This is a genomic window from Pseudonocardia xinjiangensis, from assembly GCF_012911925.1.
GTDB lineage: Bacteria > Actinomycetota > Actinomycetes > Mycobacteriales > Pseudonocardiaceae > Pseudonocardia > Pseudonocardia xinjiangensis.
Window position 1 is genome coordinate 114,156 of record NZ_JAAXKY010000002.1, and the last position, 57,671, is coordinate 171,826.

Annotated in this window: 40 protein-coding genes (2 of these 40 cut by a window edge); 21 read left to right on the forward strand and 19 right to left on the reverse strand. The window is 73.0% G+C overall.

Translation table 11 applies throughout. From position 1 onward, the window contains the following. On the forward strand, nt 1-420 hold the 3' portion of the coding sequence (locus HF577_RS01630; RefSeq protein ID WP_312858883.1) for a helix-turn-helix transcriptional regulator. It extends 435 nt beyond the left edge of the window; 420 of the gene's 855 nt are visible here — the last part of the coding sequence; its start codon lies off the left edge, out of view; its stop codon occupies nt 418-420. A gap of 40 nt (nt 421-460) precedes the next feature. Here the strand turns inward: HF577_RS01630 and HF577_RS01635 are convergent, their stop codons facing one another. From HF577_RS01635 to HF577_RS01680, 10 genes are read right to left on the reverse strand one after another with little or no spacing between them, the layout of a single operon-like run. Next, the gene (locus HF577_RS01635) at nt 461-1,471 is read right to left on the reverse strand and encodes a beta-ketoacyl-ACP synthase III (protein ID WP_169393879.1); all 1,011 of its coding nucleotides are present in this window, start codon (nt 1,469-1,471) and stop codon (nt 461-463) included. Next, nucleotides 1,468-2,832: an FAD-dependent oxidoreductase gene (locus tag HF577_RS01640; protein WP_169393880.1), complete on the reverse strand. Its 1,365-nt coding sequence runs from the start codon at nt 2,830-2,832 to the stop codon at nt 1,468-1,470. The genes HF577_RS01635 and HF577_RS01640 overlap by 4 nt, the downstream gene beginning before the upstream one ends. Continuing rightward, nucleotides 2,829-4,505, reverse strand: coding sequence for an AMP-dependent synthetase/ligase (locus HF577_RS01645; protein WP_211173643.1), 1,677 nt, complete (start codon nt 4,503-4,505; stop codon nt 2,829-2,831). Before HF577_RS01645 ends, HF577_RS01640 begins: the two co-directional genes overlap by 4 nt. A gap of 10 nt (nt 4,506-4,515) precedes the next feature. Beyond that, complete coding sequence (locus HF577_RS01650) at nt 4,516-4,983, reverse strand: acyl-CoA thioesterase (RefSeq protein ID WP_169393881.1); 468 nt, start codon at nt 4,981-4,983, stop codon at nt 4,516-4,518. Further along, a complete protein-coding gene (locus HF577_RS01655) occupies nt 4,980-5,885 on the reverse strand; it encodes an acyl-ACP desaturase (protein WP_169393882.1) in 906 nt (301 codons plus the stop codon). The genes HF577_RS01650 and HF577_RS01655 overlap by 4 nt, the downstream gene beginning before the upstream one ends. Next, on the reverse strand, nt 5,882-6,736 hold the full coding sequence (locus HF577_RS01660) for an SAM-dependent methyltransferase (RefSeq protein WP_169393883.1): 855 nt from the start codon (nt 6,734-6,736) through the stop codon (nt 5,882-5,884). Before HF577_RS01660 ends, HF577_RS01655 begins: the two co-directional genes overlap by 4 nt. Beyond that, on the reverse strand, nt 6,733-7,002 hold the full coding sequence (locus HF577_RS01665) for an acyl carrier protein (protein ID WP_169393884.1): 270 nt from the start codon (nt 7,000-7,002) through the stop codon (nt 6,733-6,735). Before HF577_RS01665 ends, HF577_RS01660 begins: the two co-directional genes overlap by 4 nt. After that, nucleotides 6,999-7,490, reverse strand: a complete 492-nt coding sequence (locus HF577_RS01670) for a PaaI family thioesterase (RefSeq protein WP_169393885.1) — start codon at nt 7,488-7,490, stop codon at nt 6,999-7,001. Before HF577_RS01670 ends, HF577_RS01665 begins: the two co-directional genes overlap by 4 nt. Continuing rightward, nucleotides 7,487-8,308, reverse strand: a complete 822-nt coding sequence (locus tag HF577_RS01675; protein ID WP_246265324.1) for a ferritin-like domain-containing protein — start codon at nt 8,306-8,308, stop codon at nt 7,487-7,489. Before HF577_RS01675 ends, HF577_RS01670 begins: the two co-directional genes overlap by 4 nt. Beyond that, on the reverse strand, nt 8,305-10,014 hold the full coding sequence (locus tag HF577_RS01680) for an AMP-binding protein (protein WP_169393886.1): 1,710 nt from the start codon (nt 10,012-10,014) through the stop codon (nt 8,305-8,307). The genes HF577_RS01675 and HF577_RS01680 overlap by 4 nt, the downstream gene beginning before the upstream one ends. Nucleotides 10,015-10,275: 261 nt before the next feature. Here HF577_RS01680 and HF577_RS01685 point away from each other — a divergent pair, with 261 nt between their 5' ends. Further along, nucleotides 10,276-11,487, forward strand: coding sequence for a cytochrome P450 (locus HF577_RS01685; RefSeq protein WP_169393887.1), 1,212 nt, complete (start codon nt 10,276-10,278; stop codon nt 11,485-11,487). 18 nt (nt 11,488-11,505) lie between these two features. Here HF577_RS01685 and HF577_RS01690 read toward each other — a convergent pair whose 3' ends face one another. From HF577_RS01690 to HF577_RS01715, 6 genes are all read right to left on the reverse strand, one after another. Continuing rightward, entirely contained in the window at nt 11,506-12,372 is an 867-nt protein-coding gene (locus tag HF577_RS01690) for a metallophosphoesterase (protein WP_312858884.1), read from the reverse strand. Nucleotides 12,373-12,380: 8 nt separating this feature from the next. Then, the gene (locus tag HF577_RS01695) at nt 12,381-13,256 is read right to left on the reverse strand and encodes a carbohydrate ABC transporter permease (protein ID WP_169393889.1); all 876 of its coding nucleotides are present in this window, start codon (nt 13,254-13,256) and stop codon (nt 12,381-12,383) included. A 10-nt stretch (nt 13,257-13,266) separates the two neighbouring features. Further along, entirely contained in the window at nt 13,267-14,214 is a 948-nt protein-coding gene (locus HF577_RS01700) for a carbohydrate ABC transporter permease (protein ID WP_312858885.1), read from the reverse strand. A gap of 4 nt (nt 14,215-14,218) precedes the next feature. Further along, nucleotides 14,219-15,598 (reverse strand): ABC transporter substrate-binding protein, encoded by a 1,380-nt coding sequence (locus tag HF577_RS01705; RefSeq protein ID WP_169393890.1) that lies wholly within the window; start codon nt 15,596-15,598, stop codon nt 14,219-14,221. Nucleotides 15,599-15,612: 14 nt separating this feature from the next. Beyond that, complete coding sequence (locus tag HF577_RS01710; RefSeq protein ID WP_169393891.1) at nt 15,613-16,776, reverse strand: ABC transporter ATP-binding protein; 1,164 nt, start codon at nt 16,774-16,776, stop codon at nt 15,613-15,615. A gap of 208 nt (nt 16,777-16,984) precedes the next feature. Further along, on the reverse strand, nt 16,985-17,938 hold the full coding sequence (locus tag HF577_RS01715) for a PDR/VanB family oxidoreductase (protein WP_169393892.1): 954 nt from the start codon (nt 17,936-17,938) through the stop codon (nt 16,985-16,987). A 240-nt stretch (nt 17,939-18,178) separates the two neighbouring features. Here HF577_RS01715 and HF577_RS01720 point away from each other — a divergent pair, with 240 nt between their 5' ends. After that, entirely contained in the window at nt 18,179-19,120 is a 942-nt protein-coding gene (locus HF577_RS01720; RefSeq protein WP_169393893.1) for a LysR family transcriptional regulator, read from the forward strand. Between the two features lie 125 nt (nt 19,121-19,245). Continuing rightward, a complete protein-coding gene (locus tag HF577_RS01725; RefSeq protein WP_169393894.1) occupies nt 19,246-20,130 on the forward strand; it encodes an MBL fold metallo-hydrolase in 885 nt (294 codons plus the stop codon). A gap of 27 nt (nt 20,131-20,157) precedes the next feature. On the opposite strand, the gene HF577_RS01730 is transcribed toward HF577_RS01725, so the two are convergent. Then, nucleotides 20,158-20,688 carry a PaaI family thioesterase gene (locus HF577_RS01730; RefSeq protein WP_169393895.1) on the reverse strand — a complete coding sequence of 177 codons (531 nt, stop codon included), beginning with the start codon at nt 20,686-20,688 and terminating at the stop codon, nt 20,158-20,160. A 270-nt stretch (nt 20,689-20,958) separates the two neighbouring features. Between HF577_RS01730 and HF577_RS01735 the strand changes: the two genes are divergently transcribed. From HF577_RS01735 to HF577_RS01790, 12 genes are all read left to right on the forward strand, one after another. Beyond that, on the forward strand, nt 20,959-22,164 hold the full coding sequence (locus HF577_RS01735) for an NAD(P)/FAD-dependent oxidoreductase (RefSeq protein ID WP_169393896.1): 1,206 nt from the start codon (nt 20,959-20,961) through the stop codon (nt 22,162-22,164). After that, nucleotides 22,161-22,778 carry an SGNH/GDSL hydrolase family protein gene (locus HF577_RS01740; RefSeq protein WP_169393897.1) on the forward strand — a complete coding sequence of 206 codons (618 nt, stop codon included), beginning with the start codon at nt 22,161-22,163 and terminating at the stop codon, nt 22,776-22,778. Before HF577_RS01735 ends, HF577_RS01740 begins: the two co-directional genes overlap by 4 nt. Nucleotides 22,779-22,890: 112 nt before the next feature. Then, nucleotides 22,891-29,322 carry a type I polyketide synthase gene (locus HF577_RS01745; protein ID WP_211173644.1) on the forward strand — a complete coding sequence of 2,144 codons (6,432 nt, stop codon included), beginning with the start codon at nt 22,891-22,893 and terminating at the stop codon, nt 29,320-29,322. After that, complete coding sequence (locus tag HF577_RS01750; protein WP_169393898.1) at nt 29,319-31,592, forward strand: hotdog family protein; 2,274 nt, start codon at nt 29,319-29,321, stop codon at nt 31,590-31,592. Before HF577_RS01745 ends, HF577_RS01750 begins: the two co-directional genes overlap by 4 nt. Then, the gene (locus tag HF577_RS01755; protein WP_312858886.1) at nt 31,586-33,181 is read left to right on the forward strand and encodes a PfaD family polyunsaturated fatty acid/polyketide biosynthesis protein; all 1,596 of its coding nucleotides are present in this window, start codon (nt 31,586-31,588) and stop codon (nt 33,179-33,181) included. The genes HF577_RS01750 and HF577_RS01755 overlap by 7 nt, the downstream gene beginning before the upstream one ends. Continuing rightward, nucleotides 33,178-34,914 (forward strand): acetyl-CoA carboxylase, carboxyltransferase subunit beta, encoded by a 1,737-nt coding sequence (gene accD, locus HF577_RS01760; RefSeq protein ID WP_169393899.1) that lies wholly within the window; start codon nt 33,178-33,180, stop codon nt 34,912-34,914. Before HF577_RS01755 ends, accD begins: the two co-directional genes overlap by 4 nt. Continuing rightward, nucleotides 34,911-35,444, forward strand: a complete 534-nt coding sequence (locus HF577_RS01765; protein WP_169393900.1) for an acetyl-CoA carboxylase biotin carboxyl carrier protein — start codon at nt 34,911-34,913, stop codon at nt 35,442-35,444. The genes accD and HF577_RS01765 overlap by 4 nt, the downstream gene beginning before the upstream one ends. 7 nt (nt 35,445-35,451) lie before the next feature. Next, nucleotides 35,452-36,819 (forward strand): acetyl-CoA carboxylase biotin carboxylase subunit, encoded by a 1,368-nt coding sequence (locus tag HF577_RS01770; RefSeq protein ID WP_169393901.1) that lies wholly within the window; start codon nt 35,452-35,454, stop codon nt 36,817-36,819. Next, nucleotides 36,816-38,063 carry a cytochrome P450 gene (locus HF577_RS01775; RefSeq protein ID WP_169393902.1) on the forward strand — a complete coding sequence of 416 codons (1,248 nt, stop codon included), beginning with the start codon at nt 36,816-36,818 and terminating at the stop codon, nt 38,061-38,063. Before HF577_RS01770 ends, HF577_RS01775 begins: the two co-directional genes overlap by 4 nt. Then, nucleotides 38,060-39,304: a cytochrome P450 gene (locus tag HF577_RS01780; RefSeq protein ID WP_169393903.1), complete on the forward strand. Its 1,245-nt coding sequence runs from the start codon at nt 38,060-38,062 to the stop codon at nt 39,302-39,304. The genes HF577_RS01775 and HF577_RS01780 overlap by 4 nt, the downstream gene beginning before the upstream one ends. A gap of 256 nt (nt 39,305-39,560) precedes the next feature. Further along, nucleotides 39,561-42,494 carry a type I polyketide synthase gene (locus HF577_RS01785; RefSeq protein WP_169393904.1) on the forward strand — a complete coding sequence of 978 codons (2,934 nt, stop codon included), beginning with the start codon at nt 39,561-39,563 and terminating at the stop codon, nt 42,492-42,494. Between the two features lie 85 nt (nt 42,495-42,579). Continuing rightward, nucleotides 42,580-47,952, forward strand: a complete 5,373-nt coding sequence (locus HF577_RS01790; protein ID WP_169393905.1) for a non-ribosomal peptide synthetase/MFS transporter — start codon at nt 42,580-42,582, stop codon at nt 47,950-47,952. 3 nt (nt 47,953-47,955) lie between these two features. On the opposite strand, the gene HF577_RS01795 is transcribed toward HF577_RS01790, so the two are convergent. Beyond that, nucleotides 47,956-48,261 (reverse strand): MbtH family protein, encoded by a 306-nt coding sequence (locus HF577_RS01795; protein WP_169393906.1) that lies wholly within the window; start codon nt 48,259-48,261, stop codon nt 47,956-47,958. Between HF577_RS01795 and HF577_RS01800 the strand changes: the two genes are divergently transcribed. Next, a complete protein-coding gene (locus tag HF577_RS01800) occupies nt 48,232-51,708 on the forward strand; it encodes a non-ribosomal peptide synthetase (protein ID WP_169393907.1) in 3,477 nt (1,158 codons plus the stop codon). The two genes, HF577_RS01795 and HF577_RS01800, sit on opposite strands and share 30 nt — an antisense overlap. Before the next feature lie 26 nt (nt 51,709-51,734). Here HF577_RS01800 and HF577_RS01805 read toward each other — a convergent pair whose 3' ends face one another. After that, nucleotides 51,735-53,054, reverse strand: a complete 1,320-nt coding sequence (locus tag HF577_RS01805) for an MFS transporter (RefSeq protein ID WP_169393908.1) — start codon at nt 53,052-53,054, stop codon at nt 51,735-51,737. 445 nt (nt 53,055-53,499) lie between these two features. Here HF577_RS01805 and HF577_RS01810 point away from each other — a divergent pair, with 445 nt between their 5' ends. The 4 genes in view from HF577_RS01810 to HF577_RS01825 are tightly spaced (at most 42 nt apart) and all read left to right on the forward strand, a layout consistent with a single transcriptional unit that may run on beyond the window. Further along, nucleotides 53,500-55,809, forward strand: coding sequence for a type I polyketide synthase (locus HF577_RS01810; RefSeq protein WP_169393909.1), 2,310 nt, complete (start codon nt 53,500-53,502; stop codon nt 55,807-55,809). A 16-nt stretch (nt 55,810-55,825) separates the two neighbouring features. Next, nucleotides 55,826-56,095, forward strand: coding sequence for an acyl carrier protein (locus HF577_RS01815; RefSeq protein ID WP_169393790.1), 270 nt, complete (start codon nt 55,826-55,828; stop codon nt 56,093-56,095). A gap of 42 nt (nt 56,096-56,137) precedes the next feature. Beyond that, on the forward strand, nt 56,138-57,514 hold the full coding sequence (locus HF577_RS01820; RefSeq protein ID WP_169393910.1) for an aminotransferase class III-fold pyridoxal phosphate-dependent enzyme: 1,377 nt from the start codon (nt 56,138-56,140) through the stop codon (nt 57,512-57,514). Then, nucleotides 57,511-57,671, forward strand: partial view of an acyl-CoA thioesterase gene (locus HF577_RS01825; protein ID WP_169393911.1) — the 5' portion only. 292 nt of this gene lie beyond the right edge of the window; the window shows 161 of its 453 coding nt (coding positions 1-161); it begins with the start codon at nt 57,511-57,513; the stop codon falls past the right edge of the window. The genes HF577_RS01820 and HF577_RS01825 overlap by 4 nt, the downstream gene beginning before the upstream one ends.

The following is a 57,671-nucleotide window of genomic DNA, read 5'->3' on the forward strand; positions in this document are numbered from 1 at the left end:
TTGTACCGGGACCTGGCGCGAGTTCCGCCGGCGGACCGAAATTTGCTGTGGTTGATCTTCACCGATCCATACCTGCGCGAGTTGATGCCGGACTGGGGGTTCATGAGTCGCCGTCACGTTGCCCAGTTCCGGGCCGAGGCCGGACCCCGGCTGGGCCATCCGTCGTTCTCCCGTCTGGTGCAGCGGCTTCTGCAGGCCAGTGAGGCGTTTCGCGCGGCCTGGGAGAGCCACGACATCGAGGGATTCGCCTCGCGGGAACGGCTCTTCCGACATCCGGTCGTCGGCGACCTTCATCTGGAGCACTACCGTCTGGCGCCATCGGATCATCCGCATCTGCGCCTGGTGATCTACACGCCGGTGCTCACCACCGACTCTCCGCAACGCCTGAGGCGCCTGGTCGGCGAGGAGTCCCACACGTGAGCCCACACGACGGACGCTCGAGGGAAGCGGGCGCTGCTGCTCAGCCCGATGGCGGAAGCTCCGGCCACACCAGGGCAGCTGATCCCCACGTGGCACCGCCGCCGAAGGCGGCGACTGCGAGCTTGTGGCCGGCCCGCAGGTCCCCGGCTGCCGCCGCTTCGGCCAGAGCGATCGGGATCGACGCGGCGGCCGTGTTGCCGACCCGGTCGAGGTTGACGAGGGTGCGTTCGGCGGGGATGCCGAGCCGGGCGGCGGTGGCCTCGAGGATGCGCCGGTTGGCCTGGTGGCCGACGAACCAGTCGACGTCCCGCACCGACCAGCCGACCCTGGAGAGCACGGTGGCGGTGGAGGCGGTCATGTGCGCGACCGCGTGCCGGTAGACGGCCTGGCCCTGCATCGCGAAGAAGCCGTCCGCGGGGTCCGCGCTGATGGGTTGCCTTGACCCGCCGCTGCGGACCTGGATCAGCTGCTGCAGGCCCCCGTCACTCCCGAGCTCGACGTCGAGGATGCCGCAGCCACCGGGCTCCGCCCGCAGCACGACCGCGCCCGCCCCGTCACCGAAGAGGAACGCGGTCGCCCGGTCCGCGGGGTCGACGATCGTCGAGAACGTGTCCACGCCGATCAGGAGGGCCGAGCCGGCTGCCCCGGACCGAAGCATGCCGGTGGTCACCGCGAGCCCGTAGACGAACCCGGAGCAGACGGCGTTCAGGTCGAACGCGGGAACCGCGCCGAGCCCGAGCCGGCTGCTCACCGCAGGTGCCGAGGCGGGGCAGGGATGGTCCGGCGTCGTGGTCGCGAGGACCACGAGGTCGACCGCCTGCATCCCGGCCGATGCCAGCGCTCTCGCTCCGGCCTCGACGGCGAGGTCCGATGTCGCCGTCCCGGGGTCGACGACGTGCCGCTGCCGGATGCCCGTGCGGGTCCTGATCCACTCGTCGGACGTGTCGAGGTGCTGGGCCAGCTCGGCGTTCGTGACCACTCGCGGGGGCAGGGCGTGGCCGATGCCGGCCACCACGACACCCTGCGCCGCCGTCTCGGGGGTGCCCGTCATCGTGCCCTCGTTCCGGCGTGATCTCGCGCAGCAGGCAGCGGGGCCGTCGCGCCGGGTCGCAGCACGGCGGCGAGGACGGCCGGCGCGAGGAGGGCCGCCGGCGGGTCCACCAGGTTGGCCACGCGCAGGAACGCCCGCGCGACGGCAGGACTGCGATGGGCGGCCAGCTGCACGCGGCGGACGTAGGTGTCCAGTACCCGTGCGAGCAGCGGCCGGGTGCCGTCGACCTCGGGAAGGGCGAGGTCGGACCGGGTGGCGATGTCCCACACCCTCCGGCAGACGGGCGCGAGCGCGCGATAGTAGCTCCCGGCGTCGAGGGGTCCGGGTGCGGCGAGCCACTCCCGCAGCACCAGCGCCTGCTGGGCGGCGAGCGACATGCCCTGCGCGTAGAGCGGGTTGACGCTGCACACGGCGTCCCCGATCGCCACGACGCCCGCCGCCGGCGCGGGCAGCCGGTCGTAGCGCCGCCACCGGGACCCGCGGAACCGGAAGGGCACCGGGTCGGTGACCGGCTCGGCGTCCGCGATGAGCTCTGCGATGTCGGGGACGGGCAGGGTCGCGGCCCACGCCGTGAACCCGGCGGCGTCGGCGGGTGGCGCGTCGCCGAGGATCCCCGCGAGGGTCACCTGCCACCGGTCACCCTCCACGGCGAGGGCTCCGCCGCCGCGGGAGCGAGGGATCGTGGACACGATGACGCTGAGCCGGCCGCCGAGCTGGTCCGTGCGCCGCCGGTAGAGCCGCGTGGCGTAGGCGAGGTCGACGTCGACGCGGTCCTCGACGGGTGCCGGTTCGCCCAGCGTGGTGAGCCAGGCCGGCAGCCGGGAGCTGCGGCCGGAGGCGTCGACGACCAGCCGGGCGTCGATCGTCTGCTCGCCGGTCGCCCGGCGTACCCGCACTCCTCCGACGGCTCCGTGGGGTCCGCGCACGAGCCCGACGGCGGTGGCAGGCGGCGCGAACGCGACGCCGGGCAGGGCTGCCGTGCGGGCCCGGAGCACCTGCTCGAGCAACGGCCGGGTGGACAGCACCGACCGCAGGCCGGTGGACGTGGCGTGGAGCCGGCGGCCGTGCAGGTACCAGCTCGTGTCGCGCAGCGGCTCGCCGTCCGCTGCGCCCGCCGCCACCAGCTCGTCGGTGAGGCCGGGGTGCAGCTCCTCGATGATCCGCCTGCCGCCGTCGAGCAGTCCGTGCAGGTGCGCCCCCTGCGGCACTCCGCGCCGCACCAGGCCGACCGTGGTGTCGCCGTCCCGCTCCACGATTGTCACGCCGTCGAACGCGCCGCTGAGCACTCGGGCCGACAGGAGCCCGGCGATCCCGGCGCCCAGCACCACGGCGTGGCCCCGTCCCGCCGCCGTCCTGGTCACGGGTACAGCCCCTCGACCTGCGCCCGGAACGCGTCCTCGATGACGTCGCGGCGCATCTTGAGTGTTGGTGTCAGGTGTCCGGCGGTGACGGTGAAGTCCTCCGTCAGGACCGCGAACCGGCGGATCGACTCGGCCCGCGACACGAGCTCGTTCGCGGCGTCGACGGCGCTCGTGAGCTCGGCGCGCAGCTCGGGATCGGCGACGAGCGAGGCCGGATCGGCGGCCCGGTGGTGGCGTCGCGCCCAGGCCAGCACCGCCGCGTGGTCCAGGGCCAGCAACGCGGTGACGTAGGGGCGGCCCTCGGCCACGACCATGGCGCTCGCGACGAGCGGGTGCAGCCGCAGCCGGTCCTCCAGCGGCACGGGCGCCACGTTCTTGCCGCCCGTGGTCACGAGGATCTCCTTGCGCCGCCCCGTGATCCGCAGGAACCCGTCGGGGTCGAGTGCGGCGAGGTCTCCGGTGTGGAGCCACCCGTCCTCGGCGGGCTGCGGGTCGGGCCAGTAACCGGGGGAGACCTGCCGGCCACGGACGAGCAGCTCGCCGTCCTCGGCGATCGCGACGGTCGTGCCCGGCACCGGGCGCCCCACCGTCCCGATCCGGTTGGTCGCGGGGATGTTGACCGACACGGCGGTGGCCGACTCCGTCAGCCCGTAGGCCTGCAGGACGGTGACACCGTGACCGGCGAAGAACTCGGCGATCGGTGCGTCGAGCCGGGCGCCCCCACAGATGACGTGGCGCAACGCCGTGCCGAGCATGGGGTGCCGGCCCGGAGGCCCGCCTGCCGCGACGATGCCCTTGCGCAGCTTCTCCAGCGCGTAGGGCACCACGGCGAGCCAGGTCGGCTCGAACGCGGCGAGCTGACCGACCATCTCCGGCACGCCGGGGGCGAGCGCGGTGCGGGAACCGCTGTAGAGGCCTGCCTGCAGGACGGTGCGTCCGAAGACATGGGCGAGCGGGAGCCCGACGATGGTCGCGGGCTGTCCTGCGTCCCGGTCGGCGAACAGTTCCGTGCAGTGCTCCACCACCGCAGCGGCGGCCGCGAACAGGTTGCGGTGGGTCAGGACGCAGCCCTTGGGCAGAGCCGTCGTGCCCGAGGTGTAGACGATGCTCGCGACGGAGGAGGCGCGCACCGCTGCCCGTGCCGCGGTGGGGTCGGCGGGTTCCACGGCCCCCCAGCCGCCGGGGTCGCGGTCCGGCTCGACGAGCCCGTCCAGCGAGAGCAGCGCGACGCCGCCGCGTACCTCGCCGGGAACATCGCCCTCCCGTCCGTCCTCGGCCAGGCAGGCGGTCGCCCCGCTGTCGGTGAGGATATGGCGCATCTGCGCGGGCGAGGACGTCGGGAAGATCGGCACGGTGATCAGGCCGACCAGCGCGGCGGCCAGGTCGGCGACCGCCCACGCGTAGCTCGTGCGGCCGAGGATCGCCACCCGGTCGCCGGGGCGCAGGCCCCGGCCGAGCAGCCGGGCCGCGGAGGCGGCGACGTCGTCGTGCAGCTGGGCCCAGGTCCGGTCCTCCCATCCGTCGGGCCCGAGCCGGGACAGCGCGACCGCATCAGGGTCGCGGGCGAGCCCGAGGTCGAGCAGGTGGGCCAGACCGACGTCGTCGGGCAGGTCGGGCCCGCCCGGGTTCGTGGAGGTCAGGGCGGCCGGGGCGGCCTGCACGGGAGTGCTCACTCCGGCCGCCTCAGACACCGAGCAGCTCGGGCGCGACGGCCAGCTCGCGCAGCCGCTCACGCGGACGCTCCACCAGCCGGCGCCGGGACAGGTCGAGCAGCCCGGAGACGCTGGTGACCTCGGCGGCGAGCACCCCGTCGGTCCGGGTCACGCGCTGGACGATGCGGGCGGTCTTGCGCTCGCCCCAGTGGAACTCGCAGCCGACGTCGACGACGTCTCCGTAGCGCAGCTCGTGCCGGTAGCTGATCGTGGTCTCCAGCATCGCGGGCATGACGCCCGCGGTGAGCAGGCGGTCGACCGTGAGCCCGGCCTCGGCCAGGCACTCCCAGCGGGCCTGCTCCGCGTACTGCATGTACACGGTGTGCGCGACGTGGCCGAGCGCGTCGATCTCGTAGCCGCGCACGGCGAAGCGGGACAGGTGAGGGTGCTCCGCACCGGCGAGCTTCTGCGGGGCGGCGGTCTCAGGGTCAGCGGTCATCGCGGGCCTCCGGTGGGAACGGCGAGGGTGCGGCAGGAGTCGACGAAGCGGACGAGCTCGTCGAGCGGATCCGTACGGACGTCGACGGCGCGGTCGATCACGGAGATGAGGTGCTCGTAGGCGTCGGTGTGGTCGTAGCGGGCCACGTCGGCGATCCGCAGGGCCCATCGCCAGTAGCCCCGGACCGTGCCGGCAAGGGGCATCCGGAAGTCGGCGATCACGTCGCGGACCGGCCCGGCGACGCGGTCGCCGTGCACACGCAGGTACCTGCTCACCACGTCGGCGAAGAACGTGAAGTGGCGGGCCTCGTCCCGCGAGAGCCGCGTGAGCAGGTCGGCGAGCACCGGATCGGCGACGTCCGCCCGCAGCTGCTGGTAGTAGATCTGGGTCGCCTTCTCCTGCACCAGCGCGTAGGTGAAGAACTGCACCGGGTGCTCGAACGGCAGGGTGAACGGCGCCCGGCCGTATCCGGTGAGGTCGGCGCGCAGCGCATCGCGCTCGCGCATCCCGGCCGCCCGCTGGTAGCGGGCCAGCGCGCGGGCGTGCGTGTCCTCCTCGGCGGCCCACCGCACCGTGAAGTGGTAGAGCTCGCGGTGGTGGGTGAAGACGGCGGGGTCGACGCGGGAGTCCAGCGGGAAGTGCCGGTGGTAGATGTCGAAGTAGCCGGGCAGGTGGTCCTCGATCACCGTGACGAACTCGACGGCCGAGCGCTGGCCGTCGGTCAGGCGGTCGGCGTCCGCCGATGCCCAGTCCAGGCTTCGTTCGGCGTCCCAGCGCCGCTCGGGCGGCAGGGCGGCGAGGAAGGTGTCCACCGCTTCGCCGAGCTGGTCGGTGGTGATCAGCTCCGCGCGCCAGCGCTCCGGCTCGTGATGCGCCGCGGCCGGCCGGTCCTCGACGGTCATCGCCCGTTCCGCAGCGTCAGGCCGTAGTGCTTCGTCGTGAAGCCCCATCCGGCGTTCGCGATCTCCAGGTAGTGGGTGAGCCGCGTGGCCAGGCCGTCCTCCAGCGCGTCCAGCCGGTCGGCCGCCGCGGCCACGTTCGCGATCCAGGCGTCGATGGTGCGCCGGTAGTGATCGGTGAGGTCGTCGACGGCCACCACCGCGAAGCCGGCGGTCTCCGCCGCCGCCACCAGCTCCGACAGCGGCCGCAGCCGGCCGTTGCCGAAGATCGTGTTCCGGACGTAGTCCGTGCCCGGACGGGCGTCGAACTCGGCCTGGACCGCCGGGGTGCGGAAGCAGCTCTCGGAGACGTAGAAGCGGCCACCGCGGCGCAGCATCCGGCGGGTGCGCGTGAACACCGCGGGCAGGTCGGTCATGTGGATCACGGACCCGAGTGCGGCCGCGGCGTCGAAGCTGCCGGCGGGCGCGTCGAACTCCTCGAACACGCCGTGGTGCACCCGGACCCGGTCGGCGAGCCCCCGCCCCGCCGCCGTGGCGACGATGTGGTCGCGCTGCCGGGCCGCGGGCGTGACTCCGGTGACCGTGCAGTCGTAGCGGCCCGCCAGGAACAGCGTGAGGGCGCCCCAGCCGCACCCGATGTCGAGCACGCGTCCGCCGTCGCTGATGCCGATCCGGTCGGCGACGAAGCGGAGCTTGTGCCGCTGCGCGGCGGCGAGGTCGTCGCCGTCCCGCAGGTACAGCCCGGAGCTGTACTTGCGCATCGGGTCGAGGAACTGCTCGAACACGGCGGGGTCGAGGTCGTAGTGCTGGTTCGTCGCGTGGGCGGGTCCCTCTGCCGCGACCGTCGCAGTCACGACGGGCCGCCATCGAGCGCGGCGGACACCACGTCACTGACCTGCTCGACGGTGCTGACCCCGAAGACGTCCTCGTCCTCCAGCTCGATGTCGTAGCGCTGCTCGATCTTCGCGATGATCCGCAGGACCTTGATCGAGTCGGCGCCCTCGACCGTTCGCAGGTCGGTGTCGGTGCGGAGGTCGGCAGCGGCGACCCCGAGCACCTCGGCGACGATCTCGACGACGGATCCGGTGATCTCGGCACGGGCGATTTCGGACGTGGTCATGTCGGGTCCTCTCCTCGGGGGCTGGTGCGGGGAAGCCCGGCGTCGTCGGCGGGCACCGGCCGGTAGCCGGCGGTGGCGGTGGCCATGAGCTCGCCGTGCACGTCACGGACCTCGGCCCGGCCGGCGATCGTCCCGTCCGGGGCACCGGTGATCCAGGCGTGGCAGCTGTAGCGGCCGCCGATGGCGACGACGCCGACGTAGCGCATGCGCAGGCTGGTGGTCACCGCCACCGTGCCGTGGCGCAGCACCACGAGATTGCCCATCGTCTCGTCGCAGACCAGCGCGACGATCCCGCCGTGCAGGACCCCCGGATAGGACTCGAAGCGCCGGTCCAGGCACAGGTCCGTGACGATGCCGCTGTCGCTGCCGGGGCGGAAGCGCAGCCCGAGACCGACGGGGTTGGCCGGCGCGCAGCCGAAGCAGTGGGAGTCGGCGCGACCGGCCCACGGCAGCGTCAGCTCGGCGCCGGGTGCGGCGAGATCCGTCATCCGAGAGCCCCCGCGAGCGCCCGGCGCACCTTGCCGTTGCTGCCCAGGTCGAGCCCGGTGAGGCTGCCGAAGGTCTTGCGGATCTTGGCCTGCAGCTCGTCCAGCTCGCCCTGGGCGGCCATGCGGTCGAGGAACAGCTGGAACCCGGTGTCGATCGTCTCGTGGCCGGACAGCGCGTCGAGACCCGACTTGAACACGCTCACCGGATGCTTGATCTTCTCGTCGGCGGTGTAGAAGTACAGCGTCTCCAGCACGGAGGCGAGCTCCTCGGGGTGCGCAGCGAGGCGAACGGCGGCGAAGTGCCGGAACTCGCGAGCATGCCCCGCCTCGTCCCGGCTGGCCCGCAGCAGCAGGTCGGCCAGCACCGGTTCCCGCACCCATGCCGACACCGAGCGGTACACGTGGTTGACGGTCAGTTCGGAGATGATGTTGGTGGCGAGCGTGGCCGACCGCGTGCTGCCGGGTTCGTAGGGCGCCCGCATGGCTGCCACCGCCCGCGAGTCCACGCTCTCCCCGACGGCCTGCAGATACGAGGTGAACCCGTAGTGGTGCTGCACCTCCTGGTATCCCCAGATCACCGCGAAGGCCGAGAAGTCGTAGTCGTCGATGAACTCGTTCATGAATCCGTGCACCGCTGCGATCACGTTCGACTCGCCCATCACGGCGCTCTTCACGAGCGTGATGTACTCCGGCCGCACAAGACCGCGGTCGATGTCGTCGAGCGCGATCTCGGAGAAGCGCCAATGGCTCCGGTCGTAGTGCCGGAACACTCCGAGGCTGTGCATCTCCTGCATCGTGGGGACGGTCTCGGTCGTCATCTCTTCACCGTGTCCTCGGTCCGGAGCGCGGCGCGCATATCGAGCCGGCGCAGTTTTCCGCTGGTGGTTCGGGGAATGGCGCGGGGCGCCACCAGATGAACGGCGATGCCGGCCGCGTCCGTCACAGCAGCCACCCGGGCGCGCAACCGCCGGACGAGCTCTGCCCTGAGGCCGTCGTCGGTGACGGTGGTCTCGGCGACGAGGACGATCCGCTCGCGGTCCGGCGATCCGTCGGCGAACGCGACGCATCGTCCCTTGTGGACGCCGGACACCTGCCGGGCCGCGTCCTCGACGTCGAGCGGGTACACGTTCCGCCCGGCGACCGTGATCATCTCCTTGAGGCGGCCGGTGAAGAACAGCTCGCCGTCGCGCAGGTAACCCAGGTCCCCGCTGCGCAGCCACCCGTCGGCGGTGAACAGGTCCCTGCCGTCGGCCCCGGCGAGGTAGCCGGTGGTCGACATCGCCCCGCGCAGCTGGATCTCGCCGACCACGCCGTCCGGCCGGACGCGCTCGCCGTCGGCGATGCGGACCTGCATGTCGGCGACAGCCCGTCCCAGCCCCACGAGACCACGGGCGCCCGGCGCCTCGGCCGCCACCGGGACGGCCTCGCCGTGTTCCGCGAGCGCGTCGCGGTCCACCCATTCGACCAGCGGGGCCCGGCCCGCCGGCGGCAGCGTGGCCACCAGCGTCACCTCGGCCATGCCGTAGGCGGGGACCATGGTCGGAGCCCGGAAACCGGCCGGAGCGAACCGCTCCAGGAACGCGGCCACCGATGCGGGCGACACCGCCTCCGCCCCGTTGAACGCCACCCGCCACGCCGACAGGTCCAGCCCGGCGGCATCCGCCGGCGGCACGGCCGCCAGCAGCGCGTCGTAGCCGAAGTTCGGCATCGTGGCGATCGTGCCCCTGACCTGGGCGAACTGCGCCAACCACCGCCCCGGGCGGCGAACGAAGCCGGCCGGGGACCACAGGTGCAGCGGGATCCCCCTGAACAGCCCGGTCAGCGCACCGAACAGGCCCATGTCGTGGAACAGGGGCAGCCACGAGCCGTGCACGTCGGCGGGCCCGAGCCGGATGCCGGCGGTGATGGCACGGGCGCAGTGCCAGACGTTGGCGTGGCTGAGCACGACTCCCTTGGGGTCGGCCGTGCTGCCGGACGTGAACTGGACGATCGCTGCTGACGAGGTGTCGACGGCCGAGGGTGCCGCGCCGTCGGGGACGTCCCGGGCGAGGAGCTCCCCGCTGTCGAGGACGGCCGGCCCGAGGTGGGCGAGCGCGGGGCGCATCCGGGCCGCGATGCGGTGGGAGAGCACGACGTGGGTCATCCCGGCGGCCTCGACCACCCGCTGGGTGCGGCGGACGTAGTCGGCGAGATCGGTGCCCATCGGCAGGGCGAGCGGCGCGGCGGCGGCCCCGGTGCGGACGATGCCGAAGAGGGACTGCAGGAACTCCGGGGCGTTCGGAGAGAGGATCCCGACCCGGTCTCCCGGCCGGACACCCCGCCGGGCCAGCGCGGCGGAAAGCCTCCGGGACGCCGTGGCCAGCTCGTCGTAGCGCAGCCGCTCGTCCTCGTCGGGGAAGTGCACCTGCTGCCCGGGATGCTGGGCGGCCACGATGTCCAGCGCGTCGTGCAGCGTCAGGGGGATGGTGCGGCCGGGGTCGCAGGGTGTCGTACCGGGCGTCGCCAGATATGGCGCTGTCGGCATCTCGTCCTCGCTGCTCGGGCTTGCTCGGGCGGTTCGCACGGCTTTTCCGCTGTCGAGCACACCGCCGATCGGCATATCGGTCAAGTGCGCCGCGCTCCAATTCATCGCCCCATCGCTGACGCCAATCGCCGATTGTTCACCGACGCCGTCCGCGCTCAGATTTCACGAGCGATTCACGATACGGACGAACACCCGTACACCGTGCTCGGGAGAAGCTGGTCGCCTCTTTGCAGCGCCGACCGCCGACGACGAGGAAGTGTGATGAGCGCTACTGCGAGTCCGCCCGTGTTCGATGCGTTCGCTCCCGAGCACCGAGCCGATCCCTATCCGCGCTACGCCATTGTGCGGGAGGCCGTTCCGTTCCTCGACAGCGGATTCGGCGTCGAGTTCGTGACCCGTCACGCCGAGTGCAGCGCAGTGCTGAGCGAGACGCTGTGGAGCCACCGCGACGAGGCCGAGCTCTTCCACCCCGACGCCGATCGCACCGACCTGCCCACGTCGTTCCTGTGGATGGACCCGCCCGACCACACACGGCTGCGGGGTCTCGTCAGCAAGGCCTTCACCCCGAAGCGGGTGGTCGAGCTGCGGCCGCGGATCCTCGAGCTGGTCACGGGCATGCTCGACGCCGTGCTGGCCGCGGACGAGGTGGAGGCCATCGAGGCGATCGCCTACCCGTTGCCGCTGATCGTCATCTGCGAGCTGCTCGGCGTGCCGGACGCCGACCAGGCCATGGTGCACCGGCTCGGGCCGGGGCTCGCCCGCGGCTTCGACCCCGACCCGGTGCTCTCCCCGGAGGAGCGCCGGGCGCGGGACGAGGGCTCCCGCGAGCTGATCGCCTACTTCCGCGCGCTGATCGCCGAGCGCCTGCGCGACCCGCGTAGCGACCTGGTGAGCGCGCTCGGTGCCGTCCACGAGCGGGGTGACACGCTCACCGAGCACGAGATGCTCACCACCTGCATCACGTTGCTCATCGCCGGGCACGAGACCACGGTCAACATGGTCGGCAACGGACTGCTCGCGCTGATGCGCAACCCTGGGCAGCTGGCCCTGCTGCGGGAGCGTCCCGAGCTCGCCGGGCCCGCTGTGGACGAGATCCTGCGGTACGACTCGCCGGTGCACATGACGACGCGCACCGCCCGCGAGGACCTCGTCGTCGGCGGCCGCACGTTCCGCGAAGGCGACAACGTCTGCGTCCTCGTCGGCTCCGCCAACCGTGACCCGCGCGCCTACGACCGGCCCGACGAGTTCGACGTGACCCGGTACGCGAGTGGCACCGCAACACCGCGGCACCTGGGCTTCGCACTCGGCATCCACTACTGCATGGGCGCGGCACTGGCCCGGCTGGAGGGAGAGGTCCTCCTGGCCGAGCTCGCGCGCCGGGTCCGCACGCTGGAGCAGGCGGGCGATCCGGTCTACCGGCCCAACCTGCTCATCCGCGGGCTGCGCGAGCTGCCGCTGCGGTTCACGGCCTGACGCAGGCCTGTGGTGCCGCTACGGGGCGGGGGCCCGGGCACCGGCGGCGGCCGTCAGGGCCACTGCATCGGTGTCGACGAGCACGGCGGCGTCGTCCAGCGGCTCGGCGGCGGCCACCACGGCGTCGGCGTAGACGTCGATCCGGCTCAGTGCCACCCCCGCCCGGCCGCGCGCCCGGCCGGGCGGGGACAGCAGCTCGGCGCGGTGCGCCGTGGCAGGCCCGATCCACACCGGCACCCCGGCCAGCGCGGAGGCCCCGGCGTGGTGGGTGTGCCCGCACACCACCATCCGCACGTCCGTGCCGGTGACGACGCGAGCCAGCCCCGCGGGGTCGCGCAGGTCGTTGCCGCGCATCGGGGCGAACGCGGTGGGCACCGGTGGGTGGTGCAGCACGAGCAGGGTGCCGAGCGGGGCCGGCTCGGCCAGCTCCACCGAGAGCCACGCGAGCTGCGCCGGTTCGAGGACGCCGTGGTGGTGGCCGGGCACCGTGCTGTCGAGCACCACGATCCGCAGCCCGCCGGTCCGCAGCACGTGGTCGTACGGCTCCGTGGTGGGTTCGGCGCCGAGCAGGCCGGCCCGCAGCGCGGCACGGTCGTCGTGGTTGCCCATCGCGTACACCAGCGGAGCGCCGAGCCGCCGCGCCGCAGGCTCGACGAGCGCCCGCAGCGCGCGGTACGCCGCCGGGTCCCCGCTGTCGGTCAGGTCGCCGGAGAGCACCAGGGCCGCCACGTCGACGTCCGCGCTCTCGACGACCTCCAGGGCGGCGGCCACCGCGGCGAGCGGGTCGACGCCTCCGCGCAGGCGCCGTCCGGGCGCCACGACGTGCAGGTCGCTGAGCTGGATCACGGTCGCGACGGGAGGAGCCCCGGCGTCGTTCACAGCCACGGTCCCGCTCACTTCAGCCCGGAGCGCACGAAGCCGTTGACGATCTGGCGCTGGAGCACGAGGTAGAGCACCAGCACCGGCAGGCATGCCATTCCGGCGGTGGCCATCATCGGTCCCCAGTCGTTGCCCTCGGTGCCCATGAAGCTGCGCAGCCCCAGTTGCAGCACCGCGTTGGAGCGCTGCAGCACGAGCGCGGGCCAGAAGTACTCGTTCCAGGCGTTGACGAAGAGCAGGATCCCGAGCGCCGCCAGCGCGGGCCGCAGGTTCGGCACGACCACCGTCCAGAGCGTCGACCAGGACCCGCGTCCGTCCAGCCGGGCGGCCTCGAGCAGCTCGGTGGGAAAGGCCTGCACGTGCTGGCGCAGCAGGATCACGCCGAGGGCGGTGCAGAGCGAGGGGAGCACGACCCCCGCGATCGTGTTGAGCACGCCGAGCTGGGAGAGCAGCACGTAGTTCGGCAGCATCGTCACCTGGAACGGGACGAGCCACGTCGCGACGAAGGCCAGGTAGAGCAGCGACTTGCCGCGGAACTCCCAGGCGGCGAACGCGTACGCGGCGAGCAGCCCGGTGAGCAGCTGACCGAGTGCGATCAGCACGGCCATCACCGTGGTGTTCAGCAGCAGCCCGCCGACGTCGAGGACCCGGAACGCGTCGACGTAGCTCTGCGCCGACAGCGGCCACGGCAGCGGCGCGAGCGAGTAGATGTCCTGCGGGGCGCGCAGCGAGGTCGCGTAGAGCCAGTAGATCGGGAAGGCGCAGAGCACTCCGAGCGTGCCGAGTGCCAGGTGTCCGACGACGGCGCGGGTGCGGGAGTGCGTGCCGACCGGCTCGTCTGCGGGCGCGGCCCGCTCGAGTGCGGCGGCGCGCCCGGCGATGACGGCCATGGGGCTCCTGTCAGTTGTCGTGGAAGGTGACCCGGTCCGAGAGCGCCACCAGTGCGGCGGCGATCACCCCGAAGCCGGCGAAGAAGATGACTCCGGCCGCCGCGCCCAGCCCCGCGTCGAACGAGTGGAAGCCGTAGTCCCAGAGCAGGTAGTAGACGTTGGTGGTGGCCCCGGCCGGACCGCCGTTGGTGAGCGTGTCGATCAGCGGGAAGCTCCACTGGGCCGACAGCAGCACGGTCATCAGCACCAGGAACACCAGCGTGGGGGAGAGCAGCGGCAGCGTGATCCAGCGGGTGACCTGCCCGGGGGTGGCGCCGTCGAGCGCGGCGGCACCCGCGTAGTCGTCGGAGATTCCGGCCAGGCCGGCGGCGACCACGAGCACCGCGAACCCGAGGACGTGCCAGCCGGTGATCACGATGATCGCGAGCTGGGCCGGGCCCGGTTCCTGCAGCCAGTTGGTGGTCGTCCCGAGGACCTGGTTGATCGCTCCGGAACGCGGGTCGAGCAGCCACTGCCACACCGCAGCGCCCGCCACCGGAGCGATGAGCAGCGGGGCGAACACGAGCGCCTGGTAGATCACGGCGGCCCGGCCCCGGACGCGCCTGGCCAGCAGCCCGACGGCCACCGGCACGACGACCGTGAACGGCAGCAGCCCGAGGACGAGCACCACCGTGCGCCATATCGACGTGCCGAACTCGGGCAGCGTGAACAGCCGCTCGTAGTTCTCGAACCCGACGGGGACCATCGGCGTGGTGGGCAGCAGGTTCCAGGAGAAGAACGACAGCTGCCCGGTCTGGACCAGCGGGCGGTAGACCCAGATCCCCAGCAGGACGAGTCCGGGCGCGAGGTACAGGTACGGGACCAGCGAGCGTCCCGCCCGGCGCAACCGCGCGGAGCGGGACGGCGGAGGGACGGCCCGCACCGCGACCGGCGCGGGCGCGTCCAGTTCGACGAACACCGCCTCAGCCGCCGGCGGGCAGGAGCGCGGCCTGCCGGTCGGCCGCGGCGGACAGCGTGGCCTGCGGGTCGGCGCCCTGGAGCACCACCTGCTCGACGGCCTGCATCATCCCGTCCCGGATCTGCAGGTAGTCGTTGCCGGGGAAGGACACCCACGGCTCCATGGGGTCCATCTGCTGCAGGTTGGTGCGGACGAGCGGGTTCTTCGCGGCCCAGTCCTGCAGCCCGGCGGGATCGTCGACGAGCCCGGTGCGCAGCGGCAGGTACCCGATCCTGCTCGAGATCTGGACGTAGGCCTCTTCGCTGGTCAGGAACCGGATGAGCTCCCACGCGGCGCGCTGCTTCGCCGGGTCGGCGGAGAGGACGAACAGCGCGGCTCCGGAGTTCGTGGGCACCACGGGCTTGCCCGTGAACGCGGGGACGCCGGTTCCGCGCAGCTCCCAGCCACCGCCCTGCGCCCCCTTGGTGAACGTGCCCTGCAGCGCGCTCGACTCGAGGATCATGCCGAGGTCGCCGCGCGCGAAGCCTTCCACGGCCTGCTGCTGGGTGAGCTTCGGCGCTGCGCCGGAGGTGACGAGGTCCTGCAGCATCGTGACGGCCTCGACCGCCGGGGGGTCGGCGAACTCCAGCCGGGTGCGGTCCTCGCTGATCACCCGGCCGCCGTTCGAACGGATCACGCTCTGCAGGCACCAGTCCTTCGCCGTCTCGGTGACGCAGTCGACGTAGGCGCCGTCCTTGCCGGTGGCCTGGGCGATGCGCTGTCCGGCGGCCTTCACCTCGTCCCACGTGGTGGGCGGGGTGGCCGGGTCGAGTCCGGCCTGCCGGAAGAGGCCGGCGTTGTAGAACAGGACCGGGGTGGAGAACACGAACGGGATGCCGTAGGTCTTGCCGTTGTAGTCGCCGAGCGTGCGCGCCTTCGGGGCGAAGGGGTGCCCGTCCTCGTAGTTGGCCGCCACGGCGTCGGCTCCGACCAGGTCGTCGAGCGGCTTGGCACCGAGCTGGTTGACGGTGAAGTCCAGGTCGCTGAAGCCGAGCTGCGCCACGTCGGGCGGGGCGCCCGTGGCCAGCTGGGCCTGCACGCTCGAGACGGTGTCGTTGGCCGGGTTCGAGCTGTTGCCCTGCGGCTTCTGGGCCGTCACGGTGATGGTGGGGTGCTGCTGGTGGAAGGTGTCGAGCAGGGCGGTGAACGTGTCGCTCCAGGCGCCGGCCTGACCGAAGTTGTAGCTCTCCAGCACGATCGACACCTCCTGGCCGGGCGCGAGCTCCGGGGCCCTCGCCACGGCTGATGCCGTCGGGGCCGCAGGGGCGGTGCTGCCCAGGCCGCAGGCCGTCAGCGCCAGCGCCGCGGCGGCGGCGGCAGCCGGCAGGGCGAGTGATCTCTTCACGGGGGTTGTGCTCCTCAGCTGGGTGAGACGGCGGACAGATCGGGGACGTGCGTGGACACGGCAGCGGTGCCGGCCGAAGCGGGACGCCGGACGAGCCGGCGGCCGCTGGCCGGATCGAAGAGGTGCACGCGCTCGGGCGCGGTCGTGAGGGTCACCGGATCGCCCGCCGCGAGCCCGAGCGGTCGGGGGCCGCGCACCGGCAGCCGGGCGTCGCCGACCAGGCAGTGCGCCACCTCCTCGCTGCCGAGGTTCTCCACCAGCCGGACGGTGCCGCGCAGCAGCGCGGCACCGGGCCGGGGCGCTGCGGTGGGTTCGACGAGGAGGAGGTGTTCGGCGCGGATGCCGAGGACGACCTCGCGGCCTGCGTCCTCCGGGTCCGGCCCACCGAGTGGGATGTCGACGTCGGGGGCCAGCACCCGCAGGCTCCCCTCGACGTGTTCGATCCGCCCGGGCAGCAGACCCATGGCGGGCGAGCCGAGGAACCCGGCGACGAAGACGGACGCGGGCTCGTCGTAGACCTGCGCCGCCGTGCCGACCTGCTCCAGCCGTCCCGCGTTCAGCACCGCGATCCGGGTGGCCATGGTCATCGCCTCCACCTGGTCGTGGGTGACGTGCACGAACGTCGAGCCCAGCCGGCGGTGCAGCTCCGTGAGCTCGGCGCGGGTCGCGGTCCGCAGCGTGGCGTCCAAGTTGGACAGCGGCTCGTCGAGCAGGAAGGCCCCGGGATCGCGGACCAGTGCCCGCGCCAGCGCCACCCGCTGGCGTTGGCCGCCGGAGAGCTCACGCGGCCTGCGGTGCAGCAGTTCCTCGAGCCCGAGGACGCGTGCGACGGTCTCGGTGCGGGAGGCGACCTCGGGTCGTGGACGGCGCCGGGCCCGGAGCGGGAAGCCGATGTTGCGGGCGACGGTCAGGTGCGGGTACAGCGCGTAGCTCTGGAACACCATGGCGAGGTCACGGTCGCGGGGCGGGGTGGCCGTGATGTCGCGACCGTCGAGCAGGATCCGGCCCGCCGACGGCGGGGTCAGTCCCGCGAGCATCCGCAGCAGCGTCGACTTGCCACAGCCACTGGGCCCGAGGAGAACGAGAAAGTCACCGTCGGGGACATCGAGGTCGACGTGGTCGACGGCGGTGACGGCGCCGAAGCGGCGGGTCAGCCCTTCGATCTGGATCCGACTCACGGGCGGGACGTCCTTCCTGGCCGACCGGCGCACCCCGAGATCGCGGTGCGCGCGGCGGGATGCCAGCACGGCTGCGTGGAGGCGAGGTGAACGCCAGGTCCCGACATCCGATCGGGGCACCGCTTCCAGGGGCGATGAGCTGCGATGATCGGCAGTTGCACTGTGCCGATCCACCGTCTCGATCGACGTCCGCGCGGTCGGCGGTCGGTCACAGGTCCAGCTCGAGCACCGGGGTGAGCGACCGCGAGACGCAGACCATCATCGTCGCCCCCGCAGCGCGCTCGTCCTCGTCGAGCACGGAGTCGCGGTGATCGGGCCGGCCTGCGAGCACCGTCGTCTCGCAGGTACCGCACGTGCCCTCGCGGCAGGAGTCGAGCACGGCTGCGCCCGCGGCCTGCACCGCGGCGAGCACCGACTCGTCCGCCGCGACGTGCACCGTCCGGCCGGACCGGCGCAGCACCACCTCGAACGCCGCGGTGCCGGGCGCGTCCTCCACAGGGCGCGGCGCGAACCGCTCGACGTGCAGCCGCGGGCCTGCGCACCGCTGCTCCACGGCCCGCAGGAGCGGCTCCGGGCCGCAGCAGTACACGAGCGCTCCGAACGGAGCGGTGGCCAGCGCCCCGTCCAGATCGAGCAGGCCCGTCTCGTCCTGCGGGCAGACGTCGACGCACGACCCGTACCGCGCGAGCTCCTCCCGGTACGCCATGGACCTGCGGGAGCGGCCGCCGTAGAGCAGGCGCCAGTCGGCCCCGGCAGCGTCGGCCGCCGCGACCATCGGCAGCAGCGCCGTGATGCCGATCCCGCCCGCGACGAACAGATAGGCAGCGGCAGGCCGGAGCGGGAAGTTGTTACGCGGCCCGCGCACCCGCAGGAGGTCCCCGGCCCGGATGCGGTCGTGCACGAGGGCGGAACCGCCGCGCCCGAGGGGCTGCCGCAGCACGGCCACCCGCCAGCGCGTGCGGTTCTCCGGGTCCCCGCACAGCGAGTACTGCCGCACCAGACCGGGGCCGAGCAGCAGGTCGATGTGCGCTCCCGGCGACCACGCCGGCAGTGGGCCACCCGCAGGCGCGGTGAGGACCAGCTCGCGGACCCCGTCGGCGGCGGTGCGGACGGTGCGGACGCGCGCGTCCAGAACGGGTTCGGCAGTGCGGGTATCGGTCATCGTCGGTCCTCGGATCGGCGGCGGGCCGACCGTAGGGTCGGACGCCCACGTCCGAGGGCGGTGAGAGCGGACGTCGATCGCGCGATCGGAGACGGCGGCGGGATGTCACCGCCGTGCCTCCGGCACGTCCCCTGACGGGCCTGTCCGCGTCACGCACTGTTCGCGCAGCCACCACCGGCTGATCCGCTCAAGCGTCACAAAAGACCCCTAACGTGGTCGTCTCAGGGGGAGGGGCAGGCGATGGAATTCCGGTACCTGGTGTCGTTCCTGGCGATCGCCGAGGAGCTCCATTTCGGACGGGCGGCAGCCCGGCTGCACCTCGCGCAGCCGTCGCTGAGCCAGCAGCTGCAACGGCTGGAGCGGGAGGTCGGCGTCGAGCTGGTCAGCCGCACGTCACACGAGGTCCGGCTGACTCCGGCAGGGGAGGCGTTCCGCAAGGAGGCCGAACGGCTCGTCGGACAGGCGGCACGGGCCGTGGAGGCGGCGAAGGCGGCCGCGCAGGGCAGGTCGGGCACCGTCAGCGTCGGGTTCAACTTCCCGGCCGGACTGAGCGTGCTGCCGCCCACGCTGGCCCGGCTCGCCGCCGACCACCCGAAGGTGCAGGCGCAGCTGTGGGAGCGACGCAGCGGCCCGCAGGTCGAGGCGCTGCTGAACGACGAGCTCGACGTCGGGTTCGTCTACGGGCGGCCCCGGACGGCGCAGCTGGAGTCCCGGGAGCTGCTCTCGTTGCCGGTGGTCGCCGTGGTGGCTCCGCGGCACCCGTGGGCGCGCCGCGAGTCGATCTCGATGCTCGAGCTGGGGGAGCGGCCGTGCGTGCTGTTCCGGCGCGGTCAGAGCCCGGCCATGCACGACGCGATCGTGCACGCCGCTGCGCGGGCCGGCACCGAACTCGTCGTCGCCGAGGAGGTGGACGACCCGCTGGCGACAGCCGTGGTGGTGGCCGCGCGCCCGCTCCTCGGTTTCGCGTCGGCGGCCCGGGCGGTGCGCGCGGGCTCGCAGGGGCTCGTCGCCGTGGCGCTGACGGGACCGGTACCCCGGCTGAACCTGTACGCGGCCTGGCGGGCCGGCGACACCTCGCCGGTGCTCGAAGCCTTTCTGGCCAGCCTCGCTGCCTCGGGGCCCTTCACCTGGCGCGAACCGGACCCGGAGCCCGGCCCGGACCGGCTGTCGCCGGCGTCGTAGCGAGACGATTGCGATCCCCGATCGTCTGTTAGCGAACTGCTCATTGCCCCGGCCGCGCAGCTTCCGCATCGTCGTTCCGCGATCGGCGACCTGCCGTCGCCGCAACGACGGAGGGACTCCCGCGCATGCAGCTCACCGTGCTCGGCTGCCGGTCGGGCATGCCCGCCGACGGCCAGCCCAGCTCCGGCTACCTGGTCGAGGCGGGGCCGACGACTCTTCTGCTGGACTGCGGGCCGGGCATCGTCACCGCACTGTCCGCCGTCGCCGCGCCCGCCGCGCTCGACGCCGTGGTGATCAGCCACCTGCACCTGGACCACTGCTACGACCTGCTGCCGCTGGGCAAGGCACTCCTGCACGCCCGGGCCCGGCGGGTGCTCGCCGAGCTACCGGACGCCGATCCCTTCACCGCGCTGCAGAGCCTGGACCAGAGCGCCCCCGGCGTCCCGCTGTACGTGCCGGAGGGCGGCCGCAGCGTGCTCGACCGGCTCGCGGCCCTCTTCCCGGTCGCGACGTTCCCGCTGCTCGACCGGGCCTTCGACATCGCCTTCGACGTGCGCGAGTACCGGCCCGGCGACGTCGTGGAGGTGGGTGCATGCCGGCTCTCGATGCATCTGCTGCGGCACACCGCGCCCAACTGCGGCGTGCGGATCGAGTCACCCACCGGCAGCCTCGCCTACACGGGGGACACCGGTCTCGCCGCCGGGCTGGGGCCGCTGTGTCACGGCGTCGACCTGCTGCTCGCCGAGGCCACGCTGGACCACACCGACACCGGACCGCACGGGCATCTCTCCGGGGCCGACGCCGGCACGGTCGCGGCCACCCACGGTGTGGGGGAGCTGGTGCTCACGCATTTCACCACCGCAGATGCCGCGGTACTCGCAGCGCGCCGCGCCGCTGCCGCTGCGGTGTTCGTCGGACCGGTGCGGCTCGCCGCACCGGGCAGGCGGTTCCCGGTGTCGCCTGCGCTGCCGCCCGCACCCCGCCTCCCGGCGGCGGTCCCCGGTCAGTAACCGGCCGAGCGAACTGCAGCGCTCCACTCACGCTGCCGCGATCCAGGCCACGTAGTCGAGCTCGACGCGGGCCACGAGCAGGCCGGCGTCGTCGTGCAGCAGGGCGGTGCCGGTCAGCTCGAACCGCTCGGCCGACCGGCGGGCCAGTACCTCGGTCACCACCTGCTGGTCGACGGTGGCGCGGGCGCGGATCCGGCCGCTCGCGGGCTTGAGGAAGCCGACCTTGCTCTCGCGCAGCACGAACCGCTGTACCTGCAGCACGCGCGGGGCCATCGCCCCGGAGAACGCCCCGGCCCCGGCCACCTCGGCGGCGAGGAACAGCGCGCCGGCATGGACCGTGCCGAAGTGGTTGAGCAGCTCGTCGCGGACCGGCAGCTCGGCGACGGCGTGCTCGCGGCTGAGCTCGGTGATCCGGACGCCGACGAAGTTGTTGAACGGCACCATCGAGTCGACGACGGTGCGCAGCCGCTCGAGGTCGATCACATCGGTGCCCGCCGCAGCGAGCCGAGCGGATTCGGCAGCGACGACGGATGTCAGTGGGTTCAGGTCGGGAGACATGGACGATATTAGTGCCGGGAAATGTGGACAGGGGATGAACGAAATGTTCACCGATGTCGAAAGAAAGGCGTCCGGACCGCTTCGGATGAGTTGCTGATAAGGGTCGGGGATGGGGCGATAGCGCTGCGGCATCGCCGAGCTCCGTGCATTGACACGAATTCTGTCGGCCCCGTAGACCTGTAGGCGACACCCGGGTTGAGCGATCCGATCCGCACTGACGCACTCGTGATCGTCCGGTGATCATTCCCCGATCGAGGAGTAGACGTCGCCATGTACGACGCCATCATCGTCGGTGCCCGCTGCGCCGGTTCGCCGCTCGCCATGCTGCTTGCCCGCCAGGGGCACCGCGTGCTCGTGCTCGACCGCACCGCGCTGCCGGCCGACACCGTCTCCACGCACTACCTGCAGCAGTACGGCCTGTCCCGGCTGCAGCGCTGGGGTCTGCTCGACGAGGTGCTCGCCACCGGCGTCGCTCCGATCACGAACATGACAGTGTCCTTCGGCGACTCGGTGATCTCCGGGTTCGCCGCCACCATCGACGGGATCACGGCCACGATCGCCCCCCGGCGCACGGTGCTCGACCCGATCCTGCTGCGCGCGGCCGAGCAGGCAGGTGCCGAGGTCCGGCTCGGGTTCACCGTCACCGAGCTCGTGTTCGCCGACGGTGCGGTCGTCGGTGTCCGCGGGAGGGACGACGCAGGCCGGACCGTCGAGGAACGGGCCGCCGTCGTGGTCGGCGCCGACGGCAGCGGCTCCTTCGTGGCCGACGCCGTCGGCGCGGACCGCTACGACGTCGTCCCGGCCGCGTGCTTCATCTACTACAGCTACTGGGACGGCCTGGACGTCCAGTTCCACAGCCGGATCGGGGAGCGCCAGCAGTTCGGTGCGTGGCCCACGAACGACGGTCAGACCCTGGTGGCGATCATGCGCCGACGCGACACGTTCGCCGACTTCCGCCGTGACGTGGACGGGAACTTCCACGAGACCATCCGCCGGATCGACCCCGGGATGGCGGAGCAGGTGGCCGGCGGCACGCAGCTCGAGCCCTATCGCGCCATCCGCTACCCGGACAACTTCTACCGCGTCAGCCAGGGTCCGGGCTGGGCGCTCGTCGGCGACGCCGGCTACCACAAGGACCCGTTCACCGGGAAGGGCATCTCCGACGCGTTCGTCCACGCCGAGCTGCTCGCCGACCGCCTGCACGAGGGTCTGACGGGCGGGCGGCCGATGGCCGAAGCGCTGGCCGACTACCAGCGCGAACGCGACGCCGAGAGCCGATCCGGCTACGAGTTCACGTGCATGATCTCCGAGCTGGAGCTCACGCCGGAGCTGCAGGCGCTCGTGGCCGCCGTCAGCGTCGACGCGGCGGCGACCGAGCAGTTCTACACGATGGTCGGCGGCGGGATCACCGGCGAGGAGTTCTTCGCCCCGGCCAACGTCGCCTCGATCATGGCTCGGGCCGGGGTGGCGGCGTGAGCGGTGGGGCCCGGCGCGAGTACGCCATGGTGGTGCTCGGCGACAGCTTCGCCGAGGGACGCGGGGACCCCCGTCCGGACGGAACGTTCGTCGGGTGGGTGCCGCGGGTGGCGCGCCTGCTCGGGATCGACGAGGCCGCCGTGCTGAACCTCGGTGCCTTCGGGGCCACCACGCAGGACGTCGTCGATGCCCAGCTCCCGACCGTCGCCGAGGTGACGACACCACTGCTCGGCGTGGCCGTCGGCGGCAACGACCTGGTGCGCGCCTACGACCGTGACGGGATGCGGGCGAACCTGCGCACGATCTTCGAGGTGGCGACCGCGGTGCCGGGCCGGACCGTCTTCACCCACGACTACCCCGACATCCCCGGCCGCATCCCGGGCCTCCCGGCGCCGACGGTGGCCCTGCTGCGTGAACGGTTCGCCGACGCGAACGAGCATCTCGCGCAGCTGTGCGACGAGCTGGGCGTGCGGCGCTACGCGCTGGCCACCGCCGACCTCACCGACGACCCGTCGATGTGGTACCCGGACGGGATCCACCCGTCGGCGCTCGGCCACCGCACGATCGCGGTGGAGATCGCGGCGATGCTGGCCGGCGCGGACGTGCGGCGGTAAAAGGCCCTCCACCGACCGGCAGAAACTCCGGTGCCGCAGTCGTCACCACTGCCGTTCGCCGATTCACGAAAACGCACCGCGTCTTGTCGAGAAGTGCAGCAGAGAGGTTCCAGTGAACGACGCGAGCGCACGAACGGAACGCAAGCTGGCCGCCGAGCCCCTCGCCATCGTGGGTATGGCCGGACTGTTCCCGATGGCCCGGAACTATCGTGACTACTGGCAGAACATCGTCGACGCGACGGACTGCACGACCGAGGTCCCGGCCACGCACTGGCGTCCCGAGGACTACTACGATCCGGAGCCGTCGACGGACCCGTCGCGGCCCGACACCACCTATTGCACCCGCGGCGGTTTCCTGCCGCCGACGGAGTTCTCGCCCGGTGAGTTCGGGATGCCGCCGAACCAGCTCGAGGTGACGACCACCGTCCAGCTGCTCAGCCTCATCGTCGCCCGCGACGTGCTCCGCGACGCCGGCGCGCCCGGCTCGCAGTGGTACGACCCCGTCCGTACCGGTGTGGTCCTCGGCGTCACCGGGCCCATGCCCCTGACCCACCCGATGGCGGCGCGGCTGGAGACGCCGGTGCTCAAGGAGGTGGTGCGCAGCTGCGGTCTCACCGACGCGGATGCGGAGGCCATCGCCGAGAAGTACCTCCTCGCGTTTCCGCCGTGGGAGGAGAACACCTTCCCCGGCCTGCTGGGCAACGTCACGGCGGGCCGCATCGCCAACCGCCTCGACCTCGGCGGGATGAACTGTGCGGTCGACACCGCCTGCGCCAGCTCGCTCTCGGCGCTGCGGCTCGCGGCGAGCGAGCTCGTCGACGGCAGGGCCGACCTCATGATCGTCGGGGGCTGCGACACCGAGAACACGATCTTCGGCTTCATGTGCTTCTCCCGCACCCAGGCTCTGTCGAGGTCGGGGCGGATCAAGCCCTTCGACGACACCGCGGACGGCACGCTGGTCGGCGAGGGCATCGGGATGCTGGCCGTCAAGCGGCTGGCCGACGCCCGCCGTGACGGCGACCGCGTCTACGCCGTCGTCCGCGGTATCGGCTCGTCGAGCGACGGCCGTTACGGGAGCATCTACGCCCCGCGTGCGTCCGGCCAGGAGCTCGCGCTGCGGCGCGCCTACGTCGACGCCGACTGCTCGCCGGCGTCGGTCGAGCTGTTCGAGGGGCACGCCACGGGCACCGCGGTGGGCGACCGGACCGAGCTCACAGCGCTGGGCTCGGTGCTGGGCGCGGCCACCGGCGAGGCGGGCTACGCCGCGATCGGCAGCGTCAAGTCGCAGATCGGGCACACCAAGGGTGCCGCGGGTACGGCCAGCCTGATGAAGCTCGCGCTGGGGCTGCACCACAAGGTGCTGCCACCGACGATCAACGTCGAGACCCCGAACCGGGCGCTCGACGCGGCGAGCCCGTTCTACGTCAACACCCGGACGCGCCCGTGGATCCGGGACCCGCGCCGCCCGCAGCGCCGGGCCGCAGCCTCCGCCATGGGTTTCGGCGGGATCAACTTCCACGTCGTGCTCGAGGAGGCCGACACCGGCCGCGCGGCCGCGCGCACGATGCACCGCACGGCCCGCGCCCACCTCTGGCACGCGCCCTCGCCCGACGCGCTGCTCGCGCTGCTGCGCGGGGACAGCCCACCCATGGACGGCCCGGTGCCGCCCGACCACGCCCGGATCGGCTTCGTCTCGGTCACCGAGGACGAGGCCGCGCTCCTGCGCGCGCTCTCCGCCGACACCCTGGCCGCGTCGCAGGACGCGCCGGAGTGGTCGCACCCGCGCGGGATCCACTACCGGCGTCGCGCGCGCCCCGACCTGAAGGTCGCCGCGCTGTTCGCCGGGCAGGGCAGCCAGTACGTCGACATGGGACTGCGCGCCGCGTGCGATCTCCCTCCGGTCGGGGCGGCGTTCGACGCCGCCAACGCCCAGTTCGGCGACGCCGGGGAGACCCTCGCGGCGGTCGTGTTCCCGCCGCCGGCGTTCGCTGCCGATCCCGCCGCCCTCACCGAGGAGCGGGAGTCGTCGTTGCGGCGCACCGAGTACGCGCAGCCCGCGATCGGCGCGCTCGCCGCAGGCCAGTTCGGCGTCCTGCACGAGCTGGGCCTGCGCTGCGATGCGTTCCTCGGGCACAGCTTCGGTGAGCTCACCGCGCTCTGGGCGGCAGGCGCCGTCGCCGACGAGGACTTCTTCCGCCTCGCCCGCGCCCGGGGCAGGGCGATGGCCCCGCCTGCCGACCGCACCGGCTACGACCCCGGCGCGATGGCGGCGGTGTCGGCGGGCCGGGCCGAGGTCGACGCCCTCCTGGCCGAGCACCCCGGTGTCACGGTCTGCAACGACAACGCCCCCGACCAGGTCGTCGTCGGTGGTTCGACAGCCGCGGTGACCGCCCTGCTCGACGCCCTCGCCACCCGGGGTCCCGCCGCGCGGGCCCTCCCGGTGGCGGCTGCCTTCCACACCGACGCCGTCGGGCACGCGGTCGAGGCGTTCCGTGCCGCACTCGCCGACGTCGTGATCGGCCGACCGGCCGGAACGCTGGTGAGCAACACCGCAGGCGCGGTCTACGGCGACGACCCCGAGGCCAACCGTGCGGTCCTCGCCGAGCAGCTGCGCCGTCCGGTCGAGTTCGCCGCTGGCCTGCGCACGCTGGCGGCGGACGGGGTGACCGCCTTCGTGGAGTTCGGACCGAAACAGGTGCTCACCGGGCTGGTGCGGCGCGGGCTCGGCGACAACGGCGTGGTGGCGATCCCGACCGACGCCGGTCCGTCCGGCGACTCCGTCGCCGCCCTGCTGGGCGCCGCCGTCCAGCTCGCGGTGCTCGGGGCCCCGCTGACCGGGCTGAACCGGTACGCCGCCGACCCGTTCGACGAGGTGGCCCCGCAGGGCATGACGGTGAGCCTGACCGGCACGACCCACCGGCCCGCCGCGCGCACCGAGGCCTACCGGGCCGCGTTGCGGGACGGCTACCGGGTGACGGTTCCCTCGACGGCCGGCCCGACACCGGTTGCGGCGGCTGCCAGCCCGTCGGAGAACGGTGCGGCAGCACCCCCGCCGGTCATGGCTCCGGTGGTGGCGGAGGCAGCCGCCCCGGTTCCCCCGACCCCACCGGACCGGCCCGACCTCGCCGCCCACATGGACCTCCACACGCAGTACCTCGACAGTCAGCTCCGGATCACCGAAGGGTTGGTCGACGTACTGCGGCGCCAGCCGGCCGGCGGCACCCTCGACCCCGCTGTGCGCGACGCCGTCGAAGCGGTGGCGGACGCGACGGTGTCGATCAGTCGCGGCCACGTCCGGGCCAACGAGGTGCTCGCCTCCCTCGCCGCACTCGACGGTGGCTCGTCCGCGCCTGCGTTCGGGCCCAGCGAATCCCCGAGCACTGTGGCCGGGGCCCTCACCACCGCCGCCGGCTCGGTGACCGCCCTCCCGAGCAGTGCTCCTTCATCGAACGGCCACGCCGCTCCCGCGACGCCTGCGCGAGAGCCCGCAGGTTTCGACGCCGACGCGTTCAGCCCAGTGCCGAGCGCGGAGCCGTCCGCTGTGGACGGCAATGCGGTCCGTGCCGCGCTGCTGGAGGTGGTGGCGGAGAAGACGGGCTATCCGGCGGAGATGGTCGATCCGGGGATGGATCTGGAGGCGGATCTGGGGATCGACTCGATCAAGCGGGTGCAGATCCTGGGTGCGGTGGCCGAGCGGGTGCCGGGTGTGGCGTCGGTGGGTCCGGAGCAGCTCGCGGAGCTGCGGTCGGTGGACGACATCGTGGGCGTCCTGGCGGCCGCGGCGCTGCCGACCGCCCCGGTGTCCGGTGTGGACGCAGCAGGCGTCCGTGCCGCGCTGCTGGAGGTGGTGGCGGAGAAGACGGGCTATCCGGCCGAGATGGTCGATCCGGGGATGGATCTGGAAGCGGATCTGGGGATCGACTCGATCAAGCGGGTGCAGATCCTGGGTGCGGTGGCCGAGCGGGTGCCGGGTGTGGCGTCGGTGGGTCCGGAGCAGCTCGCGGAGCTGCGGTCGGTCGACGACATCGTCGGCGTGCTGGCTCCGTCCGGCGGCGGAGCCGTCGGACCCGTTGCGAGTCCGGCCGACGCACCGCCCGCCGGCGCGGCCGAGGTCGAGGTCGAGGTGGCGCGCGTGGAGGCTCCACCGCGCCGGGCCGAGATCACGCTGGTCCCGCTACCGGTGCCCGACCGGCTCGACCGAGCCTACGCCGACGCACCCGGCGCGCTCGTCGTCGAGATCGGGGGCCCCGCCCCCACCCACCTCACTGCGGCGCTGGAGCAGCGGGGATGGACCGTCCGCCGCGTGACGCGGCCCGGCGCGGACAGCTGGACGGCCTGGGACGGGGACGCGACGGTGTCGGCCGTCGCCGCCGCGGCCGGCGCGGGGCGCCTCGACGCGTGCCTGGTGATCCTCGCAGGGGGCGGCGCCGCCGAGTGCGTACTCGCGGACGCCGTGCTCGTCGCCGCGGGCGTCACCACCGCGCTCGCGCACACCGCGGACGGGGGCACGCGCGCCGCGTTCGTCACGCTGACCCGGCTCGACGGCGGTCTGGGCCACCGCGGCCGCGCCACCCCGGCCGACGCACCGCTGGGTGGTGTGACCGGGCTGGTCAAGACCCTGGCCAGGGAAGCTAACGGCGTGTTCGCCCGCGCGGTGGACGTCGACCCCGATCTGGACGACGCCGCACTGACCGACGTCCTTCTCACCGAGCTGCACGACCCCGCGATGCTCCCCGAGGTCGGGGTGGACGCGGCTCGTGGTCGCTGGGGTCCGGAACTCGCCGACCGGGAACCCGCCGGCGCCGACCCGCAGGCACCGGCCGTCGATGCCACCGACGTCCTGCTGGTCACCGGTGGGGCCCGGGGCGTCACCGCACGGTGCGCCGTCGCGCTCGCCGCCCGCAGCGGAGCCGAGTTCCTGCTGCTCGGTCGCACACCGCTCGTCGGCACCGATCCGGAGTGGGCAGCCGGCGTCCCCGACGCAGGGCTGAAGCCGGCCCTCATCGCCGACCTCAGGGCGGCCGAGGGAGCCTTCTCCCCGCGCGACGTCGAACAGCGGGTAGCGGCGGTGCGGGCCGGGCGGGAGGTCCGGGCGACCCTCGACGCCATCCGCGCGGCCGGTGGCACGGCCCGCTACCTCACCGCGGACGTCACCGACGCCGACGCCGTGCGCACCGCGCTGGGCGCTGACGCCGCCCGCGTCACCGGTCTCGTGCACGGAGCCGGCGCGCTTGCCGACGCCGCGCTGACCGCCAAGACACCGGACGCCGTGCGCACCGTACTGGCGCCGAAGCTGACCGGTCTGCGCGCGGTCCTCGATGCGCTGGGCGGCCCACCGCGGCACGTGCTGCTCTTCGGGTCGGTCGCCGGGGTGCTGGGCAACCCGGGGCAGGCCGACTACGCGGCGGCCAACGAGGCGCTCGACCGCGTCGCGGCCGCACTCGCGACCGAGGGACGGCATGTCACGTGCGTGCACTGGGGCGCGTGGGACGGCGGGATGGTCACCCCCGAGCTCAAGGAGCTCTTCGCCGCTCGCGGCGTCGCGCTGCTGGATGCCGACACCGGTGCGGCCGCGTTCGTCGAGCAGTTCGCCGCCACCCGGGCGGGGCAGCGCAGCGTGCTCGTGGGCCCGGCGGGGGCACTCGCCCCCGTCGACCTGCGGGGCGCCGCAGCGGCGGTGCTGCGCCGTGATGTCTTCCCGCTGACCCGTGATCCCGTCGTGGGCGACCACCGGGTCGGCGCCCACCCCGTGCTGCCGGTCGCCGCTGCCCTCGGCTGGATGGTGCGCGGCGCGGAGCAGCGCCACCGCGACCTGGTCGCCGTCGGCTGCCGTGACGTGGAGGTGCACCGCGGGATCGTGCTCGACGGCACCGAGCCGGCCGAGCTGGAGCTGCACCTCGAGGACGGGCGGGTCGACGACGGACGCGTCATCGTCCGCGCGGCGGTGCGCAGCGTGGGGCCGGACGGACGCCCGCAACCGCACTTCGGTGCGACGGTCGTGCTCGCCCCGCCGTCGCCGAGCCCGGCACCGCCGGTGGAGCAGCCGCGGTGGCGGCTCGGGGAGGGGCGCGAGGACGGGCTCGACGTGTACGCCGCCGCTGACCTGTTCCACGGCCCGCTGCTGCAGGGTGTGCGGCGGCTGGTCGAGCGCACCCCCGTGCGGCTCGTCGCGGAGTGCCGCCTGCCCGACACGCCACTCGACGGCGGCGGCTGGGCGTCGGCCCGGCACAGCCCGGTGCTCGGCGACGTCGTGCTGCAGGCCGCCTGTGTCCTCGGGGTCTGGTACCTCGACGCCGGCTGCCTGCCGCTGTCGGTGGGCCGGGTCGACCTGTACGCGCCGCTGCCGGCGGACACCCCGTTCGTCCTCGTCGTGGACGACCTCCGGCCGGGGACGAGCGGCGTGACCGTCGACGTCACCGCACACGCCGCCGACGGGACGGTGCTGCAGCGCTGGAGCGACATCACGGCCGTCAGCACCCCCGAGATGCGGGCGAAGTTCACCGAGGCCGTGCAGCGGCGCGCGGCCGGGGAGGCCGGACGATGACCGCGGAGCTGGACGTCCTGAGCTTCGACGGCAGGCCGTTCGACGCGCTCGCCGCTCTGCAGCCGGTGGCCCCGCATCCGCAGGAGCCGGACGACCGAGCCCCTCAGGGGGTGCCCGAGCCGACCACGTCCGACCCGAGCACTCACGACCGGTCCACGCACGACCCGGTCGCGCTCGCCGTCGGCATCGTGGCCGAGCTGCGGGCCGAACTGCTCGCCGCGCACCGTGCTGCCATGGACGTCCAGGTCCGGTGGCAGGAGCGGGCGCTCGCCGCTCTCGCCGGGCCGGCCACCCCGGCCGCCCCGGGCGCGGGGGAGTGGACCCCGGCGGCGCTGCTCGCCGCCGTCGCGGATCAGCTGGGCGACGGTCCGGGGCGGGGCGGCGGACCGCTGCGCCTCGCCCTCGCCTGGGACGGCGACCTGCCTCGCCATGGCGAGCAGGTGCAGGTGACCCGGACACCCTCCGGGGCGCTCGTACGGGCAGGAGAGCGGCCGGTGCTGCGGGTCGACGGACCGACCGCCCCCGCTGTCCCGGCGCCCGCGCCCGCCCTCGCAGCAGCCCCGGCCGCCTTCCGCCCGGAGGGCGCGCTCGAGCCGCTCGCCGCGACCCTGGTCGACCACCTCGCGCCGGCGGAGATCGACCTGCTCGTCGCGGGGCGCGCCGGTGCGGTCTTCGGCGCGCGTCACGACCAGCAGGCCCCCCGGCTCGCCGCCGGCCTGCTGCGCGCGGTCACCGAGCTGCGGCCGGGCGGCCCGGCCGGGGTCGGTGTCCTGCGTGGCCCCTGCGCGGTGCCTGCCGGGGACACCGACGTCGTGGCCGCGGCCTGGCAGGCCGGTTCGGTGCTCGCGCTGTGGCTGGGGCTGCACCTGTGCGTACCGGAAGCGCGGTTCCAGCCCGTGGGCACGTGCGGGGCCGAGCTCTTCGACACGACCGGCGCCCCGGATGCGGAGGTCGTCGCCGAGATCACCGGCGCAGATCTGGTGCCGCGCCCGTGGCTGCGGCTGGATGCCGAGATCCGCGCGGGTGAGCGGGTGCTCGCCCGCGTGAGTGGGCTGACCGTCGCCCTCCGGGAGCCGCCCGGTGTCCCGATGGGCACCCGGAGCGGCGGCCGGCCGCCGGTGCGCCCCGTCCGCCGCGGGATCACCGGCGACCTCGCCGTCGTCGACGAGCTGGCGCTCGCCACGGCCTCGGTGGGAGACCTTGGTCCGGCACTGGGCCCTGAGTTCGCCCGCTATGCCGAGCGCCGGGCCACGCGGCCGCCGGCGGGCGGGCTGCGGCTGGTCGGCCGGGTGATGGCCGTGCAGGGAACCCGGGGCGAGCTCTCCGGCGGCGCGACCGGCGAGACGGAGTTCGACTCACCTGCCGACGCCTGGTACTACGGCGCGGCACCGAGCCCGGCGGTCCCGAACGTCGTGCTGATGGAGACCTCGCTGCAGTCGGCGCTGCTGCTCGGCTACCACCTCGGGGCCACGCTCGTCGATCCCGAGCAGGACTACAGCCTCCGCAACCTCGACGGCTCCGCCACCCTGCACCGGGAGGTGGAGCTGCGGGGACGCACGATCCGGCAGCGCTCGACGCTGCTGAGCACCACTGTCCTCAGTGGCGCCGTCCTGCAGGGGTTCCGCTATGCGCTGTGGCTCGACGGTGAGGATCGCGACACCGTCGACCCCTTCTACTCCGGGCAGTCGCTGTTCGGCTTCTTCACCGCCGCCGCCCTGGCCAACCAGACCGGCCTGGACAACGGCGCGTCGGTGCCGAACTGGTTGGAGGAACGGCCGGGAACGCCGGTCCGGGTCGTCGACGTCGACACCGGTGCGTCCGGGCCGCTGCACCTGGTGGACCGGATCGAGGTCGTCGACGGCGGCGGCCGGCACGGCGCCGGTTATCTCCGCGCCGTACGACCCGTCGAGGAGGGCGACTGGTTCTTCGCCCGGCACTTCCATCTCGACCCCGTCATGCCCGGCTCGCTCGGCATCGAGGCCGTGGTGCAGGCGCTGCAGCAGTGGCTCCTCGACACCGGTGCCACCGCGGGGCTCGACCACCCCGAGTTCGTCGTGCCCGCCGGTGTGGAGCTGACCTGGCGCTACCGCGGTCAGATACTCGCCGGCGACGGCGCTATGACCCTCGAGGTGCATGTCCGCGAGGTGCAGCGCCGGCCCGGCCGCGTCCGCGTGATCGCCGACGCGAGCCTGTGGAAGCCGGGCCTGCGGATCTACGAACTCGACGGTATCGCCGCCGAGGCCCGCGAGAAGGGAGCCCAGCCGTGGTGACACCGACCGTGCTCGACATCGCCGCGCTGAGCCGCGACGACCGGCTCGCCAGGACGCCCGACGCCGCGTACGGGGTGCTCGCCGACCTCGACCAGCCCGTCTACGTCATCCGCGACGCCACGGGGCTGGGGCTGACCGGCGACGGCGGCGTCGCCCGCAGAACCGGGTCGGTGGTGCTCGCCGCCGTGCCCCCACTGCCGCCACGACAGCTCGGGGCCGCGGGTTTCCGGCACGACCACGGCGTCGAGGTGGCCTACCAGGCCGGCGCGATGGCGCACGGGCTGGCCTCGCCGGAGATGGTCGCGACGCTCGCCCGCGGTGGTGTGCTCGGCTCGTTCGGGGCCGCGGGCCTGGTGGCGGCGAAGGTGGACGCCGGCCTGGCCCGGATCGCCCGCGAGGCTGCGGGCAGACCGTTCGCCTGCAACCTCATCCACAGCCCCAGCGAGCCGGCCATGGAGCGTTCGACGGTCGACCTCTGCCTGCGCCACGGCGTGCGCTGCGTCGAGGCGTCGGCATTCCTGGAGCTGACCCCGGAGGTGGTCCGGTACCGCGCTCTCGGGCTCACCGCCGGCCCGGACGGCAGGCCACGCATCGGCCACCGGGTGATCGCCAAGGTCTCCCGTGCCGAGGTGGCCGAGCTGTTCCTGCGTCCTGCGCCCGAGCCGCTGCTGCGTGGGCTCGTCGAGGGCCGGAGGATCACCGCCGAGCAGGCGCGGCTGGCCGCGCGCGTCCCGATGGCCGACGACGTCACCGCGGAGGCCGACTCCGGCGGGCACACCGACCGGCGCCCGATGCCGGTGCTGCTCGGCGAGATCCTGCGGGTACGGGACGCGGTCTGCGTCGAGCACGGCTATCCGGTCCGGGTCGGGGCGGCAGGCGGCATCGGCACCCCCACCGCGGCTGCGGCCGCCTTCGCGATGGGCGCGGACTACGTGGTGACGGGCTCGGTGAACCAGGCGTGCGTCGAGTCGGGCCAGTCGGCCGCGGTGAAGGAGCTGCTCGGCGCGGCCGGGGTCACCGACTGCGACATGGCGCCGTCGTCGGACATGTTCGAGCTGGGTGTCGACGTGCAGGTGCTGCGGCGCGGGACGATGTTCCCCGCCCGGGCGCGGCGGCTCTTCGAGCTCTACCGCCGCCACGACGGCATCGAGGACATCCCTGCCGACGAGCGCGCGAACCTCGAGCGCACGGTCTTCCGCCGCGGGCTCGACGAGGTCTGGGCCGACACCGTGGCCTACTTCGCCGAGCGCGACCCCGACCAGATCGCCCGGGCCGAGGGCCACCCCAAGCGGCGGATGGCACTGGTCTTCCGCTGGTACCTCGGCCTCTCCTCCGGGTGGGCCGCCGCGGGGGTCCCCGACCGGGTCGCGGACTACCAGGTGTGGTGCGGCGCCGCGATGGGCGCCTGCAACGCCTGGCTGCGTGGCACTCCGCTCGAACCGGTGCAGCGCCGCACCGTCACCGCTCTCGCGCACCACATCATGCGCGGCGCGGCGTACCAGTCCCGCCTGGCGGCGCTGCGCTCCAGCGGGGTCTCCCTGCCGGCGCGCTGCTCGACCTACCGCCCCTCCGAGGAAGGCCCCCGATGACCCAGACCCTCCCGGATCCCGCACTCGTGGCCCGGACCGCGCCTCCCGGCGCGCCACCGGGCAGCCCCGTCGACTGGACGGTCTGCCCGGGCTGCGCCGCGATGGTCTACCTCAAGCGGATGCACCGTGGCTCCGGGGTCTGCCCCGAGTGCGGGCACCACACCCCACTGACGGCACCGCAGCGCCTCGCCCAGCTCCTCGACGACGGCAGCACCGATCTGCTCGACATCGCCGTCCCCGACGCCGACCCCCTCGGCTTCGTCGACTCCCGGCCCTACCCCGACCGGCTGCGCGACGCCCGGCGGCGCACGGGCCTCGCCGAGGGCGTGCTGTGCGCGCGCGGCCGGATCGAGGGCAGGCCCGTGGTCGTCGCGGTGATGGACTTCCGGTTCCTGGGCGGGAGCCTCGGCGCGGCCGTCGGTGAGGCGATCACCCGCGCCTGCGAGGTGGCGCTGGCCGAACGCACCCCGTTGCTGCTCGTCAGCGCGTCCGGCGGAGCGCGGATGCAGGAGGGCGTCGTCGCCCTGATGCAGATGGCCAAGACCAGCCAGGCGCTGCGGCAGCTCGACGAGGCCGGGGTGCTGACCGTCTCCCTCGTGACGGACCCGACGTTCGGAGGGGTGGCGGCGTCGTTCGCGACGCTCTGCGACGTGATCGTGGCAGAACCCGGCGCCCGGCTCGGGTTCGCGGGGCCGCGGGTGATCGCGCAGACGATCGGGGAGACGCTGCCCGCGGGCTTCCAGACCGCGGAGTACCTGCTGGAGCACGGAATCGTCGACCTGATCGCCCCGCGGGCCGAGCTGCGCACCGTGCTCGGCAGGCTCCTCCGCATCGCGGCGCGGCCCGCAGCAGCGGCGGGCGGCGCGAGGTCGCTGCGATCCCGGCTGGTCCGCGACCCCGACATGCTGTCCGAGCGGCATCCGTGGGAGGCCGTGCGTGCTGCCCGCCGCCTCGGCAGGCCCACCACACTGGACTACGCGGCATTGCTGCTCGACGACTTCACCGAGCTGCACGGCGACCGCATGGCGGCCGACTGCCCCGCGATGGTCTGCGGGCTGGGCCTGCTGGACGGGACCCCGGTGGCGCTCGCCGGCACGCAGAAGGGCCGGACGGCGGCCGAGCTGGCCCGGCGCAACTTCGGGATGCCGACGCCGGCCGGGTACCGCAAGGCCGCCCGCGTGATGCGGCTGGCCGCGAAGCTCGGGCTGCCGCTCGTCACGCTGGTCGACACGGCAGGCGCCTACCCGGGCGTCGCGGCCGAGGAGCAGGGCCAGGCCGTCGCGATCGCGGAGAACCTGCGGCTGCTGTCGGGCCTGCCCGTTCCGGTGGTCGCCGTGGTCACCGGGGAGGGCGGCAGCGGCGGGGCGCTCGCGCTCGCCGTCGCCGACGTCGTGCTCATGTGTGCGGACGCCGTCTACTCGGTGATCACGCCGGAGGGCTGCGCGTCGATCCTGTGGAAGGACGCCGCAGCGGCTCCGCGGGCGGCTGCCGCGCTGCGGGTGGACGCCCGCTCGTTGCTCCGCCTGGGCATCGTCGAGGGGGTGGTGCCCGAGGCGGACCACGGCGACCACGTCACCGCAGCGCAGATCCTCGCCGACGTCCTGCGGGAGACGCTGCCCCCGCTGACCACCCTGACCACCGCCGAGCGGATCCAGCGGCGGCACGCGCGCTTCCGCGCTTTCGGCTCCGCCCGTCCCGCCACCGCGGAACCTGCCCGGCGGGACTCCGCATGACCACCACCGTGGACGTTCCGGGCGGCCGCCCCGGCGGTGACCTGGGCTCCGTCCTGACCGTGCTGCGGGAGCACGCGGTGGCGCTCGCGGCGTCCGGGCCACAGCCGCCGTCGCGGGTCCGGGTGGAGGTCGCCGGAGTCGTGGTCGAGCTCGGGTGGGCGACGGGCGAGACCACCGCCCGGCCTGCCGCCACCGGATCGCCCACACCGCCGATGGCCGCCCCGGTACCGACGCCCGTCCCTGCACCCGAGCCCCCACGCAATGGCACGGCGCCGGGGGCGGCCCCGGTCGGGCATCGGATCACGGCTCCGACGGTGGGCGTCTTCTACCGCTCGCCCGAGCCGGGTGCGGCCCCGTTCGTGCAGGAGGGCGACGCCGTGGAGACCGGGCAGCAGGTGGCGATCATCGAGGCGATGAAGCTGATGATCCCGGTTCACGCCGACCGCGGCGGGCGGGTGGCGGCGGTGCTGGGTGCCGACGCCGAAGCCGTGGAGTTCGGGCAGCCGCTGTTCGTGCTCGAGACGCCGTGAGGTCGTCATGACGACGGTGCTGGTGGCGAATCGCGGCGAGATCGCGCTGCGGGTGCTGCGCACCTGCCGTGAGCTGGGGCTCCGGACGGTCGCGGTCTACTCGACCGCGGACGCGGGCTCGGCTGCCGTGCGCTACGCCGACCGCGCCGTCTGCATCGGGCCCGGACCGGCGCGGCGCAGCTACAACCACATCCCCGCGATCATCGAGGCCGCCCGGATGACCGGGGCCGACATGATCCACCCGGGCTACGGGTTCCTCTCGGAGAACCCGGACCTCGCCGAGGTGTGCGCCGCCGAGGGCATCACGTTCGTCGGGCCACCTGCCGCGGTCATGGAGCGGCTCGGCGACAAGGCACTGGCCAGGGCGGCGATGGTCGCGGCCGGCCTGCCGCTGCTCCCGGGCAGCACCGAGGCGCTGGACGATCCCGGCGACGCGGCCGCGCTCGCGGAGGAGATCGGGTACCCCGTGATCATCAAGGCCGCGGCGGGCGGCGGCGGGCGCGGGATGGCCGTCGTCCGTGACAGTGCCTCCTTCGGGGACACCTACCGCCGCACCCGGGCCGGCGCGAAGGCCGTGTTCGGCGACTCGCGCGTCTACGTGGAGCGCTACCTGGACTCCGCGCGGCACGTGGAGGTGCAGGTGCTGTGCGACGCGCACGGCGCGGGCGTGCACCTCGGTGCCCGGGACTGCTCGGTGCAGCGGCGCCACCAGAAGCTCGTGGAGGAGACACCGGCGCCGGGCCTGCCGGCCGCGACGGTCCGTGCCATGGGGGAGGCGGCGGTCCGCGGCGTGCTCGCGGCCGGGTACGTGGGTGCCGGCACCGTGGAGTTCCTCGTCGACGGGCAGGGGCAGTTCTCCTTCATGGAGGTCAACTGCCGGTTGCAGGTCGAGCACCCGGTCACGGAGATGGTCACCGGGCTGGACCTGGTGGCCGAACAGCTCCGTATCGCCGCAGGCGAACCGTTGGGCTACCACCAGGACGACGTGCGGCTGTGGGGGGCCGCCGTCGAGTGCCGGATCAACGCGGAGGATCCCGACCGCGACTTCGCCCCCACCCCGGCCGTCGTCGAGCAGTTCGAAACTCCGGGTGGCCCGTTCGTCCGCGTCGACACCCACGTGGCGTCCGGCTACCGGATCCCCCCGGACTACGACTCGCTGCTGGCGAAGGTGGTGGTCTGGGGTGCAGACCGCGAAGCCGCCCTGCGCCGCATGGACCGCGCACTCTCCGAGCTCCGCATCACCGGGGACCGGTTGGCCACCACCACGGCGTTCCTGCGCTCCGTGCTGGCCCATCCCGAGTTCGCCGCCGGAACGCACGACACCGCACTGCTCGACCGCATGCGCGTCCCAGCCACCGAACGGAGCCCGGCATGACCACGACCTCCGCGCCGAGCGGACCGAGCGTCGTCGAACAGGCGGTGCTCGACGCCTTCGCGCCGTCCAGCCGCCGCGACCCGTACCGCGCGTACGAGGTGCTGCGCGCTGCGGGCCCGTTCGTTCCCGGACCGCTCGGCACCCAGCTCGTCACGCGGTACGCCGACTGCGACGCGATCCTGCAGGACCCGACGTGGAGCCACGCCGAGGAGCCCGACCTGCTGCATCCGGCGAGCGACGTCGAGCTGCCCGGGTCGTTCCTCTGGATGGAGCCACCGGACCACACCCGGCTGCGCCGGCTGGTGAGTGCCGCCTTCACCCCGCGCCGGATCGAGGGCATGCGCGCCCACGCCGAGCGGATCGTCGACAGCCTGCTCGGCACCGCGCTGGCGGCAGGCGAGACCGACCTCATCGAGTCGCTGGCCTACCCGCTCCCGCTGACGATGGTGTGCGACCTGCTGGGTGTGCCTGCGGACGCGCACGCCGACGTCCGGCGCATGTCGGCAGGCATCGCACGCGGGCTCGACCCGGACGCCCTGCTCTCCCCCGAGGAGCTCGCCGCCCGCACCACGGCGGTGCACGACTTCGCCACGTTCTTCGGCGAGCTGGTCGCTCAGCGCCGAGCCCACCCACGCGAGGACCTGATCACCGCGCTGGCGCAGGTCGAGGCCGACGGGGACGTGCTCTCGCCGCAGGAGATGCTCGGAACCCTGCTCATTCTCGTGGTGGCAGGCCACGAGACCACCGTCAACCTCATCGGCAACGGCATGCTCGCCCTGCTGCGCCGGCCCGACCAGCTCGCGCTGCTGCGCCGCGATCCCGAGCTCGCCGCCCCGGCCGTCGACGAGGTGCTGCGCTTCGACCCTCCGGTGCACCTCACCACCCGCACCGCGCGCGCCGAGGTGACCGTGGCCGGACGGACGTTCGCGCCCGGGGACGCCGTCATCGTCCTGATCGGCTCCGCCAACCGCGACCCCGACGCCTTCCCCGACGCGGCCGAGCTGTCCCTCACCCGCTACGCCGCGCGTCCCCGCCCGAACCGGCACCTGGCCTTCGGTCTCGGGCTGCACTACTGCATCGGCGCCTCGCTGGCCCGGCTCGAGATGGAGGTCGTGCTGCGCGCCGTCGCGGCCCGGGTCGCCGCCATCGAGCTCCTGGTCGACGACCCGCCGTACCGCCCCAACCTCGTCGTGCGTGGCATGGCCGAGCTGCCCGTGCGCCTCACGAACGGAGACCCCCGATGACCCCGCCGACGAAAGCCGTTGTCGAGTTCGACGCGTTCGAGCCGCAGCACCACGCCGACCCCTACCCGAGCTACGCGCGCGTCCGGGAGGCCACGCCCGCGTGCCCGCTGCTGCTCGGGGACGTCCCGGTCACCGTCTTCACCCGGTACGAGGAGTGCGCCGCGGTGCTGCAGAGCCCGGACTGGGGCCACGGGTACGCGGCCGGTATCAGCCCCTTCCGCGAGCAGGGCGCACTCATCCCGGGCTCGTTCGTGCGGATGGACCCCCCGGATCACACCCGGTTCCGCGCACTGGTCAACAAGGCGTTCACACCCCGCACCGTCGCGGCACTGACCCCGCTCGTCGAGCGGGTCGTCGACGAACTGCTCGACACGGCATTGGAGCAGGCACGCAGCACGGGACGGCTCGACGTCATCAACGACCTGGCCGTCCCGCTCGCCCTCGCGATGATCGGCGGGCGCGTGCTCGGTGTCCCCGAGGCCGACCGGCCCGTTCTGCGCGAGTGGGAGCTCGCCATCGCACGGGGAACGGATCCGGACGAGCTGCTCCCGCCCGAGGCCGTGGTCGCGCGGGGCCTCGCCGCGCGGGAGTGCGCCGGCTACTTCCAACGCCTCGTGGCGCGGCGCCGCACCGATCCGGCTGACGACCTGCTCAGCGAGCTCATCCGGGTGGAGGAGCGCGGCGACACCCTCACCGAGCCGGAGCTGGTCGGCATCTGCCTGCTGCTGCTGGTCGCGGGGATGGAGACGTCGATCAACCTCGTCGGCAACGCCGTGCTCGCGCTGCTGCGCCACCCCGAACAGCAGGCACTGCTGCGGGCCCGGCCCGAACTGATGGCGTCCACGATCGACGAGGCGCTGCGCTACGACGCCCCGACCCAGTTCACCATCCGCGTGGCCCTCACCGACACCGAGGTCGCAGGACACTCGTTCGCCCGCGGCGACGGAGTGGTGGTCGTGACCGCGTCCGCGGGCCGGGACGGCGCGGTCTACGCCGACCCGGACCGGTTCGACATCACCCGCTTCCACGGACCCCGCCCGGCGCGCCGGCACCTCGGCTTCAGTCTCGGGCTGCACTTCTGTGTCGGCGCCCCGCTCGCCCGGGTGGAGGCCGACGCCGCGATCGGCGGCCTACTGCGTCGGGTGCCGGGCCTCGCGCTCACACAGGAGGTACTGCCCGAGTACCTACCCAGCCTGATCCACCGAGGCCTGCGAGCCCTGCCGGTGGTGGTCGACGGCTGACATACCGTTCCCCGCGTCCTCCCGTTCATGAGTGGGTCTTGCCGGACCGCAGCTATATCCGTCGCGTCTCCGGTGAATTTACCTCGTGTTTACTCTCTGCAATGAGACTCCCGCTGTCGAACCCATGACAGCGCCTCATCGATGCCTCCTTGATTCACGGATGACTGTTGCCGAGTGAACCGAGTTGATTGGTGGAAGATGCACGAGAGGCTCTGCGAGTCTCGCCGTACGGCCCTGTTTCCGAAATGAAGGAGACATGACCGCCATCGCAAGTGCCGACGAGAACGTGCAGACCTCGGTGGCCGTCATCGGAATGGCTGCCCGAATACCCGGCGCCGCGGACATCGACGAGTTCTGGGCTGCGCTCGTGGCCGGCCGCGACCTGACCACTCGGCTCGACTCCCGACGCACGTACGGAGTGGTCGCCGACACCGAGTTGTTCGACGCCGCGTTCTTCGGGGTCTCGCCGCGGGATGCGCAGGTGCTCGACCCGCAGAACCGGGTGTTCCTCGAGTGCGCCTGGGAGGCACTGGAGCACGCCGGCTACGACCCCGGCACCTACCGGGGTGCCATCGGCGTGTACGCCGGGAGTGCCGAAACGGACCACGTCGCCGTCCTGCGTTCGCAGCGGCACCGGTTCCCGGAAACGACGGGCGAGCAGCTCCGGCTCGCCGGCAGCCGGGACTTCCTCACCAGCCGGGTGGCGTACAAGCTGAACCTTCGGGGCCCGGCCGTCACCGTGCATACCGCCTGCTCCACGTCGCTCGTCGCCGTTCATCTGGCGTGCCAGGCCCTGCTCGCAGGCGACTGCGACATGGCCTTGGCGGGCGGAGTCACGGTACGTGGCTCTGCAGGCGCCGCGGAGGATGACGAACTGCTCTCACCGGAGGGCTGCTGCCGGCCGTTCGACGCGGACGCCGACGGAATGGTCGGCGCCGACGGGGCAGGAATCGTCGTGCTCAAGCGGCTGCCCGACGCGCTCGCCGACGGGGACCACGTCGACGCCGTGCTCCGAGGGTCGGCCCTGTCCAACGACGGCTCCGGCAAGGTGAGCTTCACCGCGCCGGGCGTGGCAGGGCAAGTGGCCGCGATCCGCTCCGCGCACCTCCTCGCCGACGTTCCCCCGGACACGATCGGGTACGTCGAGGCGCACGGCACCGGCACCAGCATCGGCGATGCGATCGAGGTCCGCGCGCTGTCCGAGGCGTTCGGGCCGGGCTCGCCCGAGCGGTGCCTGCTCGGCTCCGTCAAGTCGAACATCGGCCACGCCGACGCCGCAGCGGGCGTGATCGGCCTCATCAAGGTGGTGCTGTCGTTGCGCCACGGCCTCATTCCGGGCACAGCGCACTTCCGCCGCCCCAACCCGCACCTCGATCTCCCGGCCGGCCCGTTCGTGGTGACGTGCGAGGCCACGCCGTGGCCGCCGGGGGACGGTCCGCGCCGAGCCGGGGTCAACTCCACGGGGATCGGGGGGACCAACGCCCACGTCCTCGTGGAGGAGGCGCCCACCGCGCACCTGCCTCCCGACGACGGCCGTTACCACCTGCTGCCGCTGTCGGCGCGCACCGCTGCGGCACTCGCGGAGTCGGCGGCGCGGCTGCGTGTCCGGCTGCAGCGGGACCCGGTCGCCATCGCCGACGCGGCATGGACCCTGCAGACCGGCCGCGCAGCGTTCGACCACCGGGCCTTCGTGGTGTGCCGCGACCGTGACGAAGCGGCCCGGGCCCTGACGAGCCTCGCCGAACATCCGCAGGCCCCCGTGGACCCGCCGACGGGTGTGGCGGACGTCGCGTTCCTCTTCCCCGGGCAGCGTGGCGGGCACGTGGGCATGGCGCGCGAGCTGTACGTGCAGGAGCCGGTCTTCCGCGCGGCCATCGACGACTGCGCCGCTCGCGCCGGCGCGGACCTCGGCCTGGACCTGCGGCAGGTGCTGTACCCGGAGCCCGGCGCCGAGACCGAGGCGCAGGCGCGGCTGACCACGACAGCCGTGTGCCAGCCCGCGGTCTTCGCCGTCCAGCACGCCCTCGCCGAGCTGTGGGGGTCTCGTGGGGTCAGCCCGCACGCCGTACTCGGCTACGGGCTGGGCGCGTACGCCGCCGCCGTCTCGGCCGGGGTACTCACCATGGCCGACGCACTGTCGCTGGTGCTCACGCGGGGTCGTCTCCTGGACCGCCTGCCCGAAGTCGCCGTGGTCGCGGTGCCGCTGCCCGAGGCCGACCTGCTGCCGATGCTCGCCGGCGACATGGCGATCGCCGCGATCGACGGTCCGCGGCAGTGCGTCGTCAGCGGTCCCACGGCCGGTGTCGAGCAGCTCGTCGCGCACCTCGCCGGCCTCGGAGTGGACGCCAGCCGGTTGCGGACCGGCTCCGCGGCCCACTCGGTACTCGTCGACGACATCATCGATGAGTACGCCGATGCGGTGGCGTCGGTGCAACTGCGCCCACCGCGGCTGACGTGGATCTCCGACCGGACCGGTGCGCCGGTCACAGCGCGCGACGCGTGCGACCCGGCCTACTGGGCCGACCACCTGCGGCACACCGTCCGCTTCTCCGAGGCCGTGCAGACGCTGCTCGCCGGCTCCGACGGGATCCTGCTGGAGGTCGGCGCCGGACGCGCGCTCGGGGACCTGGCCCGGCAGCACCCCGACGGCGGGACACGCACGATCGCGGCGAGCCTGCCGGACGCAGCCGAAGGAGCCGGGGGAGCCGCCGAGTCGCTCCGCGCCACCGGCGTGTTGTGGCAGGCCGGGCTGCCCGTGCGGTGGTCTGCGCTGCACAACGCCCGACCGCCCCGGCGCGTCCCGCTGTCCACCTACCCGTTCCAACGCGAGCGGTTCGCGCTGGACGATCCGACGCCCGTCGTGGCACTCGCGTCACCGGGCGGCCCGGCGGAACCGGCACCCGGACACGACACGGACCGGGCGGCGACCGATCCGCGCACACCGGTCGAGAAGACGATCGCCGACGTGTGGCGCGAGGTGCTCCGCGTGCAGCACGTGGGCATCGACGACGACTTCTTCGAGCTCGGCGGCCAGTCACTGCACGCAACGCGCGTGCTGGCCCGGCTGCGTCCGGCCCTGGGCCCGGACGCCCCTCGACTCACGATCATGGACGTCTTCGACCACTCCACGATCCGCGAGCTCGCCGCGCTGGTGAGTGGATCCGACCCCCAGGAAGGAGCGGGCCCGTGACCACCCCCGCGGTCGCGGACCTCGAGCAGTCGGCCGCGCCGGACGCGTCCGGTGGACAGCCCACATGACCTCCGGAGGACCTCCCGTGAGCGACCTGACCGAGCTGCCTCCGACACCGACCACGATCCCTGTAGTGCCCGACGGGGAACCCGTCATGTCGTTCGCCCAGGAACGCCTCTGGTTCATGGACGCCTACGCACCCGGCACGACCGCGTACACGATCCCCGAGGCCTGGCGGCTGCACGGGGCGGTCGATCCGACCGCGCTCTCCGTGGCGTTGAACCGGGTCGCGGCCCGGCACGAGCCGTTGCGGACCCGCTTCCCCGCGACCGTGGACGGCCGGCCCGTCGTTCTCGTCGACCCGGTCGGCGCGATCCCGCTCACCACCGCGGCGGCCGGGTCCGACGACGCCGTGGATGCGCTCGTCGACGCCTTCATGGCCGAACCGTTCGACCTCGCCACCGGGCCCGTGGCGCGGGGGATGCTGATCACGATCGCCCCCGATGAGCACGTGTTCGCGCTCGCGGTGCACCACATCGCGGCCGACGGCTGGTCCACCGAGCTCCTCCTCGGCGAGGTGCTGGCCTGCCTGGCCGGCGACCCGCTGCCGGACCTGCCGGTGCGCTACCGCGACTTCGCCGCGTGGCAACGCGCCCAGCCCGACACCGAGCACGACGTGGCGTACTGGCGTGAGCAGCTCGCCGGCGTCGCACCGCTCGAGCTGCCGACCGACCGGCAGCGGCCACCGGTGCCGACCTACACCGGCGCCGCGCACGAGTTCTCGGTGGCGCCGAGCGTGCTCGACGAGGTGTTCCGGCTCGGGCGTGGGCACCGGGCCACGCCGTACATGGTGCTGCTCGCGGCGTTCGCGATCCTGCTGGGTCGCCGGGCGCAGCAGGACGACGTCACGATCGGGTCGCCGACGGCAGGCCGATCCCTACCCGAGCTCGACGACCTCGTCGGCTGCTTCATCAACATGGTGACGATGCGAGTCGACGCGTCGGGCGACCCCACGTTCGTCGAGCTGCTGGCGCGGGTCCGCGCCACGTCCGGGCACGCGTTCGCCCACCAGGAGCTGCCGTTCGAGCGCCTGGTCACCAAACTGAACGTGCCGCGTGAGGTGTCACGTTCGCCGCTGTTCCAGGTGGTCTTCTCCATGCAGAGCTACGAGGCGGACCGGCCGAGCACCCCGGCGCTCACCGTCACCGACGACGTCGCCCTGTCGTACCGCGTGACCCGGTTCGACCTCGAGCTCCACACCGCGGGCGACGACGGCGGCTTCCTGATGGTCTACAACACCGCGCTGTTCGCAGCGGACTCGATCGCGCGCATGGGCGCCCACTTCCGCGTCCTGCTGGAGGGCATCGCCGCCGACCCGCACGCCCCGATCTCGAGCTACGAGCTGCTCACGGCCGACGAGCGCGCGCAGCGCGCGCGATGGAACGACACCGGCACCGACCTCGGTGCCGACCAGTGCCTGCACGTCCCGGTCGAGGCGCAGGCGCGCCGGACGCCCGACCACCCCGCTGTGATCCACCCCGCCGGTCAGCTCTCGCACGCCGAGGTCGACCGGAGGGCCGAGCACCTCGCGGCGCAGCTGACCGCCTCCGGGGTGACGAGGGGCGATCTGGTGGCCGTCGTGATGGAACGGGGCTGGGAGCAGGTCGTCGCGGTACTGGCGATCAACAAGGCCGGCGCGGCCTACCTCCCCGTCGACGCCGACCTGCCCGAGCGCCGCCGCGACGAGCTCATCGCGCGCGGCGGCTGTACCGTGGCCCTCTCCCAGGCGGCGCTGGGCCCGCGGCTGACCTGGCCGGACGGGCTGGCGGCGCTGCCCGTCACCGAGGCGTCGGGCGGCGCGGCACCTGCCTGCCCCGCCGAGCCCCACGACCTCGCCTACGTGATCTTCACGTCGGGCTCGACCGGCACGCCGAAGGGCGTGATGATCGAGCACAGGGCCGCGCTCAACACCGTCCGCGACATCACCGCGCGGTTCCGGGTCGGACCCGACGACCGGGTGTTCGCGCTGTCCGCGCTGAGCTTCGACCTGTCGGTCTACGACGTCTACGGCACGCTGGCCGCCGGGGCCACGCTGGTCATGGGGCGGCCCGAGGAGGACAAGGACCCGGCCGCGTGGGCACGGATCGTCACCGAGCAGCGGATCACCGTGTGGAACTCGGTACCTGCGCTGATGGAACTGCTGGTCGAGCACGCCGAGCAGGACGGGACCGACATCAGCTCGCTGCGGCTGGTGATGATGTCGGGCGACTGGATCCCGCCGACGCTGCCCGACCGCATCCGCGCGCTCGCCCCGAGCGCGGAGGTCGTCAGCCTCGGCGGAGCGACCGAGGGGTCGATCTGGTCGATCTTCCATCCGATCGACGTCGTCGACCCGTCGTGGACCTCGATCCCGTACGGCCGCCCGCTCGCCAACCAGCAGTTCCACATCCTCGACCGCGGGATGTGCGACGTCCCGGTCGGCGTGCCCGGCGACCTGTACATCGGGGGCGCCGGCGTGGCGAGCGGTTACTGGAAGGACCCGGAGCGGACCGCGGCGGCGTTCGTCACGCACCCGCGCACCGGCGCCCGCCTCTATCGGACCGGCGACCTCGGCCGGTACCAGCCCGACGGCGTGATCGAGTTCCTCGGCCGGGCCGACGCGCAGGTCAAGATCCGCGGCTACCGCATCGAGCTCGGCGAGATCGAGGCACACCTGACCCGCCATCCCGAGATCGCCGAGTGCGTGGTGACCACGCACGGGACGGGCAACGCCGCCCAGCTCGTGGCCTACGCCGTGGCCGAACCCGGGCACGAACCCGACCCCGCGGGGCTGCGGTCGCACCTCGCCGCGGCGCTCCCGGCCTACATGGTCCCCAACTCGTTCGTCATGCTGCCCCGGCTGCCACTGACCGCGAACGGCAAGGTGGACCGCGGACGGCTGCCCGCGCCCGAGACGCCCGTCGACGAGGGCGCCGGGCGGACGCCGCCGCGCACCGACCCGGAGCGGGCGGTCCACGCGGTGTGGGCGGACGTACTCGACCGGGCCGACGTCGGGATCGACGACAACTTCTTCGACCTGGGCGGCCACTCCCTGCTCGCGATCAAGGCGGTCGAGCGGCTGAGGCGCGCGGCGCCGGGCGGCACCGAGATCGCCGTGATGGACCTGTTCACCCACCCGACGATCCGGCGGCTCGCCGCCCTGCTCGACGGGGGCACGCCGACGGAGCGCGGGCTCCTGCACCGGCTGACGCCCCAGCCGACGGCCGAGCCCGAGCTCAGCTACGTCGCCGTCCCGTACGGCGGGGGCGGGGCGATGGTCTACACGTCGCTGGCGGACGCGCTGCCGGCCACCCACGCGCTGTGGTCGGTCGCCATCCCCGGCCACGACATCGGGATCGACGAGCAGCACGCGCCGCTCGAGGACGTCGCCGCGCGCTGCGTGCGGGAGATCCAGGAGAACGTCGCCGGGCCGATCGCGCTGTACGGGCACTGCGGTGTCGGCTCGGCGCTCGTCGTCGAGATCGCCAGGAGGCTGGAGGCTGCGGGCCGCATCCCGGAAGCGGTCTACATCGGCGCGATCTTCCCGTTCGCCCGGCCGGGCCGGCGCCTGCCCGCCGCGCTGGGCCGGTTCACCAACCCGGACGCGTTGCGCAGCGACCGCGCCTACGCGAACGGGCTGACCGCGCTCGGGCTCGACATGAGCGACATCGACCCCGTGCACGCCCGGCGCATCGTCCGCAACACCCGCCGCGACACCGAAGCGGCGGAGGAGTACTACACCGGGCTCCTCGGCAGCCCGGTGGAGCGGCTGCGGGCGCCGGTCATCAGCGTGGTGGGGGAGCACGACCCGGCGTCGGAGTACTACCAGGAGCGCTTCCGCGAGTGGCACGTCCTGACCTACACCACCGCCGTGGTGCTGCTCGACGAGGCGGGTCACTACTTCCAGGACCACCGCGCCGCCGAGCTCGCCGAGATCGTGACGACGACCCACCCGGCCGTCTCCGCCGGTGCGCCGGTCGGTGGGGACGCGTGGCGGCTGCTCGACGTCTCGCGGGCCGGTCCGCCGGACGCACCCGACGGGCCCCGGCCTGCGATGCGCCGGTTCCTCGCGGTGGCAGCGGGGCAGCTCCTGTCGGTCAGCGGCTCGGCGCTGACCGCGTTCGCGATCTCGGTCTGGATCTACCTCACCACCGGCTCGCTCATCCAGTTCGCCCTGTCCGCCGTGGCCGGGCTGGTGCCCGGGCTGCTCATCACGCCGCTGGCCGCCTCCGTGGTGGACCGCGGCAACCGGCGCACGACCCTGCTCGCAGGCGCCGTCGGCGCGGTCGGGGTCCAGCTGCTGCTCGGCCTGCTGCTGTGGAGCGGGAACCTGCAGGTCTGGCACCTCTACCCGCTGCTCGCGTCCCTGTCGGTCGCGCTCGCGTTCCAGCGGCTCGCCTTCGGCTCCGCCGTGCCGCAGCTCGTCCCCAAGCGGTACCTCGACCACGCGACCGGTGTCGTCGGGATGGGCTCGGGGGCGAGCCGGCTGATCGTGCCGATCGCGGCCGTCGGGCTGATGGCCGTCGTGGGGTTGGAGGGCGTCCTCGTCCTGGGTGTGCTGAGCTCGGTGGTCGCGATCGCCGGCACGCTCCTGGTCCGGTTCCCCCGGACCATGGCGCAGCGGACGGAGTCGGTGACGGCCGAGATCAGGGCCGGGTTCCGGTACTCGTGGGGCCACCCCCGGCTCCGCCGGATGCTGATCTTCTTCGCGGTGCTCAACGTCGTCCTGTCGCCGCTGTTCCTGCTGGTCCCACCGCTGGTGCTCACCGTCGGCACGCTCACCGACCTCGGCTGGATCCTCCTCGGCTCGGGACTGGCGGGGGTGCTGGGCGGCCTCGTCGTGACGGTGTGGGGTGGCCCGCCGCGGCGCCGGATGCGCGGTGTGCTGCTGTGCACGCTCGGCCTGGCCGTGTTCTCCCTGGTGACCGGCCTGCGAGCGGACCTGGCGACGATCGGCGTCGGCGTGTTCGGCATGTCGCTGTCGCTGACGGTGCTGAACGGGATCCATGCCGCGATCATCGAGGTCAAGGTGCCGCAGCGGTTCCACGGCCGGGTGTCCGCGCTCAACGCGATGCTCTCGTGGTCGGCGCTGCCGCTCGGCTTCGGAGTGGTCGCAGCCTTCGTCTCGGTGCGGTTCGAGCCGCTCCTGACCCCGGGTGGGGCGCTGGCCCCGAGCGTCGGCGCGGTGATCGGCACCGGGCCGGGGCGGGGGATCGCGCTGCTGTACGTGCTGTGCGCAGCGGCCGTCGCGCTGCTGGCGGCGGCGGCACTGCGCTCCGGGCTGCCCCGGCTCGTCGACGACAGTCCCGACGCCACCCCCGATGACCTGATCGGGCTCCGGGCGCTGGGCCGCGCTCCGCTGACCCCCACGGAGGAGGCGGCCGACGACCGGGTGCCGACGAGATCGGGAACGGCCTAGTGGCTACGAGCCCATCTCGTCGACGAGACTTTTCGGGCGCATGTCGGTCCACGACCGGTCGACGTAGGTGAGACAGTCCTCGCGACCGGCGGGGCCGAAAACATGCGACCAACCGTCCGGAATTTCTACGAGGTCCGGCCACAGTGAGTGCTGGTTTTCGCGGTTCACCACCACGACGTAAGACAGCGGTTCGTCATCGAACGGGCTTCCGTTCGGCCGAGTCGTCACCGCAACACTTGAGCACTCGATCCGGAACCTGTCAAGCAATCGGTAGCCGCCATGGCATTTCCGGTCATCGTTCACATTCATGACCACTGTCGTTCAGATCGGAATGACTTCGGGAGGAGATGTATGTTGCGACCGCGAGATTCTGACGTTGCTGCAGATGGAGCCCGCGTCCCGGTTTCCGATTCGGCCGCCGGCGCCGGGATCCCCTTGTCACTCCAGCAGGAACAGGTCTGGTTCCTGCACCGGTTCGCTCCGGACAGCATCGCTCACCACACGCAGACGACGATCCGTGTCGTCGGTGCCTTCGATCTCGACCGGCTCGACCGGGTCGTCACGGAGATCGGTCGGCGGCACGAGGTACTGCGCACCACCTACCCGGAGATCGGTGGAAAACCGTGGCAGGTGGTGCACCCGCCGCAGCCGGTCCGGGCGAGGCGGCTCGACATCGGTGACGCCCGCGACGGACAGCACGAGCTGCTGGCCGAGATCGTCACCCGGGAACTGCGCGAGCCGTTCCACGTCGAACAGCTGCCGCTGGTTCGCTGGACCGTGGTGCGGCTGTCGGACGAGGAGCACGTACTCGTCCTGGTGGCGAGCCAGCTGCTGTTCGACGGATGGTCCTTCTCGCTGCTGATGCGCGAGTTCACGACGCTGTACAACGCGTTCACCGACGGCGTCGAGCCGCCGTTGGCCGAACTGCCCGCCCAGTACCAGGACTTCGCGCGCCGGCAACGCTCGGCGCTGGAGACCCCACCCCTGCAGGCGCAGCTCGCGTACTGGCAGAACCGGCTCAGTGACCTCCCGCCCGTGCTGGAACTGCCGGTGGACCGCCCGAGGCCCGCGATCCAGAGCTTCCGCGGGGAGACCCTGCGGGTGGAGCTGCCACCCGGGCTGGCGGCCGCGCTGCGCTCGTTCTGCCGCGCTCACCGGGTGACGTTGTTCAGCACCATGCTCGCGGCGTTCTCCACACTTCTGTACCGCTACACCGGGCAGCGGGACATCTGCGTCGGGTCCTCGTTCGCCGGCAGGCAGGCACCCCGGACCGAGGACCTGATCGGCATGTTCGCCAACACGGTGCTGTTGCGGTGCGATGTCGACGCCAGGCTGGGCTTCGCCGACCTGGTCGAGAAGGTGCACAGCGTCGTGCTGGACGCGACGGCGAACGAGCTGTTGCCGTTCCCGGAGCTGGTCCGGGTGCTCAACCCCACCCGGGAGCCGGGCCGCAACCCGCTGACCGACGTCCTCTTCAGCGTCGACGACTCCCCGGTCCCGAACCTCGACCTCGCCGCCACCACCGGGTCCGGAGCGACCGGGACGATCGTCGAGCGCCGGAACGGCTCGGCGAAGACGGACCTGAACGTCGTGGTGATCCCACGAGAGGAAAGCCAGGGCCCCGACGTCGAACATGCCGACGCCGACCACGCCGACGGCCGGATCACCATGCTCTGGGAGTACGTCGTCGACCTGTTCGACGCCGCGACCGTTCGACGGATGGCGGACAGTTACCTGCGGCTGCTGGCTGATGCGGTCGCACGCCCGGCGGCACCGCTGTTCGAGCTGGCCGTGCTCAGCCGGCGGGACCGTGTCATGGTGCTGGACGACTGGAATCCTGAACGCCGTCACGTCGCCGACGGCGGCCCGCTCGTTCATCACGCGGTCCGGGCGCAGGCCCGGAGCACGCCGGATGCTCCGGCGATTCGCGACGGCACCCGCGAGGTCAGCTACGCCGAGCTGATCCGTCAGGCGGACTCGCTGGCCGCCGTCCTCCGCGCACGCGGTGTCCTACCTCGGACGGTGGTGGGTGTGTGCCTGCCACGTGGCGCGGACCTGGTGATCGCCGAGCTCGCCGTGCTCTGCGCCGGGGCCGCCTACCTGCCCCTGGACCCGGACAACCCGCCGGCCCGCCTGGCCGGCCAGTACACCGCCGCCGGTGTCGTCCTCGTCGTCACCAGCAGTGTGATCGAGGACCGCCTCCCTGCCGATCTCGCACGCCTGCAGATGGACCGGCTGCCCGATGTCGCCGATGTACCTGACGCCGGTCCGGAGCCGGTACTCGGCGTGCATCCGACGACGCTCGACGACCTCGCCTACCTCATCGCGACATCCGGCTCGACGGGCCGGCCGAAGATCGTGATGGTCGACCACCGATCGTTGTCCAATGTGGTCGCCTGGCGTCGTCGGCGCTGCGACATCGGGCAGGCCGACCGGATCGCCCAGGTTGCCTCCCCCGGGTTCGATCCCTCCGTGACCGACATCTGGCCCACCCTGGTCTCCGGCGCGACCCTGTACGTGCCCGACCAGGACACCAAGCTCGATCCGGAGCGCCTGCGTTCGTGGCTGGTCGACGAGGGGATCACCGTCACCGAGTTGCCGACGGCGTTGGCCGAGCGCGTGCTGGCGTTGCCATGGCCCGCCGAGCCTGCCCTTCGGGAGCTGATCATCGGGGGCGACCGGCTCCGGGTCCGGCCTGCCGCCGGCCTGCCGTTCCGGGTGCTCAACGAGTACGGCCCGACGGAGACCACGGCGACCGCGACGGCCGGGCACATCGAACCCGCCGGAACCGTGCACGGGCCACCCGACATCGGACGCCCGATCACCGGTGTGAGCGTCTACATCCTGGACGCGTGGCGGCAACTGGTACCGCCCGGGGCGACCGGTGAGCTCTGGATCGGCGGCGTCGGTGTCGCACGCGGCTACCACGGTTCGGCAGGGCTCACCGCGGACCGCTTCGTCCCCGACCCGTTCTCCGACGTCCCGGGGATGCGGATGTACCGCACCGGCGACCTCGCCCGGCATCTCCCGAGCGGGCAGATCGAGTTCGTCGGCCGCCGGGACCGCCAGATCAAGCTGCGTGGCTACCGGATCGAACCGGCCGAGATCGTCGAGGCACTGCGCGCACATCCCGCAGTCACCGACGCGGTGGTGCTGGCCACGGCCAACGGGGAGGGGGAGAAGCGGCTCGTCGCCTATCTCGAGGCGCAGGACGGACCGGCGCTGCGACAGCAGGTGCGTGAGCACCTCGCCGACCGGCTCCCGCGATACATGATCCCCACCGATCTCGTGCTGCTGGACTCGTTGCCGATCAACCGGAACGGGAAGGTGGACGAGCGTGCTCTGCCGACCCCCGGTCCGAGCGAGCCCGATCCCGACTTCCGGGCGCCCGGCACCGGTACGGAACGGTGGCTGGCCGACACCTGGTGCAGGGTGCTGCGGCTGGAACGAGTCGGCCTCGACGACAACTTCTTCGACATCGGCGGGCACTCGCTGCTGTTGGCCGCCGTGCAGCGGGAGCTCGCCGAACGGGGCCACGACCTGTCGATGGTGACGTTCTTCGAGTACACGACGATCCAGCACCTGGCGAGGTATCTGGATGATCGCGACATGGTCGCCGCCGGCGACGCCGACGATGCCGACCGGTCCGGTCGAGCGGCACGACGGGGTGCGGGGCGCGCTCGCCTGAGCCGGCGCCGGGCAGCAGTGCGCTCAGCCGAGCCGACGAATGCGGGCGGTCCCGAGGAGAGAACGTGACCGACGTTCCCCGGGGCGAGAGTTCGTTACCGCTGGCCCGCCGAGGGTTCTTCCGGGTGAATGCGGGCCTTGTCGTAAGTTGTTTCCCCGGCCGGCTTCTCTGCATTGTGGTGGACGACATCGCGCAGTTTGGGGATCGTGGAGAACAACGGCGGCAGGAAGGACAGGGCATTGAGTCCGGCGGCCAACCAGAACACGCCCGGTAGCCCGATGTACTCCACCAGCAGTCCGCCGCCTGCGGCACCCAGCGGGATGACGCCCCAGGTGGCGAACCGGAACACCGAGTTCATCCGGCCCAGCAGGTGCGGCGGTGTGACGGCCTGGCAGAGGCTGACCTGCAGGACGTTGAAGATGAATGCGCCGAGGTACGCGACGAACATTCCGATCGCGAACGTCACGGGCCCGCTGGACATCGGCAGGATCGCCGAGCCGGCGGTGAACAGGACGATCGAGACCATGAATGCGGTGCCGGTGCCGAAGCGGCGTGCGAACGGTTCCGCCACGAGTGCGCCGAGCACGCCGCCACCGTTGCCGACAGCCAGCGCGACACCGATCACCACGGGGCCCATCACCAGCACCTCGGCGGCGTAGACGACCTGCAAGGCGAGGATGATCGCGGACGCGAGCTCGGCGAGCGTGGCGCACAGCAGCAGCGGGCGCATCAGCGGGTGGCCGAAGACGAAGCGCACGCCCTCGCGGATGTCCCGGCTGAGGCTGGTCTTCTCGACCGGTCGATCCACCGGTGCGGGCTTGCGGATGCGCAGGACGTAGTACGCCGACGACAGGTACGTGACCACGTCGGCGAGCACCGCGAGCGGGGCGGTGAGCAGCTGCACCATGAAACCGCCGACGGCCGGGCCGCCGATCTGGGAGACGGAGCGGGAGAGCTCGAGCTTGCCGTTGGCGTCGACGAGGCGGTCCTCGGCGACCAGCGCGGGCAGGATCGACAGCTGCGCGACGTCGTAGAAGAGCGTCCCCAGCCCGATCAGGAAGGTGACGACGTACAGCAGCGGCATGCTGAGCACGTCCAGTGCCAGCGCGATCGGCACGGCGAGCAGCGCCACCGCCCGCAGCAGGTCGGCTCCGATCATCACCGCGCGCAGCGGGAGCCGTTCCACCCAGACGCCTGCGGGGAGACCGATCAGCAGGATCGGCAGGTACTCGACCGCCCAGAGCAGACCGATCTCCAACGGTGATGCGTCGAGGGCGAACAGCGCCACCAGCGGGAGGGCCAGCAGGGTGATGCCGGTGCCGAACAGGCTGACGGTCTGGGACATCCAGAGGTTGCGGTAGTCCGCGGCGCCCCACAGGCTCCGGCGCAGGCCCGATCGCCACTCGGTCGTCATCCCGGGCGCCGGTCGACGGTCGTGGTGGGCATGGGTGTCCTTCGGGGTGGGAGCACGGGATCCACGTCAGCTCCGTCCAGATCGTGCCGCAGGAAATGCGAGACAGATTGCCGACTCGACGTTTCGTGCGCGGCGAGGGCTCGGCGGCCTGTTTTCGCGCATAGTGACCTGCATGGCGATCGGGTGGGCTGCCGGTATCAGTAGATCCACTGGCTACATATTTGTCAAGCCGGGCCGCCGCGGCCGAGAACGGCTAATGCATCCAGCGCCGGACTTTAGCGTCGTTGCAACTTTGCCTGATGTTTACCCACGCTTCCGCTGTGATCGCGCAGGCCTGTGGCTACTCTCCGACAGGCGCTGTCCCACGCAGTTCGCGGGTGATTGCCTGTTCGACGTCTGTTCCGTCGTTCCGGCGTCCCGATCGATTCCGACCGGAGACCGAGGTATGAGTACCGAAGACGTCGGCGACAGCGGTTTCATCGCCGTCACGGCCATGGCGGGACGTTTCCCGGGAGCCCCGGACGTCGAAACTTTCTGGGCCAACCTCTGCGACGGCCGGGAATCGGTGTGGGTGCTGCGCGACCAACTGCCGGCGGCGACAGACGGGTACGTGCCCTCCTACGGCCTGCTGAGCGATCCGGACCTGTTCGACGCCGACTACTTCGACTACTCGCCCGACGACGCCCTGATCATGGACCCGCAGCACCGGCTGCTGCTGGAGTGCGCCCACGAGGCCCTCGAGCGCGCCGGCTACGGCGGCCCCGAACGCCTGTCGACCGGCGTGTTCGTCGGGGGGTCGGTCACCGACCACGGAGCCCTCGTCCGGGCCTGGGGGCACGCCCGGGGCGCGCCGTTGCCGGACACCCGTGTCCAGCAGGGGAACGACGTCGACTTCCTCGCCACCCGGATCGCCTACAAGCTGGACCTGACCGGGCCCGCCATGGCGGTGCAGTCGGCCTGTTCCTCGTCGTTGGTGGCGGTGCACGTCGCCATCGGTGCGCTGCTCGCGGGTGACTGCGCGATGGCGGTGGCCGGCGGCGCCTCGGTGCTGGCCGCGATCCCGGTGCTGCAGCACGACCCGGACGACATCTTCGCCGACGACGGACGGTGCCGTCCGTTCGACGCGCACGGCCGCGGCACCGTCCGGGCGAGCGCGGTGGGCCTGGTGGTACTGCGTCCACTCGCCGAGGCACTGGACGACGGTGACCACGTGCACGCGGTCATCCGCGGTACTGCGGTGAACAACGACGGCCGGCGCAAGATGGGCTTCCACGCACCGAGCGTGGCCGGGCCGGCCGGGGCCGTCCGCACCGCTCAGCTGGTGGCCGGTGTCGACGCCGACGAGATCGGCTACGTCGAGGCGCACGGCACCGGCACCGCGCTCGGCGACCCGGTCGAGGTCGCCGGACTGACGAAGGCGTTCCGCCAGAGCACGGACCGGACGGGGTACTGCCGGATCGGGTCGGTCAAGGCCAACGTCGGCCACGCCGACGCGGCCGCGGGCATCGTGGGACTGATCAAGACAGTGCTCTGCGTGGAGCACGGCGTGCTCCCCGCCAGCCTGAACTTCAGCGAGCCGAACCCGGCGATCGACTTCGCGTCCTCCCCGTTCGTCGTCAACGACCGGACCGTCCCCTGGGAGTCCGGGGGGCGGCCCCGGGTCGGCGCCACGAACGTGCTCGCGTTCGGTGGGACCAACGCACACGCCGTGGTGGCCGAGTCGCCTGCCGCGCTCCCGACGACCCCGGGGCGACCGGACCACCTGCTGGTCCTCTCGGCGCGGACCTGGCCCGCGCTCCAGGACGTCGCCCGCAGGCTGGCCGACCATCTCGAACGGTGCCCGGACACTGATCTCGCCGACGTCGCGTGGACCTTGCAGTCGGGTCGGGCGATGCATCCGCAGCGCCACTTCGTGGTCGCCGCGGACGTGGCCGAGGCCGTTGCGGCGCTGCGTACCGGCCTGCCGGGCGGGGACGGCCCGGACCGCGCACGCCGACAGCGCACCGTGTTCCTCTTCGCCGAGCCGGGCGGCGACCGCACGGGCTCCGTCGCCGCGATCCACGCCGCGGAGGAGGTGTTCCGCGCCCACCTGGACGAGATCGCCGACGCTGCGCACCCGCATCTCGGCCACGACCTGCGCCGGTCGCTGCTCGCGGCCCCCGGCCCGCAGAGCACGCCCGCAGTGCCGGCAGCGCACCTCGCTGTGCAGTACGCGACGGCGAGGCTGCTGATGTCCTGGGGTGTACACCCCGACGCGGTGGCCGGGCAGGGGCTCGGCGCCCGCTGCGCGGCGGCCGTCGCCGCGCAGCTGAGCCCCGCCGACACCGCCCGCCTGCTCGTCGCGCTCACCGAAGCCGAAGCCGAAGATGCGGTCGCCGGGGTGCCGGCGCGGCCCGGCAGGCCACTGCTCTGCGACGTCCCGGCGGCGCTGGACGGCGCATCGGGGCAGATCGTCGTGCACATCGGGGCGGAGCCACCGGCAGCGCCTGCCACCGGCGCCGTCGAGCCGGTGCCCGCCGACGTCCTGCCTGTCGACGTCCTGGATGGGCCCGGCCGGTCACCGACCGGTTTCCGGACGGCGCTCGCCGCGGCCGGTCGGCTCTGGGCGGCCGGGGCGCCTGTGGATTTCGCCGCCCTGCACGCGGGCGAACGACGGCGCCGCCTGCACCTGCCGACCTATCCGTTCGAGCGACGTTCCTACCTGGTGCCCCACCCGCCGTCCTCTCCCCACCCACCACCCGAGCGTCTCGACTGAAGGAGCACGTCTCTCTGTGAACGACATCGAGCGAGCCATCGGCTCCCTGCTGGTTGCGGACCTGTTCGTCGAGGTCCCGGAGGACCGGATGAGCCCCGAGGACCGGCTGCGCGGCGATCTCGGGCTGGACTCGCTGGGCTTCGTCGAGCTGCGGGTCCAGTGCGAGAACACGTTCGGGGTCACGATCTCCGACGCCGACTTCACGCCGGAGAACTTCACCAGCATCCGCAGCGTGGCCGACCTCGTCCGCACCTTGCAGGGCAGCTCCACCGTCGCCGGCGACTGACCGTCCATGGCTCCGACCAGCACGGCCCGAGAGGACACATCCATGTCAGCCGCAGGCGTGCTCGGATCGACCCGGTCGTGGTTCGACCGGGACGTCCAGTTCGACCACTACGGAGCGGACCCGCTGCCGTTCGGGTGCACCGGGGCGAGGGGGATCGTCCAGCAGTTCGTCGAGCTTGCAGGTGGTCAGGCGGGCCGCTCCTTCGACGTGCTGGACGCCAGCGGCGGGTACGGGTCCGCCTGCCTGGGTGCGGGGTCGGAGGTGATCGCCGAGGCGTTGGCGACCGCGGTCCGGCAAGCGGGCTACGTGACCGATGAGATCGCCTCGGCGGAGCGTTCCCTGCTCCTGGAGCGGCTGTTCGGTCCCGGCGGGCTGTTCGCGGACCGGTTCCCGGCGGCGGACTACCGGGTCAGCGGACGCAACTCGGGCTCGGAGGGCATGGAGCTCGCGCTGCGTCTCGTCCTCGAGTCGCGCTTCGACCGGCGCCTGCTGCGCGCCGTCCCCGGGGCCGAGCAGCGTGACATCGTGCTCGGCTTCGAGGGGGCGTGGCACGGCTGGTCGGGGGGACTGCTTCCGCTGCTCAACCGCCGCCACTACCGGGTCGGTCTGCCCGCGGTCGCCCCGGAGCAGTTCGGCTTCAGCACCGACCACATCCCGTTCGGTGACGTCGAGGCGGCGCAGGAATGGTTCGACCGCAACGGCGACCGCGTGCTGGCGGTGATGGTCGAGCCCGTCCAGGGCGACGCCGGGATCCTGGTGCCGGAGCAGGGCTACCTGCGCCGGCTGGCCGCGCTCGCCGAGCAGAGCGGCGCCCTGCTGGTGGCGGACGAGGTCCTCACCTTCGCCAAGACCGGCCGGTTCTTCGCGATGTCCGACGACGAGGGCCCCATCCCCACCGACATCACGGTGATCGGCAAGAGCCTCGGCATGGGTGCGCTGTCGACCTCGATGGTCATCGCGCGCCGCGAGCTCGGGGTGCGACCGACCGGCACGGTCTCGACCTCCGACCTGCGCCCGCTCACGTGCGCGGTGATCCGGGCAGGCCTCGACCACGTCGTCGGGGAGGGGCTGCTCGAGCGCTCCGCGGAGGTGGGTGCGCAGCTGGGCCGGCTGTTGCGGGAGCGGGTGGTGGCGCCGTTCCCCGACCTGTACCGGGAGGCCCGCGGAGTGGGTCTGCTGCACGGGATCGAACTGACCGAGCCCACCGCCGCCCGCATCGGCGAGCTGCGCAACTGCATGATCCGCAATGGCGTCTACGTGGAGTTCATGTCCGGCGCCGGGCGCCGTTCGCACGGCCTGCGGTACGTGTACCCGACGATGCGGGTGGCGCCGCCGCTCGTCGTGTCCGCCGACGACGTCGAGACGATCGCCGCACGGCTGGCAGCCGGGTCGCAGGCTCTGCGGGAGCTCGCGGCGTGACGGCCGTCCCGTCCGCACCGGCGGGTGCGCGGCTGCTGCCCGTCACCCGGCGCGTCGAGCACGCCGACACCGACGCGTCCGGCGTCGTGCACTTCGCGCGGTACCCGGCATGGCAGGAGACCGCGTTGCTGGCGAACCTCGAGCGGCTCGGCGTCGG

What these genes read in the sequence shown, in the direction of transcription:
- HF577_RS01635 (WP_169393879.1), bottom strand. Translation starts at nt 1,471, where the DNA reads ATGACGGGCACCCCCGAGACGGCGGCGCAGGGTGTCGTGGTGGCCGGC.
- HF577_RS01650 (WP_169393881.1), bottom strand. Translation starts at nt 4,983, where the DNA reads ATGACCGCTGACCCTGAGACCGCCGCCCCGCAGAAGCTCGCCGGTGCG.
- HF577_RS01655 (WP_169393882.1), bottom strand. Translation starts at nt 5,885, where the DNA reads ATGACCGTCGAGGACCGGCCGGCCGCGGCGCATCACGAGCCGGAGCGC.
- HF577_RS01665 (WP_169393884.1), bottom strand. Translation starts at nt 7,002, where the DNA reads ATGACCACGTCCGAAATCGCCCGTGCCGAGATCACCGGATCCGTCGTC.
- HF577_RS01670 (WP_169393885.1), bottom strand. Translation starts at nt 7,490, where the DNA reads ATGACGGATCTCGCCGCACCCGGCGCCGAGCTGACGCTGCCGTGGGCC.
- HF577_RS01675 (WP_246265324.1), bottom strand. Translation starts at nt 8,308, where the DNA reads ATGACGACCGAGACCGTCCCCACGATGCAGGAGATGCACAGCCTCGGA.
- HF577_RS01680 (WP_169393886.1), bottom strand. Translation starts at nt 10,014, where the DNA reads ATGCCGACAGCGCCATATCTGGCGACGCCCGGTACGACACCCTGCGAC.
- HF577_RS01685 (WP_169393887.1), top strand. Translation starts at nt 10,276, where the DNA reads ATGAGCGCTACTGCGAGTCCGCCCGTGTTCGATGCGTTCGCTCCCGAG.
- HF577_RS01695 (WP_169393889.1), bottom strand. Translation starts at nt 13,256, where the DNA reads ATGGCCGTCATCGCCGGGCGCGCCGCCGCACTCGAGCGGGCCGCGCCC.
- HF577_RS01715 (WP_169393892.1), bottom strand. Translation starts at nt 17,938, where the DNA reads ATGACCGATACCCGCACTGCCGAACCCGTTCTGGACGCGCGCGTCCGC.
- HF577_RS01720 (WP_169393893.1), top strand. Translation starts at nt 18,179, where the DNA reads ATGGAATTCCGGTACCTGGTGTCGTTCCTGGCGATCGCCGAGGAGCTC.
- HF577_RS01725 (WP_169393894.1), top strand. Translation starts at nt 19,246, where the DNA reads ATGCAGCTCACCGTGCTCGGCTGCCGGTCGGGCATGCCCGCCGACGGC.
- HF577_RS01730 (WP_169393895.1), bottom strand. Translation starts at nt 20,688, where the DNA reads ATGTCTCCCGACCTGAACCCACTGACATCCGTCGTCGCTGCCGAATCC.
- HF577_RS01735 (WP_169393896.1), top strand. Translation starts at nt 20,959, where the DNA reads ATGTACGACGCCATCATCGTCGGTGCCCGCTGCGCCGGTTCGCCGCTC.
- HF577_RS01750 (WP_169393898.1), top strand. Translation starts at nt 29,319, where the DNA reads ATGACCGCGGAGCTGGACGTCCTGAGCTTCGACGGCAGGCCGTTCGAC.
- accD (WP_169393899.1), top strand. Translation starts at nt 33,178, where the DNA reads ATGACCCAGACCCTCCCGGATCCCGCACTCGTGGCCCGGACCGCGCCT.
- HF577_RS01765 (WP_169393900.1), top strand. Translation starts at nt 34,911, where the DNA reads ATGACCACCACCGTGGACGTTCCGGGCGGCCGCCCCGGCGGTGACCTG.
- HF577_RS01770 (WP_169393901.1), top strand. Translation starts at nt 35,452, where the DNA reads ATGACGACGGTGCTGGTGGCGAATCGCGGCGAGATCGCGCTGCGGGTG.
- HF577_RS01775 (WP_169393902.1), top strand. Translation starts at nt 36,816, where the DNA reads ATGACCACGACCTCCGCGCCGAGCGGACCGAGCGTCGTCGAACAGGCG.
- HF577_RS01780 (WP_169393903.1), top strand. Translation starts at nt 38,060, where the DNA reads ATGACCCCGCCGACGAAAGCCGTTGTCGAGTTCGACGCGTTCGAGCCG.
- HF577_RS01785 (WP_169393904.1), top strand. Translation starts at nt 39,561, where the DNA reads ATGACCGCCATCGCAAGTGCCGACGAGAACGTGCAGACCTCGGTGGCC.
- HF577_RS01800 (WP_169393907.1), top strand. Translation starts at nt 48,232, where the DNA reads ATGGCATTTCCGGTCATCGTTCACATTCATGACCACTGTCGTTCAGAT.
- HF577_RS01795 (WP_169393906.1), bottom strand. Translation starts at nt 48,261, where the DNA reads ATGAATGTGAACGATGACCGGAAATGCCATGGCGGCTACCGATTGCTT.
- HF577_RS01805 (WP_169393908.1), bottom strand. Translation starts at nt 53,054, where the DNA reads ATGACGACCGAGTGGCGATCGGGCCTGCGCCGGAGCCTGTGGGGCGCC.
- HF577_RS01810 (WP_169393909.1), top strand. Translation starts at nt 53,500, where the DNA reads ATGAGTACCGAAGACGTCGGCGACAGCGGTTTCATCGCCGTCACGGCC.
- HF577_RS01820 (WP_169393910.1), top strand. Translation starts at nt 56,138, where the DNA reads ATGTCAGCCGCAGGCGTGCTCGGATCGACCCGGTCGTGGTTCGACCGG.